General features: G+C 68.3%; 53 protein-coding genes (2 of these 53 running past the window's edge). 31 read left to right on the forward strand and 22 right to left on the reverse strand.

The window, feature by feature from the left end; all coding sequences use genetic code 11:
• Positions 1-2,743, reverse strand: the 5' portion of a protein-coding gene (locus tag ACZ3HV_RS11310) for a family 78 glycoside hydrolase catalytic domain (RefSeq protein ID WP_465683221.1). The gene continues 35 nt to the left of window position 1, outside the view; 2,743 of the gene's 2,778 nt are visible here — the first part of the coding sequence; the start codon lies at positions 2,741-2,743; its stop codon lies off the left edge, out of view.
• Between the two features lie 192 nt (positions 2,744-2,935).
• On the opposite strand from ACZ3HV_RS11310, the gene ACZ3HV_RS11315 reads away from it, so the two are divergent.
• On the forward strand, positions 2,936-3,886 hold the full coding sequence (locus tag ACZ3HV_RS11315) for a helix-turn-helix transcriptional regulator (protein WP_465683223.1): 951 nt from the start codon (positions 2,936-2,938) through the stop codon (positions 3,884-3,886).
• Here ACZ3HV_RS11315 and ACZ3HV_RS11320 read toward each other — a convergent pair.
• Positions 3,784-4,503, reverse strand: a complete 720-nt coding sequence (locus ACZ3HV_RS11320; protein ID WP_465683225.1) for a TetR/AcrR family transcriptional regulator — start codon at positions 4,501-4,503, stop codon at positions 3,784-3,786. The two genes, ACZ3HV_RS11315 and ACZ3HV_RS11320, sit on opposite strands and share 103 nt — an antisense overlap.
• Positions 4,504-4,585: 82 nt before the next feature.
• Here ACZ3HV_RS11320 and ACZ3HV_RS11325 point away from each other — a divergent pair, with 82 nt between their 5' ends.
• Positions 4,586-5,776, forward strand: coding sequence for an FAD-dependent monooxygenase (locus tag ACZ3HV_RS11325; RefSeq protein ID WP_465683227.1), 1,191 nt, complete (start codon positions 4,586-4,588; stop codon positions 5,774-5,776).
• Here the strand turns inward: ACZ3HV_RS11325 and ACZ3HV_RS11330 are convergent.
• Together ACZ3HV_RS11330 and ACZ3HV_RS11335 are read right to left on the reverse strand one after the other, a co-directional pair.
• A complete protein-coding gene (locus ACZ3HV_RS11330) occupies positions 5,744-6,202 on the reverse strand; it encodes a PGPGW domain-containing protein (RefSeq protein ID WP_465683229.1) in 459 nt (152 codons plus the stop codon). The genes ACZ3HV_RS11325 and ACZ3HV_RS11330 overlap by 33 nt on opposite strands.
• A 9-nt stretch (positions 6,203-6,211) precedes the next feature.
• Positions 6,212-8,335: a peptidoglycan DD-metalloendopeptidase family protein gene (locus ACZ3HV_RS11335; RefSeq protein WP_465683231.1), complete on the reverse strand. Its 2,124-nt coding sequence runs from the start codon at positions 8,333-8,335 to the stop codon at positions 6,212-6,214.
• Positions 8,336-8,569: 234 nt separating this feature from the next.
• On the opposite strand from ACZ3HV_RS11335, the gene lpdA reads away from it, so the two are divergent.
• From lpdA to ACZ3HV_RS11350, 3 genes are all read left to right on the forward strand, one after another.
• Complete coding sequence (lpdA, locus tag ACZ3HV_RS11340) at positions 8,570-9,967, forward strand: dihydrolipoyl dehydrogenase (RefSeq protein ID WP_465683233.1); 1,398 nt, start codon at positions 8,570-8,572, stop codon at positions 9,965-9,967.
• A 211-nt stretch (positions 9,968-10,178) separates the two neighbouring features.
• Positions 10,179-10,553 (forward strand): YciI family protein, encoded by a 375-nt coding sequence (locus ACZ3HV_RS11345; RefSeq protein WP_465683235.1) that lies wholly within the window; start codon positions 10,179-10,181, stop codon positions 10,551-10,553.
• Positions 10,554-10,743: 190 nt separating this feature from the next.
• Entirely contained in the window at positions 10,744-11,022 is a 279-nt protein-coding gene (locus tag ACZ3HV_RS11350) for a hypothetical protein (RefSeq protein ID WP_465683237.1), read from the forward strand.
• Here the strand turns inward: ACZ3HV_RS11350 and tsaA are convergent.
• The 3 genes from tsaA to ACZ3HV_RS11365 are packed head-to-tail and all read right to left on the reverse strand — an operon-like array spanning position 11,009 to position 13,683.
• Positions 11,009-11,419, reverse strand: a complete 411-nt coding sequence (gene tsaA, locus ACZ3HV_RS11355; protein ID WP_465683239.1) for a tRNA (N6-threonylcarbamoyladenosine(37)-N6)-methyltransferase TrmO — start codon at positions 11,417-11,419, stop codon at positions 11,009-11,011. The two genes, ACZ3HV_RS11350 and tsaA, sit on opposite strands and share 14 nt — an antisense overlap.
• Positions 11,416-12,174, reverse strand: a complete 759-nt coding sequence (locus ACZ3HV_RS11360) for a metallophosphoesterase (RefSeq protein ID WP_465683241.1) — start codon at positions 12,172-12,174, stop codon at positions 11,416-11,418. Before ACZ3HV_RS11360 ends, tsaA begins: the two co-directional genes overlap by 4 nt.
• A 9-nt stretch (positions 12,175-12,183) precedes the next feature.
• A complete protein-coding gene (locus tag ACZ3HV_RS11365; protein WP_465683243.1) occupies positions 12,184-13,683 on the reverse strand; it encodes a PstS family phosphate ABC transporter substrate-binding protein in 1,500 nt (499 codons plus the stop codon).
• 121 nt (positions 13,684-13,804) lie between these two features.
• Between ACZ3HV_RS11365 and ACZ3HV_RS11370 the strand changes: the two genes are divergently transcribed.
• Genes ACZ3HV_RS11370 through ACZ3HV_RS11385 form a run of 4 tightly spaced genes read left to right on the forward strand, consistent with a single transcriptional unit; the run spans position 13,805 to position 17,750 of the window.
• Entirely contained in the window at positions 13,805-15,163 is a 1,359-nt protein-coding gene (locus ACZ3HV_RS11370) for a dihydrolipoyl dehydrogenase family protein (protein WP_465683245.1), read from the forward strand.
• A gap of 45 nt (positions 15,164-15,208) precedes the next feature.
• Positions 15,209-16,228 (forward strand): energy-coupling factor ABC transporter permease, encoded by a 1,020-nt coding sequence (locus ACZ3HV_RS11375; RefSeq protein ID WP_465683247.1) that lies wholly within the window; start codon positions 15,209-15,211, stop codon positions 16,226-16,228.
• Positions 16,225-16,983: a cobalt ECF transporter T component CbiQ gene (gene cbiQ, locus ACZ3HV_RS11380; RefSeq protein ID WP_465683249.1), complete on the forward strand. Its 759-nt coding sequence runs from the start codon at positions 16,225-16,227 to the stop codon at positions 16,981-16,983. Before ACZ3HV_RS11375 ends, cbiQ begins: the two co-directional genes overlap by 4 nt.
• Positions 16,980-17,750: an energy-coupling factor ABC transporter ATP-binding protein gene (locus tag ACZ3HV_RS11385; protein ID WP_465683251.1), complete on the forward strand. Its 771-nt coding sequence runs from the start codon at positions 16,980-16,982 to the stop codon at positions 17,748-17,750. The genes cbiQ and ACZ3HV_RS11385 overlap by 4 nt, the downstream gene beginning before the upstream one ends.
• On the opposite strand, the gene ACZ3HV_RS11390 is transcribed toward ACZ3HV_RS11385, so the two are convergent.
• Positions 17,751-18,461: a GntR family transcriptional regulator gene (locus ACZ3HV_RS11390; protein ID WP_465683253.1), complete on the reverse strand. Its 711-nt coding sequence runs from the start codon at positions 18,459-18,461 to the stop codon at positions 17,751-17,753.
• Positions 18,462-18,576: 115 nt separating this feature from the next.
• On the opposite strand from ACZ3HV_RS11390, the gene ACZ3HV_RS11395 reads away from it, so the two are divergent.
• The 11 genes from ACZ3HV_RS11395 (at position 18,577) to ACZ3HV_RS11445 (ending at position 30,508) form a co-directional block, all read left to right on the forward strand.
• A complete protein-coding gene (locus ACZ3HV_RS11395; RefSeq protein ID WP_465683255.1) occupies positions 18,577-19,593 on the forward strand; it encodes an Ldh family oxidoreductase in 1,017 nt (338 codons plus the stop codon).
• A 35-nt stretch (positions 19,594-19,628) separates the two neighbouring features.
• Positions 19,629-20,858, forward strand: a complete 1,230-nt coding sequence (locus ACZ3HV_RS11400) for an iron-containing alcohol dehydrogenase (protein ID WP_465683257.1) — start codon at positions 19,629-19,631, stop codon at positions 20,856-20,858.
• Between the two features lie 34 nt (positions 20,859-20,892).
• On the forward strand, positions 20,893-22,320 hold the full coding sequence (locus tag ACZ3HV_RS11405; RefSeq protein WP_465683259.1) for an NAD-dependent succinate-semialdehyde dehydrogenase: 1,428 nt from the start codon (positions 20,893-20,895) through the stop codon (positions 22,318-22,320).
• A gap of 3 nt (positions 22,321-22,323) precedes the next feature.
• Positions 22,324-23,277, forward strand: a complete 954-nt coding sequence (locus tag ACZ3HV_RS11410) for a carbohydrate ABC transporter permease (protein WP_465683261.1) — start codon at positions 22,324-22,326, stop codon at positions 23,275-23,277.
• A complete protein-coding gene (locus ACZ3HV_RS11415; RefSeq protein WP_465683263.1) occupies positions 23,267-24,124 on the forward strand; it encodes a carbohydrate ABC transporter permease in 858 nt (285 codons plus the stop codon). The genes ACZ3HV_RS11410 and ACZ3HV_RS11415 overlap by 11 nt, the downstream gene beginning before the upstream one ends.
• Before the next feature lie 2 nt (positions 24,125-24,126).
• Positions 24,127-25,209, forward strand: a complete 1,083-nt coding sequence (locus tag ACZ3HV_RS11420) for a mandelate racemase/muconate lactonizing enzyme family protein (protein ID WP_465683265.1) — start codon at positions 24,127-24,129, stop codon at positions 25,207-25,209.
• Positions 25,210-25,233: 24 nt separating this feature from the next.
• Complete coding sequence (locus ACZ3HV_RS11425; protein ID WP_465683267.1) at positions 25,234-26,550, forward strand: ABC transporter substrate-binding protein; 1,317 nt, start codon at positions 25,234-25,236, stop codon at positions 26,548-26,550.
• A 1-nt stretch (position 26,551) separates the two neighbouring features.
• Entirely contained in the window at positions 26,552-27,598 is a 1,047-nt protein-coding gene (locus tag ACZ3HV_RS11430; RefSeq protein WP_465683269.1) for a mandelate racemase/muconate lactonizing enzyme family protein, read from the forward strand.
• A gap of 160 nt (positions 27,599-27,758) precedes the next feature.
• The gene (locus tag ACZ3HV_RS11435) at positions 27,759-28,547 is read left to right on the forward strand and encodes an SGNH/GDSL hydrolase family protein (protein WP_465683271.1); all 789 of its coding nucleotides are present in this window, start codon (positions 27,759-27,761) and stop codon (positions 28,545-28,547) included.
• 102 nt (positions 28,548-28,649) lie between these two features.
• Positions 28,650-29,660, forward strand: a complete 1,011-nt coding sequence (locus ACZ3HV_RS11440; protein WP_465683273.1) for a winged helix DNA-binding domain-containing protein — start codon at positions 28,650-28,652, stop codon at positions 29,658-29,660.
• Between the two features lie 32 nt (positions 29,661-29,692).
• On the forward strand, positions 29,693-30,508 hold the full coding sequence (locus tag ACZ3HV_RS11445) for an SRPBCC family protein (RefSeq protein WP_465683275.1): 816 nt from the start codon (positions 29,693-29,695) through the stop codon (positions 30,506-30,508).
• Here the strand turns inward: ACZ3HV_RS11445 and ACZ3HV_RS11450 are convergent.
• Positions 30,505-32,778, reverse strand: a complete 2,274-nt coding sequence (locus ACZ3HV_RS11450; protein ID WP_465683277.1) for an ATP-binding cassette domain-containing protein — start codon at positions 32,776-32,778, stop codon at positions 30,505-30,507. The two genes, ACZ3HV_RS11445 and ACZ3HV_RS11450, sit on opposite strands and share 4 nt — an antisense overlap.
• Positions 32,779-32,850: 72 nt before the next feature.
• The gene (locus ACZ3HV_RS11455; RefSeq protein WP_465683279.1) at positions 32,851-33,396 is read right to left on the reverse strand and encodes a MarR family winged helix-turn-helix transcriptional regulator; all 546 of its coding nucleotides are present in this window, start codon (positions 33,394-33,396) and stop codon (positions 32,851-32,853) included.
• Between the two features lie 65 nt (positions 33,397-33,461).
• Here ACZ3HV_RS11455 and ACZ3HV_RS11460 point away from each other — a divergent pair, with 65 nt between their 5' ends.
• The 3 genes from ACZ3HV_RS11460 (at position 33,462) to ACZ3HV_RS11470 (ending at position 35,853) form a co-directional block, all read left to right on the forward strand.
• Positions 33,462-34,163: an SDR family NAD(P)-dependent oxidoreductase gene (locus ACZ3HV_RS11460; RefSeq protein ID WP_465683861.1), complete on the forward strand. Its 702-nt coding sequence runs from the start codon at positions 33,462-33,464 to the stop codon at positions 34,161-34,163.
• Between the two features lie 37 nt (positions 34,164-34,200).
• A complete protein-coding gene (locus ACZ3HV_RS11465) occupies positions 34,201-35,250 on the forward strand; it encodes a LacI family DNA-binding transcriptional regulator (protein WP_465683281.1) in 1,050 nt (349 codons plus the stop codon).
• 285 nt (positions 35,251-35,535) lie between these two features.
• Positions 35,536-35,853, forward strand: coding sequence for a hypothetical protein (locus tag ACZ3HV_RS11470; RefSeq protein ID WP_360374883.1), 318 nt, complete (start codon positions 35,536-35,538; stop codon positions 35,851-35,853).
• Positions 35,854-35,947: 94 nt separating this feature from the next.
• Here ACZ3HV_RS11470 and ACZ3HV_RS11475 read toward each other — a convergent pair whose 3' ends face one another.
• From ACZ3HV_RS11475 to ACZ3HV_RS11510, 8 genes are all read right to left on the reverse strand, one after another.
• Positions 35,948-36,304 (reverse strand): YciI family protein, encoded by a 357-nt coding sequence (locus tag ACZ3HV_RS11475; RefSeq protein ID WP_360374881.1) that lies wholly within the window; start codon positions 36,302-36,304, stop codon positions 35,948-35,950.
• Between the two features lie 72 nt (positions 36,305-36,376).
• The gene (locus ACZ3HV_RS11480; protein WP_360374879.1) at positions 36,377-36,832 is read right to left on the reverse strand and encodes a carboxymuconolactone decarboxylase family protein; all 456 of its coding nucleotides are present in this window, start codon (positions 36,830-36,832) and stop codon (positions 36,377-36,379) included.
• A 32-nt stretch (positions 36,833-36,864) separates the two neighbouring features.
• On the reverse strand, positions 36,865-37,647 hold the full coding sequence (locus tag ACZ3HV_RS11485; RefSeq protein WP_465683284.1) for a sugar phosphate isomerase/epimerase family protein: 783 nt from the start codon (positions 37,645-37,647) through the stop codon (positions 36,865-36,867).
• Positions 37,648-38,472 carry a carbohydrate ABC transporter permease gene (locus ACZ3HV_RS11490; RefSeq protein WP_465683286.1) on the reverse strand — a complete coding sequence of 275 codons (825 nt, stop codon included), beginning with the start codon at positions 38,470-38,472 and terminating at the stop codon, positions 37,648-37,650.
• A complete protein-coding gene (locus tag ACZ3HV_RS11495; RefSeq protein WP_465683288.1) occupies positions 38,462-39,406 on the reverse strand; it encodes a carbohydrate ABC transporter permease in 945 nt (314 codons plus the stop codon). The genes ACZ3HV_RS11490 and ACZ3HV_RS11495 overlap by 11 nt, the downstream gene beginning before the upstream one ends.
• Positions 39,407-39,411: 5 nt before the next feature.
• Positions 39,412-40,722, reverse strand: a complete 1,311-nt coding sequence (locus tag ACZ3HV_RS11500; protein ID WP_465683290.1) for an ABC transporter substrate-binding protein — start codon at positions 40,720-40,722, stop codon at positions 39,412-39,414.
• Between the two features lie 8 nt (positions 40,723-40,730).
• A complete protein-coding gene (locus ACZ3HV_RS11505; protein ID WP_465683292.1) occupies positions 40,731-41,873 on the reverse strand; it encodes a mandelate racemase/muconate lactonizing enzyme family protein in 1,143 nt (380 codons plus the stop codon).
• Positions 41,874-41,886: 13 nt separating this feature from the next.
• Positions 41,887-42,912: a hydroxyacid dehydrogenase gene (locus ACZ3HV_RS11510; RefSeq protein WP_465683294.1), complete on the reverse strand. Its 1,026-nt coding sequence runs from the start codon at positions 42,910-42,912 to the stop codon at positions 41,887-41,889.
• A 95-nt stretch (positions 42,913-43,007) separates the two neighbouring features.
• Here ACZ3HV_RS11510 and ACZ3HV_RS11515 point away from each other — a divergent pair, with 95 nt between their 5' ends.
• The 3 genes from ACZ3HV_RS11515 to ACZ3HV_RS11525 all read left to right on the forward strand — a co-directional run bounded on the left by ACZ3HV_RS11515 (position 43,008) and on the right by ACZ3HV_RS11525 (position 45,846).
• A complete protein-coding gene (locus ACZ3HV_RS11515) occupies positions 43,008-43,898 on the forward strand; it encodes a LysR family transcriptional regulator (RefSeq protein ID WP_360374869.1) in 891 nt (296 codons plus the stop codon).
• A gap of 34 nt (positions 43,899-43,932) precedes the next feature.
• Positions 43,933-44,883: an SDR family NAD(P)-dependent oxidoreductase gene (locus ACZ3HV_RS11520; RefSeq protein WP_465683296.1), complete on the forward strand. Its 951-nt coding sequence runs from the start codon at positions 43,933-43,935 to the stop codon at positions 44,881-44,883.
• Positions 44,884-45,012: 129 nt separating this feature from the next.
• Positions 45,013-45,846, forward strand: a complete 834-nt coding sequence (locus tag ACZ3HV_RS11525; RefSeq protein WP_465683298.1) for a putative protein N(5)-glutamine methyltransferase — start codon at positions 45,013-45,015, stop codon at positions 45,844-45,846.
• Here the strand turns inward: ACZ3HV_RS11525 and ACZ3HV_RS11530 are convergent.
• Entirely contained in the window at positions 45,803-47,797 is a 1,995-nt protein-coding gene (locus ACZ3HV_RS11530; RefSeq protein ID WP_465683300.1) for a GTP-binding protein, read from the reverse strand. The two genes, ACZ3HV_RS11525 and ACZ3HV_RS11530, sit on opposite strands and share 44 nt — an antisense overlap.
• Positions 47,798-47,972: 175 nt before the next feature.
• On the opposite strand from ACZ3HV_RS11530, the gene ACZ3HV_RS11535 reads away from it, so the two are divergent.
• Positions 47,973-49,748, forward strand: a complete 1,776-nt coding sequence (locus tag ACZ3HV_RS11535) for an ABC transporter ATP-binding protein (RefSeq protein ID WP_465683301.1) — start codon at positions 47,973-47,975, stop codon at positions 49,746-49,748.
• Positions 49,745-51,517, forward strand: coding sequence for an ABC transporter ATP-binding protein (locus tag ACZ3HV_RS11540; protein ID WP_465683303.1), 1,773 nt, complete (start codon positions 49,745-49,747; stop codon positions 51,515-51,517). The genes ACZ3HV_RS11535 and ACZ3HV_RS11540 overlap by 4 nt, the downstream gene beginning before the upstream one ends.
• On the opposite strand, the gene pyrH is transcribed toward ACZ3HV_RS11540, so the two are convergent.
• Positions 51,510-52,217, reverse strand: a complete 708-nt coding sequence (gene pyrH / locus ACZ3HV_RS11545) for a UMP kinase (RefSeq protein ID WP_465683305.1) — start codon at positions 52,215-52,217, stop codon at positions 51,510-51,512. The genes ACZ3HV_RS11540 and pyrH overlap by 8 nt on opposite strands.
• Before the next feature lie 76 nt (positions 52,218-52,293).
• Here pyrH and ACZ3HV_RS11550 point away from each other — a divergent pair, with 76 nt between their 5' ends.
• The 3 genes from ACZ3HV_RS11550 to ACZ3HV_RS11560 all read left to right on the forward strand — a co-directional run bounded on the left by ACZ3HV_RS11550 (position 52,294) and on the right by ACZ3HV_RS11560 (position 54,987).
• Positions 52,294-53,169: a DinB family protein gene (locus ACZ3HV_RS11550; RefSeq protein ID WP_465683307.1), complete on the forward strand. Its 876-nt coding sequence runs from the start codon at positions 52,294-52,296 to the stop codon at positions 53,167-53,169.
• Positions 53,170-53,204: 35 nt separating this feature from the next.
• Positions 53,205-53,834, forward strand: coding sequence for a VOC family protein (locus ACZ3HV_RS11555; protein ID WP_465683309.1), 630 nt, complete (start codon positions 53,205-53,207; stop codon positions 53,832-53,834).
• A gap of 226 nt (positions 53,835-54,060) precedes the next feature.
• Positions 54,061-54,987, forward strand: a complete 927-nt coding sequence (locus ACZ3HV_RS11560) for a small ribosomal subunit Rsm22 family protein (protein ID WP_465683311.1) — start codon at positions 54,061-54,063, stop codon at positions 54,985-54,987.
• On the opposite strand, the gene ACZ3HV_RS11565 is transcribed toward ACZ3HV_RS11560, so the two are convergent.
• Together ACZ3HV_RS11565 and ACZ3HV_RS11570 are read right to left on the reverse strand one after the other, a co-directional pair.
• Entirely contained in the window at positions 54,984-55,745 is a 762-nt protein-coding gene (locus ACZ3HV_RS11565) for an SDR family NAD(P)-dependent oxidoreductase (protein WP_465683313.1), read from the reverse strand. The two genes, ACZ3HV_RS11560 and ACZ3HV_RS11565, sit on opposite strands and share 4 nt — an antisense overlap.
• A 106-nt stretch (positions 55,746-55,851) precedes the next feature.
• On the reverse strand, positions 55,852-56,183 hold the 3' end of the coding sequence (locus ACZ3HV_RS11570; RefSeq protein ID WP_465683315.1) for an AraC family transcriptional regulator. The gene runs 550 nt beyond the window's last position; the window shows 332 of its 882 coding nt (coding positions 551-882); the start codon falls outside the window, past its right edge; the stop codon is at positions 55,852-55,854.

Consider the following 56,183-nt stretch of genomic DNA (forward strand, 5'->3'; position numbering starts at 1 on the left):
GGGCTTGGGTTGCGGGGGAGAAGTCGCGCCGGCTGATCGCGTCGACCAGCTGGCCGGCCGGCAGGTCGAGGTAGCGCTCCAGCCGCGCGGCCAGCTCGGCGTCGTCGGTGACCACGTCGGCCTCGACAGCCGCGGCCACGAGGGCGTCCCAGCTGGACTCGTGGTCGATGAGCTGCCGGACGGTCGGTTCGGCGGCCAGTCCGGGCGTCTCGCCGGACGGGTCTGTCGCGGTCCATTCGTGCGTGCCGTGCCCGACCTCGACCGGCTCACTCTCACCCGGTACGGCGACCTTCGCCGTCGACCCGACCGGCACGGTCACGCTGAGCCGGATCTCGCCGTCGGACCGGGTCCACTCGACCGCGGCCTCGCCGTACGGCGTGACGTGCTTGGCGGACGCCTTCGTGAGGTGCGAGGTGAAGAGCGGGCGTACGTCGATCGTCCGGTAGCCGGGGTCGGCGGCAGCCAGCCCGGCCACGCGACGATGCAGCCAGTCGGCGACGGCACCGAGGGCGTAGTGGTTGAACGACGTCATCTGGCCGGGGTTGATGCTGCCGTCGGGCAGCATGCTGTCGAAGCGTTCCCAGATCGTCGTCGCGCCCATCGTCACTGCGTACAGCCAAGAGGGGCAGCCTGTCTGTAGCAGAAGGCGGTACGCGAGGTCAGGATGTCCGGAATCGGCCAGCGCGTCCGCGACCAGCGGCGTACCGACGAATCCGGTACTGATCCGGAAGCTCGCCGTCCGGACCAGATCGGCGAGGCGCTCTCCGGCCCGTTGGCGCTGGGTCTCGGTCGGCAACAGTGCCCACTGCAGCGCGAGGGCGTAGTTCGTCGCCGCGTCACTCAAAACCCGTCCGCCCTCGGTGGCGTACTCGCTGGCAAAGGCCTGCCGGACGCGCGCGGCCAGGTCGGCGTACTCACGGGCCAGGTCGGCGTCGCCGACGACCTCGGCGGCCTTGGAGACCACTTCGGCCGAGCGGGCCAGGTGCGCGGTCGCGAGCACGTCCGGGTCCGCCTTCGCGCGGAACGGGTTCTCCGGCGGCGCGGTGGGGTCGAGCCAGTCGCCGAACTGGAAACCGCCGGACCAGAGCAGGTCGCTGCCGGCCAGGTCGGCCATCTTGTCGACCCACGCGCGCATGCTCGGCAGCTGCCGGGCGAGCAGCCCGGCGTCGCCGGTGCGCTCGTAGATCACCCAGGGCACGATCGTTGCCGCGTCACCCCAAGCCGCGGTGGCGGGGGCCTTGTTCTTCAGGACATCCGGTACGACGTACGGCACCGAGCCGTCCTTCTGCTGCTCGGCGGCGAGGTCCGCGAGCCAGTTCGTGAGGAAGCCGGCAGAGTCGAACAGGAAGCTCGCTGTCGGGGAGAAGACCTGGATGTCGCCGGTCCAGCCGAGCCGCTCGTCACGCTGCGGGCAGTCGGTCGGTACGTCGAGGAAGTTGCCGCGCATACCCCAGACGACATTCTCGTGGAACCGGTTCAGCAGGTCGTGCGACGAGTCGAACCAGCCGGTTCGCGTCAGGTCGCTGCCGACCACGATCGCCTCGAGGTCTTCCGTGCGCAGCTCGCTGACGCCGGTGACCTCGGCGTACCGGAAGCCGTGAAAGGTGAGCGGCGAGTCGAGGGTGACCTCGTCGGAGCCGGCCAGGACGTAGGTGTCGGTGGCCTTGGCGGTCCGGAGCGGCCGAACCCCCAGCTCGCCGTTCTCGAGCACCTCCGCGTGCCGCAGGACGATCTGGTCGCCTTCGGCGCCACCACGGACGGTCAGCCGGACCCGGCCGACCAGGTTCTGGCCGAAGTCGACCAGGGTCTTGCCCGACGGCGACGTACTGATCTCGACCGCGGGCAGCACCTCGGTGATACGGACCGGCGGGCCGTCGGGTGCGACGAGCAGGCCGAGGTCGGCGTCGAGGACATCCACCGGCCCGGCTTCGCCCGGCGTACGGCGGAGGTCCGTGCTCTGGCCGTCGTACAGGTCGTCGGCCGTGATCGCGCTCTCGCGGGTGGTCCAGGTGCCGTCGCTGCCGATGGTGTGAAGCCGGCCGTCGGACGTCGTGACCTCGAGCTGGGCGAGGACTGCGAGGCGGGTTCCGTACACCTGGTCCTGGTCCTGGAAGCCGAGCCGCCCGCGATACCAGCCGTTGCCGAGGAGGAACTCCAGCTGGTTCGCGCCGTCCTTGACGAGGCTCGTCACGTCGTAGGTCTGGTAGCGGAGCCGGTACTGGTACGCCGTCCAGCCGGGCGCGAGCTCTTCGTCGCCGACCCGCTCGCCGTTGAGCTCGGGACGGTAGACGCCGTGCGCGGTCGCATAGAGGCGGGCCTTCACGATGCCGGCCGGCAGGTCGGCGACACCGGCGATCAGGGGAGCGGGAGAGCCGAGCGCGTTGTCGCGCGGGCTCACGAACTGCGCGCTCCAATCGGCTGGGTTGAGCAGACCGGCCTCGACGGTCGCGGGCTCACTCCACTCACTCCAGTCGTCGTTGCCGCGGACGCGCACCCGAACCTGCGCGGACTCGCGGGACTCAAGCGGATCGCCCGGCCAGGACACCAGGACCTGGTCGGGGGACTGGACGGTGTAGACCTGCGTCGTGCCCGTGCTGATCTCTACCTCGTACGCCGTCTGCGCGTAGCCGGCGTCCGCGGCCGGGACCTGCCAGGACAACCGTGGCGTCGCGGTGCCGATCCCCAGGACGGGGGCGGCCCGATGCTCGAAGCGGAGAGACGTGGGTGCGGCGAGGTTCGACATGTGACTCCTACCGACGAGTGAAACGATTCATTGGGTGCTCCGACGAAACATCTCGTGCTGTTGCGGATTGATGGCTGCGCCGTTCCAGGGACGTTTCGCCTGTTCCCCAACCCTGCGGCCGGTACTCGTCGAGGACTAGCCCGCAGTGCACTCGTGGTAGCACAAAATGCACCTTGGCCCGTATCGTGAGGCATGGCCGACGAGCCGGTGAGGACCCGCGGGACGGTGCTGCACTTCGTCGAAGGGACGCTGGTGCACGCCGGTCCGCACGTGCACGAGGACTCCCATCCACTGCACACCCACAGCTTCTTCGAGATCGCGCTGGTGACCGGCGGCGAAGGAGTGCACCACAGCCTGGCCGGCCGGCAGCGGCTCCAGGTCGGCGACGCGATCCTGCTGCGTCCGGGGGTCTGGCACGAGTACGAGGAATGCCGTTCGCTCGAGGTCTACAACTGCTGCTTCTCGGCCGATCTGGTCCGCCGCGAATTCGCCTGGGCGCGCGAGGATCCCTTGCTGGGTTACCTGCTGTGGACCGGACCTTTCTCGGCGCAGCGCCGGGGAATGCTGACCACCCATCTCGATCCTGCCGAGCTCAAGGAGGGCATCGGCCATCTCGAGGGATTGCGGCAGTTACGCAACGAGCCGGTGAGCCGGCATCGGGCCGAGGTGATCGGCTGGCTGTCGCTGTACCTGAGTTGTGTCGCGCGGACGGTGGCCGGACGCGACGACCGTAGTGAGCAGACGCATCCCGCCGTACTGGATGCGATGCGGATGATGGAAGCCGACCCGGCGCGGCAGTGGACGCTGACCGAGTTGGCGCACGCTCTGCACCTTGCGCCGGGGTACGTGGTGCGCCTGTTCAAGTCGGTGACCGGGATGCCGCCGATGGCCTACCTGTCGCGGCACCGGGTCGAACTCGCGGCCGATCGGCTGCTGCACACGGACCTGCCGATCAACCGGATCGGCGAGTCGGTCGGCTGGCCGGACCAGAACTATTTCGCCCGCCGCTTCAAGTCCCACTACGGGCTCAGCGCATCGGCCTATCGGCAACGTTTCAATTCGAAGAAGCTCAGTCCTTCCGTCGCGGTGATCAGCAACTCGAGACCGTCCAGGATGCGGTCGAGACCGAACTCGAGGCCCTGATTCTCGCTGCCGGCCGCGGTGCGCATGGCCGCGGTGAGGCTCGGGAAGCGATCACCCTCGGTGCTGAGGATCTCGGCCAGCGACTGGGTGATCTCCTCCTCGGTGAGGCCGACGCTGTGCCCGGGGAAGGTCGTGGACTGCTGGGCGATGTTCCGGACGTGGCTGGTGATGACGAGGATCGAGTCGAGTTGCTCGCCGCCGCGCAGGCCCGAGTCGACCAGGGCTGCGATGCCACGCTCCATCCAGGCCAGCTCGTTCGGCCCGAGCAGACGGCGCCCGATGGTCGACTGCAGGAGCCAGGGGTGGCGGGTGAAGCCCGCGTAGAGATCCATCGCCCACGTGTGCAGCGCCTCGCGCCACAGTAGCGCCGGGTGCTCCGGCGGCGGGCCCATCGCCAGGTCGCTCATCACCGCGATCAGCTCGGTCTTTCCCGGCACGTACCGGTAGAGCGCCATCTTGGTGACCGGCAGCTCGCCGGCGATCCGCTGCATGGAGACCGCGTCGAGCCCCTCCGCGTCGGCGATCCGGATCGCGGCCTCCGCGATCCCGGCCAGGGTGATCGCCGGTTTCGGGCCGCGGCTCGGCACCGGCTGGGTGCCCCAGAGCAGTTCGGTCATCGGCGTCCTTCCGCTTTCGCTTGAACTGTGTCTACCATACACATTACTGTGTCCAGCGGACACAATTACTCAGGAGGAAGCGATGAAGGTTCTGGTATCGGGTGCGAGTGTCGCGGGCCCGTCGGTGGCGCTCTGGCTGGGACGGGCCGGCCACGACGTGACCGTGGTCGAGATCGCGCCGGCGCTCCGGCAGGGTGGGTACGCCGTGGACTTCCGCGGCGAGGTGAACAAGGAGGTCCTGCGGAAGATGGGTGTGCTCGACGACCTACGGGCGCTCCAGACCGGGGGTACCGCGATGCGGTTCGTCGACGAGTCCGGACGGCGGTTGATGCGGTTGCCGATCGAGTTCGCGGGCGGCGAGCTCGAGGTGCTCCGGGCAGACCTGTCCCGGGTGCTGTACGAGCACAGTCGCGACACTGCGGCGTACCGGTTCGGCGACTCGATCGCGAGCCTGCGTGAGCATGCGGGCGGTGTGGACGTGCGGTTCGAGAGCGGCCTGGAGGAGACCTACGATCTGGTCATCGGCGCGGACGGGATGCACTCGGTGGTACGCCGGCTCGCCTGGCCGGCGGAGCGGGTGACCGAGCGTCATCTCGGGTACTACGTCGCCGGGTGGGAGGTCCCGAACACACTCGGCATCACCGGCGACTCGCTGAATTACAACGTGCCAGGGAAGCTGGCGAGTGTGGGAGAGGATCGGCGTGATCCGGCGCTGGCGCAGACCCTGTTCGTGTTCAAATCACCGCAACTGAGCTACAACCGGCGCGACCTGGACGAGCAGAAGGCCATCGTGCGCGAGCACTTCGCGGAGGTCGGCTGGCATGTCCCCACGTTGCTCGATGGGTTGCCGACGGCAACGGAGTTGTACTTCGACTCGATCAGCCGGGTGCACGTGGATCGCTGGTCGCAGGGCCGGCTGGTACTGCTCGGCGACGCTGGGTACGGCGCCACCTTCGGAGCACTCGGCACGGGGACGGCGGTGGTCGGGGCGTACGTCCTGGCGGGGGAGCTGGCGCGGGCGGGCAACGACCATCGAATCGCGTTCGAGCAGTACGAGGCACGCCTGCGCAAGGCGGTCTCGGCCACGCAGGACGGCAGCCGGGCCGGGCAGTTCCTCGCACCGTCCACGCGCTTCGGGATCACCGCGCGGAACCGGATGCTCGACACCCGGTTCTTCCTCAACCAGATGCTGAAGATGGCCCAGAAGATGAGCAACCTGATCGAGCTGCCCGACTACGACTCAGCCGAGCAGCGGGAGCTTGCGCAGGAATGACTCCCAGGGGTCCGGGAACCAGCCCGGCACCCCGAGGACGGCGAGGTAAAGCCAGATCGCGACGATCACACAGAGGAACAGTGCGACTGTGCCGAGTGCCTTCAACCAGGCGGGCTGTTTGCCGGTCCAGGCGGTGAGGGCCTTGACCCAGTCCTTCACTTTGTAGAGCAGGCGCTGGGCCCACTCGAACTCGCTGGACAGCACTGCGAGGCCCGCGATGAACAAGGGGATGCCACCCGGACCCGGCAGCCAGCCGGTCAACGGTGCGGCGATGATCAGCAGGCCACCGACCACCCCAACCCCGATCCGGTAGAACAGGAGCTTCTTCGGGTTCTCCCGGATCCGCCGCCGCCACTCCCACCGGTCGTCTTTCGCGTCCAGGGTGATGTTGTGATCAGTGCGGTCGGGAGTCTCTTGCTCGGCCACGAACCAAGCCTACGCGGTGGCAGGGTTGCCGAACTCCCAATGCCACGGTTCCTCGCGGTTGCCGCCCTGATCCGCCCACGCCGGATGGACCCAGCCGAAGGTGTCGGCGTGGGACTTCATCCACTGGTACTGCGCCGTGCCGTACTTGTCGATGCCACCGCACAAGTCGACCGCGACACCCCAGCCGTGGTTCGACGTCCCCGGAAGGGCGGCGAGGGACGGCTTGCGCGCGTACAGGTCGACCTGGGAGGAGTACGAGCGGTACGAGTCGGTGATGCAGAGCGTCCTGCCGAACTGGGCGCGGTAAGCGGTCGCCAGTCGCAGGTACGCCGCCGCGGCGTCGCACCGGAGCCGGTGGCCGGACCCGATCGCGCACAGCTTGCTCGCCGGGATCATGCCGTTGCTGTAACCGCCCCACCCGACACTCGCCGAGCCGGTGGCCAGGAACGGCATCGGGTTGACCGGGTCACCGCCGAGGTGCACCTCGAAGTGCAGGTGCGGTCCGGTCGAGTTGCCTTCGGTGCCGACGGCCCCGATCCGCTGGCCGGCGGTCACCTGCTGGCCGTCGGCGACGTCGATCCGGCTGAGATGTGCGTAGAGCGTCTCCAGGCCGTTGCCGTGGTCGATGCGGACCAGGTTCCCGGCCCAGGCCGGGTGCTCGACCCGGACGACACCCGAGGTCACCGCGCGGACCGACGTACCGACGGCGGCCGGGAAGTCCTGGCCGGTGTGGAAGCCCGTCGCCCACATCGATCCGGCCTGACCGAACGCCGTACCGATCTCGAAGGTCCCGTCGGCCAGCGGCCAGGTCCAGGCGCCGGAGCCGACGTTGACCGACGTTGCCGTGTTGCCGCAGCGGAACGCGACGGCGTCGGAGGTTGCGGTGGGGGCGACCTGCGGCTTGGCCGGTGCGCCGAGCGTCGGGCGCAGAGCGGCGTACAGGTTGTCCGGGACGGTGGTGACGACGACCGAGCCCTTCGCCTCGTCCGCGGCGATCATCTCGCCGTTGTCGAGGGCGACGCCGATGTGGACGAGTCCGAGCGATTTGCTGCCCATCACGAGCAGGTCGCCTGGCTGGATCTGGGTCGTCGGCACAGCCTGGTAGTCGGGGTAGACCTTGCCGACCAGGTTGGGGAGCGTCGTGTAGGGCTGCCACGCGACCCGCGCGGCACCGAGGCAGCCGTACTTGTCCGGGCCGGTCGCGGCCACGCCGTACGGCTTGCCGAGGAGGCTGAAGGCCTGGTTGACCGCGCGGATCGTCTCGGCGGACAGCACTCGGACGGTCCGGCCGCCGTCGACCACGCTCGCGACGCCGGCGACCGAGGCGCCGCGGCGAGTCAGCGGCTGCAGGCCGGCCGGAAGCTTGGCAGGGTTCTTCAGTACGGCGGCCGCCGGGGGTTTGACCTTCGCGGCCGCGAGCTCGGTCAGGTAGGTCTGCCAGCGGATGAGGGCCTGCTGGTTGCGGGCGAGCTGCAACTGCTTGGACAGCTCGGACGCGCCATCGAGGTCCGCGACCTGTCCTTCCATCGCGGCCGCGGCGAAGGCGGCCTTCTGCTGCACCTGCAGGCTGAGCTCCTTGGCCTTGCCCGCGGCCTCGTTCGCGGCCGCCCGCTTGCCTGCGGCGTCCGCGGTCAGCCGGTTGGACTCGGCTTCGGCCGCCATCGCGGTCCGGTACTGCGCGACCTGAGTGCTGCCGAGTTGGGTGATGGCGGTCTGCCGGTCGGCGATCTCCTGCAGGTTCTCCGCGATCGGTGCCAGCGACCACAGCATCGACTCCGTGCCGAGCACGGTCGGGATGCCCATTTGGTAGGCCTGTGCGGTCAGCAGTCCGAGGTGGCGACGCTCCGTGTCCGCCCTGCTCTTGGACACGGTCGCGCTGGCTTCCGCATTCTTCGCGGCGGCTTCGGCGGTCTGCGCGGCCTTGAGCGCGTTCGTGTAGGCGATGGTCGCCTTGGCGAAGTCGGCCTGGACGGCGGCGGCCTCGGCCTGGAGCTGCTCGAGTGAGCGGTTCACGTCCGTGACGGACGCGGGTGGGGGAGGTGTCGGGTCATCGGCGTACGCCGGCAGCGCTACCGCCGCCAGCAGTGTGCCGAGTGCCGCCAATCGCAGCCCCCGACGGCTCCCCAGCACCATCAGGCCCCCATTCGTCTCGCCTCACGCGCGCGGAGGGAGACGGCCCCCGCGCGTGCCCAGCGTAGGCGGCGAACGGTCCTGACGGAACCCGGGTGAACGGACTGTAACCGCACAGGGCGCGGAGCGGCCGTGAACACTGCCCGATCGGGACGTTCCAGTGACCCCGGTCACGCCTGCGGGCGAGCGTCGTACCAGTGGTCCGATCGGCTGGTGCGACCCACTAAAGTTCACACCATGGCCTCGCACTTTGACGTTGTTGTCCTCGGCGCGGGTCCGGGTGGGTACGTCGCGGCGATCCGCGCTGCCCAGCTCGGCCTCAAGACCGCCATCATCGAGAAGAAGTACTGGGGCGGTGTCTGCCTGAACGTAGGCTGTATCCCGTCCAAGGCGCTGCTGCGCAACGCCGAGCTGGCGCACATCTTCCGGGCGGAGGCGAAGACCTTCGGTATCAGCGGCGAGGTCAGCTTCGACTTCCCGACCGCGGTGCAGCGCAGCCGCAAGGTCGCGGACGGCCGGGTCAAGGGCGTCCACTTCCTGATGAAGAAGAACAACATCACCGAGTTCGACGGCTGGGGCTCGTTCACCGACGCCAACACACTCGATGTGACGCTGAACGACGGTTCCTCGGAGACCGTCACCTTCGGCAGCTGCATCCTCGCCACCGGCGCGACCACCAAGCTGCTGCCGGGCACGCAGCTGAGCGAGCGCGTGGTGACGTACGAGGAGCAGATCCTCACCGAGGAGCTGCCGGGCTCGATGGTGATCGCCGGCGCCGGTGCGATCGGTGTCGAGTTCGCCTACGTGCTGGCGAACTACGGCGTGAAGGTGACCATCGTCGAGTTCCTGGACCGGGTCGTCCCGCTCGAGGACCCGGAGGTGTCGAAGGAGCTGGCCCGGGCGTACAAGAAGCTCGGCATCGATCTGCTGACCTCGACCCGGGTCGACTCGATCGACGACTCCGGCTCGCAGGTCAAGGTGACGGTGACCGGCAAGGACGGCGTACAGCAGACGATCGAGGCCGACAAGGTGCTGCAGGCGATCGGCTTCCAGCCGCGCGTCGACGGCTACGGCCTGGACAAGATCGGCGTCGAGCTGACCGAGCGCGGCGCGATCGGCATCGACGGCTACTGCCGGACCAACGTGCCGAACATCTTCGCCATCGGTGACGTGACCGCGAAGCTGATGCTCGCGCACGCGGCCGAGGCGATGGGCGTGGTCGCGGCCGAGACGATCGCCGGGCACGAGACGATGGAGCTCGACTACGCGATGATCCCGCGGGCGACGTTCTGCCAGCCGCAGATCGCCAGCTTCGGGTACACCGAGGAGGAGGCCCGCAAGCTCGGCCACGACGTCAAGGTCGCCAAGTTCCCGTTCACCGCGAACGGCAAGGCGCACGGCCTCGGCGACCCGACCGGCTTCGTCAAGGTGATCAGCGACAGCAAGTACGGCGAACTGCTCGGCGCGCACCTGATCGGCCCCGAGGTCACCGAGCTCCTCCCCGAGCTCACCCTGGCCCAGAAGTGGGACCTCACCACCAAGGAACTGGCCCGCAACGTCCACGCCCACCCGACCCTGAGCGAGGCCCTCCAAGAGGCCTTCCACGGCCTCGAAGGCCACATGATCAACTTCTGATCAGGCGTATCCGGACCACGCTCGACGGTCCTCGGAACGGCGGCAGACGAGGGATCTCGCCACTCGGCGGTTCTCATCGTCTGCCGCCGTTTTCGGTGGCGGCGGAGATTCCGTGAGAATTTCTTCTGGCATAGCGTCGGATCCGGGACGAGTCGTTCGTAGAACAGGCGAGAGGCGGTCTGAGGGGCCGCCGGGACAAGGGAGTCATGGGATGCCGGAGTACTTGATCTCGTTCAATGACGGTGCGATGGACCACATCCCCGCCGAGGATTGGCCGGACGTGGGCAAGGCCTCGCACGAGGTGGTCGAGGAGGCCGTGAACGCCGGCGTGTGGGTGTACGGCGGCGGGCTCGAGAGGCAGCGGGCGAGTGTCGTAGCCACGGACGGGATGGTCACCGACGGGCCTTACCCGGAGACCAAGGAGGTCATCGGCGGGTTCTCGGTTGTCGACGTGGCCACACGGGAGGAGGCGCTGGCGTGGGCTGCCAAGATCGCCGCCGCTTGCCGCTGCGCGCAAGAGGTGCGGGAGCTCATGCCCGACCCCGAAACAGACGCGATGCTCCGCCGGGCCGACAGGCGCGGGTGACATCCCGACGTCGTCAGCTGTGGTGGGTGATGCCGGCCCCGGCCGCGACCCGAGATCCTGGACCTTTCCCACGGTGAGCCGCTGATCCTGGGACCCAGGTCCCTGTGATAGGGGACTTTCGGCCGGGGTGGTGGAGGGGTGTCGGCTGATGAACTTCAGTGGGCGGGATTTCCAACTGAGGGCGGGACGAATGACATCGTGCGACCAGTACGAGCCGGACAGCACCCACGAGCTGCACGCGGATGTGGAGACCTACCACCAGGGCGGCACGTGGTACACGCGGCGTTGTGACAGTACGGAGCCGTTCGCCTCCGGGGCGAGCCGGCTGCGGCTGATCGCGATCGGAGTCGAGGTCGCCCGATGGAACGGGCTGCGGCACCTGATCAGGGACGCCGACGGCACGATCGCGGAGGTCAACACCTACCTCACCGGCCCCTACCCGAGCCGGTCTCCGATCAGCGGTCGGTGACGTCCCCGAGCACAGGCTTGACGTCGACGATCGGGGTGTTGTCGAGAGCTTCGAGGTTGTTCACGAGCAGGCGCAGATCGTCGACGGCGAGCACGGTGACCCGGTGCAGGCCGAGCGGGTTGGGGCGGTCGGGGGATCGGGTGCTGAAGACGCCGGTCGGTGGCCGGGTGCGGTCGCCGCGCGGGTGCACCGTGAGGACGTCGCGATCGGCCCGATCGAACCAGCTGACCAGGATGATCTCGTCACCGGCCGCGAGGTCGGCGAGAGCGGCGCGGACAGACTCGTCGAAAACGACCCACGCGTCCGGGGCGCCTTCGTCGCCTTGCCGTGGCGCGTCGGCTCGGCTGGCCAACGGGGACTCGACCCGACCGAGGACCCGCAGGGCGAGATCGGTCATCGGACCGGGTAGCGGTAGACGGTTTGGAGGGGCTCGCCGGCTACGTGGACGTGGAGGGCGAAGCCGGGGTGGGCGGTGGGGTCGACCAGGGTGCCGGCCGCGGTGGCGGGCTCGAAGGGGAGCGGCACTGAGGACCGGATGCCAGGGGCGACGCGCAGCGGGATCCCCGCGAACGTCGCCGAGATGGCGTTGTGGACGTGACCGGCGAACAGCGCGGTCACCGGCTTGCCCTCGAGGACCGCCGCGAACGGCTCCCGGGTGCGGAGCATCCATTGATCCATCGTGGGGTGATGGAGGTTGAACGGCGGCTGGTGGAACGCGACGAACAGCGGTCCGTCGACGGGCTCCCGCAGTACGCCGTCCAGCCAGGCCAGCGACTCGTCAGGCAGCAGGCCGTGGTTCTCACCGGGAACGGTCGTGTCGAGCAGGACGAACCGTGCCTCGCCGACGTCCCGAACCTGGTGCACCGGATGGCCTTCGCCGGCCGCGTCGACGAATGACGCCAGCCCGGATCGCAGGGGGGCACTCACATCGTGGTTGCCGGGGAGCACGAGCACCGGCACGTCCAGCTTGAGCTCCGCCGCCAGTTCGGCGTACTCCTCTTCCAGCGCGTGATCGGCCAGGTCGCCGGTGACCAGTACGACGTCGACCGGACGCCGGAAGTCGCGGAGGTACGACGTGATCCGCCGGAGCCGGCCGCGCGCCTCCTCCGAGCCGTCGAGATGCGGGTCACTCAGGTGCGCGATGACGTACATGCGTGCACCTTAACCACAGAACCCGGTCGGGAGATCGCCACACGGGACCAAGCCGCTGCGCTCGAGCACCGGCCGGGCCGGCGACGACCGCAGGTAGTCCAGGAACGCCGCGGTCAGCGAGCCGGCCTCCGGCACCTGGTAGGTGTACGCGTGCTCGACTTCCCAGAACTTGTACGACCCCGACGCCACCTTCGACGGATCGGGTACGACGTTGTCGACCGTCGCGACCGCGATCTCCGGGAACTTGCGGGCACCACCGAGCTCGGCGTACCCGATCGCGCCGTCGATCTCGTTGACCCGGGTGAGCAACTCCTCCGTCGTACCGACCTCGCAGCGGTGGTACTTGGCGATCGCATCGTCGTCGCGCCGGCAGTCGTCGGAGGAGATCCCGAGCTCCTGATCACCGCCGAGCACCTTCTCCCGGAACACCCGCCGCGATCCCGAGTCCGGTCCGACCCGGCTCACCATCCGGATCGGCAGATCCCGGCCGCCGACTTGCTTCCAGTTGGTGATCTTCCCGCTGTAGATCTCGCGCAACTGCGTCGTACTCAGCGCCGTGACGTCGGCCGCCCGGTTCAGCACCACGGCGAACACGACGACCGCGACGGGTTCGCCGCGCAGGTTGGGTGCGTCCTCGGCCGGCCCGTCCGACATCGCGATGACCTTGTCCGCGGCCTTCGCGTCCATCTCGTTCAGGCTGCGAACCCCGCTGCGGCTGCCGTTCGCGGCGATGGTGATGTCGGCGTGCGTGCACTCGGCCGCGTACGCCGTCCGCAGCTCCCGCATGGTCGGCTCCACCGCCGTCGAGCCGATCACCCGCAGCTGACCTGACACGCAGTCGTCCGGCGGCTGAAAGACGTCGACCAGGAAGAACGCGACCAGCGCACCGACCAGCACGAGCGACAGCGCACCGAACATCAACGTACGCCGACCTGGGCCGCGCGGCCGCGGTTCGTGATAGACCCCGCCACCGGTCGACCCGCCGGCCAGATAGCCCGAGTGGCCGACGCCCTTGCCGGTCCCGGACAGCACGAGCAGGAACTTGAAGTGGTCGCCGCGGTTGATCGCGATCCGGGGCAGCACCAGCTTGCTGGTGTCGACGAAGTTGGCCGGGACCATCCGGCGCTGCAGCATCTCGCCGAGCGACTTCGGGTGCGCCTCGGTCACCTTCAGCCCGACGATCTTGCGGTCCGGGAAGGCGAACGACACCTTCTCGTGCATGTCGTGCGGGTCGATGTCCATCCCGCCGGCGTTGTCCAGCCGGAGCAGCACGATGCTCGGGTCCTCGACCACGGCACCCTGGTGCCGCACCTCGACGTCGACCATCCGCTGGGTCTTGTCCTGGCTCGGATACACCCCCATCTGGGCGTCCACCTGGACCCGGTAGACGAGCCGCTTGCGGCGCAGCACGTACCGGTCGAGCAGCCAGGCGACGGCCGTACCGATCAGGGCGACGGCGGCGATGACGGTTTCGAGATTGATGCTGCCGAAACCCGAGAAATCGAACAACTGCGATCCCCACTTCTCTGAGCCCCGACCGTAGCCCGGCGCGGTGAACGGACGCTTACCGCGCGATGACACGCAGGCTCAGCGCTTGGCCGGTCCCGGCCGGTCTGCGAGATTGGGCGGCATGGCTGACAACGTGGATGTGGTCGTGATCGGGGTGGGCGTCGGTGGCGAGGAGACGACCGGCCGGCTGGCGCAGGCGGGGCTGCGGGTGGTCGGTATCGAGTCCCGGCTGGTCGGCGGCGAATGTCCGTACTACGGGTGCATCCCGAGCAAGATGATGATCCGGGCCGGGAACCTGCTCGCCGAGACCCGTCGCGTCGACGGCATGGCCGGTACGGCGACGGTCGAACCGGACTGGGCTCCGGTGGCCAAGCGCATCCGCGAGGAGGCCACCGACACCTGGAACGACAAGGTTGCGGTCGACCGGCTGGTGAACAAGGGCGCCACGATCATCAAGGACCGCGCCACGATCACCGGGCCGTCCACGGTCCGGGCCGGCGACCGCGAGTACGAAGCATCACGCGGTCTGGTGATCGCGACCGGCACGATCCCGGCGATCCCGCCGATCGAGGGCCTCGCGGGTACGCCGTACTGGACGAACCGGGAGGCGATCGAGGCGGACACGCTGCCGGCGTCGCTCGTGGTCCTCGGCGGCGGGGCGATCGGGATGGAACTGGCCCAGGTGTTCGCCCGGTTCGGGACGCGGGTGACCGTGGTCGAGGGCGCGGCCGAGGTGTTGTCGATGGAGGAGCCGGAGTCCGGCGTACTGGCCCGTGAGGCGCTGGAGCGCGACGGCGTCACCTTCTTCACCGGGGCACGGGCCCAGCGGGTCGGGTACTCCGGTGCCACGTTCACGGTCACGCTCGCCGACGGATCCTCGGTCAGCGGCGAAAAGTTGCTGGTGGCAACGGGACGCCGGATCGCGACCGACGAGCTCGGCCTCGACAAGCTCGGGCTCGACCCGAAGGCCCGCCGGATCGAGGTGGACGAGCACGTCCGGGCGGGGGACAAGGTGTGGGCGATCGGCGACGTCACCGGCGTCGGGGTGTTCACCCACAACGCGATGTACCAGGCCGACATCGCGGTCCGCGACATCCTCCAGGAGCCGGACGCGCCGACCGCCAGCTATCACGCCATGCCGCGGGTCACCTTCACCGATCCAGAGATCGGCGCGGTCGGGATGACCGAGAAGCAGGCCCGGGAGGCGGGGCTGGACGTCCGCACCGCCTTGACCCAGATCCCGGCCTCGACCCGCGGCTGGATCCACAAGGCCGGCAACGAGGGCTTCATCAAGCTGATCGCCGACAACGAGCGCGGCATCCTGGTCGGCGCGACCAGCGCCGGCCCGACCGGTGGCGAGGTGCTCAGCTCGCTGTCGGTCGCGGTGCACGCGCGGGTTCCTGTGCACTCTCTGCAACAGATGATCTACGCCTACCCGACGTTCCACCGGGCGATCGGGGCCGCCGTGCACGAGTTATGAGATCGCTTGTTGCGAATGGGTCGCAACTAGATCAAGAATGAGGCCGTGCATGTTCCTGATGGCTTCTTCGATGCGCCGACGTCCGTCGCCACCGGCCTGATCGCGGCCGGTGCAGTCGGGTTCAGCCTGCAGCGGGCGAACCGGGAGATCCGCGAGACCGGTCCGGCGCTGGCCGGGCTGACCGCGGCCTTCGTGTTCGCGGTGCAGATGGTGAACTTCCCGGTCGGCGCGGGGACCAGCGGGCACCTGCTCGGTGGTGCGCTGGCGGCCGCGCTGGTCGGCCCGTGGACCGCCGTGCTCGTGATGTCGACGGTGCTCCTGGTCCAGGGGCTGCTGTTCGCGGACGGCGGGCTGACCGCGCTCGGTACGAACATCACTTTGATGGGCCTGATCACGGTGCTCGTCGGGTACTTCCTGACCCGCGCGGTGCTGCGGGTGCTGCCCCGGCGGGTGGGCAGCGTCGTACCGGCGGCGACCGTCGGCGCGCTCGTGTCGGTGCCGATCGCCGCGCTGGCGTTCACCGGGCTGTACGCGATCGGCGGCGCCGTCGACATCCCGCTGGGCAAGCTCGCGACCGCAATGGTCGGCTGGCACATCCTGGTCGGGATCGGTGAGGCCGTCATCACCGCTGCCGTGCTGAGCGCGGTCGTGGCCACCCGGCCCGACCTCGTGTACGCCGCCCGGCACCTGCAGCAGGATCTGATCCTCGTCGATGCCGACGGCAACACCTCCACGGTTTCGCCGGACAAGCCGATCGCGGCCAAGCCCGCCGGGCGCTCAGTCGGCGTCGGCGTCGCGGTCACCCTCGTGGTGGCCGGCGGGGTGAGCCTGTTCGCGAGCGCGCATCCGGACGGTCTGGAGTTCGTTGGCGCCAAGCTCGGCTTCGAGAGCGCCGCGAAGAGCTCGGCAGTCGCGAGCAGTCCGCTCGCCGACTACGGCGTGAGCGGAATCGGCAATTCACAGGTGTCCGGTGCGCTGGCCGGAATCATCGGCGTACTGGTCACGATCGTCGTCGGCCTGGCGATCGCCAAGCTGGCCTCCCTCCGCACCAACAAAGCATCGTGAGTGGTGACGGTCTCCTCGTAGCGGCGGACAGCCGGGTCCACCGGGTCCCGGCGCAGGTCAAGCTCGTTGCCCTGTTCGTCTTCGTGCTCGCCGTCGTGTCCACGCCGGCGCCCGCCTTCTGGGCCTTCGGCCTGTACGCCGTGATGCTCGTGGCGGCCGTGGTCGTCGCCCAGGTGCCCGCGCTTGTGGTGTCCCGGCGGCTCGCTGTGGAGACGCCGTTCATCGTGTTCGCGTTGCTGCTGCCGTTCGTCGCCACCGGGCCGACCGTGACAGTGCTCGGCGTGGAGTTGTCGCAGTCCGGCGTACTCGGTGCGTGGAACGTGCTGGCCAAGGGCACGCTCGGGGTCGTCGCGGCGATCCTGCTGTCGGCGACCACCGCGCCGCGTGACCTGCTCGCCGGCCTGGAGCGGCTGCGGCTTCCGGCCACGCTCGTGGCGATCCTGTCGTTCATGGTCCGGTACCTGAGTGTGGTGTCGGACGACCTGCACCGGATGCGGATCGCGCGGGAGTCGCGTGGGTACGCCGGTGGGCGGGCCGGTCATCTGAAGGCGGTCGCCGGGGGAGTGGGGGCACTGTTCGTGCGCAGCTTCGAGCGGGGTGAACGGGTGCACCTGGCGATGCGGTCGCGCGGATACAGCGGCCGGATGCCGCTGTTGAGCGTCGCGGGTGCATCGCGTGCGCAATGGCTGCAGGGCATGACGATCTCCCTGGCAGCCGTGCTGATCGCAGTCGCGGCTAGGGTGGTCGCCTTGTGAGCGGTCCTGCGATTCATGTCGAGCGACTGGTGTTCGCGTATCCCGATGGGCGGCAGGCGCTGTTCGGGGTCGACTTCACCGTTCAGCGGGGTGAGCGGGTCGCGTTGCTCGGGCCGAACGGCGCCGGTAAGACCACGCTCGTCCTGCACTTGAACGGGATCCTCGGCTCGGTGGCCGGCGGCACCGGGAGCGGGCGGATCGAGATCGGCGGGACAGGGTTGCACCGCGAGCATCTGGCCGTCGTACGGCGGAAGGTCGGGCTGGTGTTCCAGGACCCGGACGACCAGCTCTTCATGCCGACGGTCCGCGACGACGTGGCCTTCGGACCGGCGAACCTCGGCCTGCGTGGGTCCGAGCTCGACGATCGCGTGCAGGAGGCGCTCGTACAGGTCCGGATGCAGGACCACGCGGACCTGGCGCCGCATCACCTGTCGTTCGGTCAGCGCCGGCGCGTGGCGGTCGCGACCGTACTCGCGATGCGGCCGGAGGTGCTCGTCCTCGATGAGCCATCGAGCAACCTGGACCCGGCGGCCCGGCGGGAGCTCGCGGACATCTTGTCCGGGCTGGACGTGACGTTGCTGATGATCACGCACGACCTGCCGTACGCGCTGCAGCTGTGCGAGCGCAGCCTCCTGATGGACGGCGGCCGGATCGTCGCCGACGGTAAGACCCGCGACCTCCTCGGCGACGCCGACCTGATGTCCGCGCACCGCCTCGAGCTCCCCTACGGCTTCAACCCCCTCTCCGTCCCCGGCCCCGAACGCTGATCACGGGCTGGTGATGATCTCCTCGGCCGGGACCGGCTGAGGAGCGGTCTCGAACGCCGACCGCAAGCGGCTGCGGGAGGCGGTGAGGTGGGCGTGCATGGCGCGGTCCGCGGCTTCGGTGTCGCGTTGGCGGATCGCGGTGACGATCAGGTCGTGCTCCTCGAGCGCCTCCTCGGTCACCCGGGAGTCGCGGAGTAGCCGGAACAGCTGCAGATGGCAGTGCAGCTTGGCGAAGATCTCGCCGAAGTAGCTGTTCCCGGTCGCGGCGATGATGGCCTGGTGGAACTCGGCGTCCTTGCGGGCGAAGGCGCCGTACGACATCGTGCCGGCCTGGTAGCGGGCCTGTAGATCGGCGGCGATGCCGGCGATCTGCTCGACCTCGACCCGCTGGTGCCGGCCGGCCGCCAGACCCGAGCAGTACGGCTCGATCAGGAACCGTGCCTCGAAGAGATCCTCGAACCGCTCCGGGGTCAGCTTCGGGCTGGCGGAATATCCGATCAGATGTGTTTTGGTGACCAGGTCCTCGGCCTCGAGCCGGTTCAGCGACTCCCGGACCGGCGTCTGGGAGACCCCGAGCCGGCGGCTGAGCTCGTCGACCCGGATCCGCTCACCGGGCTGAATCGTGCCGTCCAGGAGGAATGCCTGCAGTTGCTCGTAGACGACGTCACTCATCCGGGTGCGTCCGGGACGCTCGGTACCGCGTTGGCTCATGGGGTGTCCATCCGATCGGCAGAATCTGTGAATTCGTATACACAGACCATTGCAAATCCTATCTGATCTGATCTAGCCTCCAAAAACCTGCAAGGTCAACCCCGGGATGGCCGCGATGCGCACAGACCTCGCCACAGCACAGTCCCTGGCCGAACAACTCCTGGTCTCCGCGGGAGTGCCGGCCTCCGCCGCTACTCAGCAAGCCGAGCTGCTCCTCGTCGCCGAGGCGAAGAGAGTGCCCTCGCACGGCCTGCTCCGGCTGCCGAGGCTGCTCCGCCGACTGAGGAACGGGACGGCGAGCCCGACGAACACGGGCAAGCACGAGTGGCTCAGCCCGTGCTACCTGTCCGTCGACGGCGAGCAGGGCCTGGGTCCGGTGGTCGCGCACCGCGCCTTGGCGGCCGTCGTTCCGGCGGCCGAGCGTCATGGCGTCGCGGTCTGCTCGATCACGAACAACAACCACCTCGGCATGCTCGGCTTCTACGCCGGCCGGATCGCCGAGCGCGGCCTGGTCTGCCTGGGTATGACGACCAGCGAGGCGTTGGTTCACCCGTGGGGTGGCACCGAGGCCATGCTGGGGACGAACCCGCTCGCCCTCGGCGTCCCCGCGCAGCCGCATCCGCTGGTGCTGGACATGGCGACGTCGCAGATCTCGATGGGCAAGGTCCACGACCACGCGCTCCGCGGCGTACCGCTCGAGCCAGGCTGGGCGCTGGATGCCGCCGGTCACCCGACGGTGGACCCGGTGGCGGCCAAGTCCGGCTCGATCGCACCGTTCGGGGGACCGAAGGGCTACGGGCTCGGGCTCGGGCTGGGCGCGATGGTCACCTTCCTCACCGGCGCCGCGTACGGCACGGCCGTCGGCGGAACGTTGGACGACACCCGCCCGAGCAACAAGGGCGACCTGTTCATTCTGATGAGCGGCGGCGGCCACTCCGCCTCCGAGTACCTCGACCAGGTACGCCATAGCCGGCCCGCCGACCCGGGCACGCCGGTGGCGGTTCCTGGTGACGGCGCCCGAGCCCGCTACCAGGAGTCGGTTGCTGAAGGCATCGACATCGCCGACGACCTGTGGCGCGAGCTGACCGCACTGACCGAGGCGGCACACCCCGAAGCAGTTCTGGCCGACTGATCCCCGCCCCACGACCGGACAAGGACCCTGCCACGATGACGATCACCCCTGCCTCCTTCGGCGTCCAGCGAGCCCCCCGCACTGTGATCTTCGGCGCCGGCCAGCGCACGTTGCTCGGCCAGTACGCCGCGGAGTACGGGCGCAAGGGGCTCGTCTGCACGGATCAACGGCTGGCGGCCTCGGCCGAGTTCGACGAACTACTCAGCGATCTGAAGGATCACGGCCTCGAGGTGACCGTCTGGTCCGAGACCGAGGCCGAGTTGCCCGCCGCGGGGATCGAGGCCTGCTACGCCGCGACCAGGGACGAAGGCATCGAGTTGGTCGTCGGCATCGGCGGCGGCAGTTGCCTGGACATGAGCAAGGCGATCGCCCTCCTGCTGACACACGGCGGCCCGCTCGACCAGTACTACGGGGAGAACGCCGTACCCGGACCGGTGATGCCGATCATCGCCGTGCCCACGACCGGCGGAACCGGCTCAGAGGTCACACCGGTCTGCGTCCTCAGCGACAGCCACCGCGAACTCAAGACCGGGATCTCGTCCGCGCACCTGATCCCGATGGTCGCGATCTGCGATCCCGAACTGACCTACACCTGCCCACCCGGCCTGACCGCGAGCGCCGGCGCGGACGCGGTCTCGCACCTCGTAGAGTCGTTCACCGCGATCCAGCGGCCGGCGTCCGCGCCGGGCGAGAACCGCGTCTTCGTCGGCAAGAACGTGATCAGCGATTCCTATGCCCGCTGGGGTCTCGCCCTACTCGCCGAGGCACTGCCGGCCGCCTTCGAGAACCCGGGCGACGCACAAGCGCGAGCGGACGTGATGCTGGCGGCGAACGCCGGCGGGTACGCACTCGGTGTCGCCGGAACCGCGGCCGCGCACGCGCTCCAGTACCCGCTCGGCGCCCTGACCCACACTGCTCACGGTCTCGGCGTCGGCGTACTCCTCCCGTACGTGATGCGTTACAACGCTCCCGCCCGGGTCGCGGAGTTCGCCGAGATCGCGACCATCTTCGGCGTACCGGCGTCCGGTGGTCCCGAGGACCGGGCCGTGGCCGGCATCGAGGCGGTCGAAGGCCTGCTCGACCGGATCGGGATCCCGCCGACGCTGAAGGAGCTCGGCCTCACCGAAGACCAACTCTCGTACGTCGCGTCGATGGGCCTGAAGTCGGCCCGGCTCGTCGACAACAACCCCCGTCCGCTCGACGTCGAGGCGCTGACCGAGATCACTCGGGCCGCGTACGCCGGCGATCGCAGCAACCCGTTCTGACCCGGACTCTCACCGGGCGTTTGGAGCACAGCAGATGATCTCTCCGCACGATCTGTTCATCGATGGTCAGTGGCGGCCCGCCAGTGACGGTCAGCGGTTCGCCGTTCATGATCCGGCCGACGGGTCCGAGCTGGCCAGGTTCGCGGCGGCCACCGAGGCCGATTGCCTGGCGGCCGTGGACGCCGCGGCGGACGCGCTGGCCGGCTGGGCGGCGACCCCGCCGCGGCAGCGCTCGGAGCTCCTTCGGGCCTGCTTCGACGTCCTGACCGCCGAGCGCGAGCAGTTCGCCGCCATCATCGTGGCCGAGAACGGCAAGGCCTGGGCCGACGCGGTCGGTGAGGCCACCTACGCGGCCGAGTTCTTCCGCTGGTTCGCTGAGGAGGCGGTCCGGATCGGCGGTGACTTCCGGCTCTCCCCGTCGGGCGACAAGACAATCGTGGTCCGGCGCGATCCGATCGGGGTGTCGGTACTGATCACGCCGTGGAACTTCCCCGCGGCGATGGCGACCCGCAAGATCGCCCCGGCGCTGGCGGCCGGGTGTTCGGTGGTGCTGAAGCCGGCCAGCCAGACTCCGCTCACGGCCGCGTACGTCGTCGACGTACTTCGCCGGGTCGGTGTGCCGGCGGGTGTCGTGAACCTGGTGACGCCGGTGCCCGCTGGTCCGGCGGTGAGCGCGATGCTGCACCATCCCGCCGTACGCAAGCTGTCCTTCACCGGCTCGACCGAGGTCGGCCGGGTGCTGCTGCGGGAGGCCGCCGACCAGGTGGTCAGCTCGTCGATGGAGCTCGGCGGCAACGCGCCGTTCGTCGTCCTGCCCGGTGCCGACCTGGATGCGGCGATCGAGGGCGCGATGGTCGCGAAGATGCGCAACGGCGGATCGGCCTGTACGGCGGCCAACCGGTTCTACGTGCACGACTCGCTGGTCGAGGAGTTCACCACCCGGATCACCGTGGCGATGAAGGAGCTCGCGATGGGCCCGGGCGCCGACCGGTCGAACGACCTCGGTGCCCTGGTGTCACCCGAGGAACGTGACAAGGTCGCCCGGCTGGTCGAGCAGGCTGTCGCGGACGGCGCCGAGCTGACCCTGGGTGGCGAGTCCTCCGAGGTCGGCGCGTTCTACCCGCCGACGGTGCTCACCGGCGTACGGCACGGCAGCGAGATCAACCAGATCGAGATCTTCGGCCCGGTCATCGCGATCGTGTCCTTCAGCGACGTCGACGAGGCGATCGCGATGGCGAACGACACCATCTACGGCCTGATCGCCTACGTGTACGGCGATCCCGCGCAGGCCCTCGCGGTCGCGCAGAAGATCGACGCCGGCATGGTCGCGGTCAACCGCGGCGTGCTGAGCGATCCCGCGGCACCGTTCGGCGGGACGAAACAGTCCGGGCTGGGCCGCGAAGGCAGCTCCGAAGGCATCCTCGAATTCCTCGAGGAGAAGTACATCGGGATCGAGGTGTGACCGATGGTCAACGCAGTCCTTCCTTCCGTCAAACCGCCCGACGTCGAGGGCGGACCACCGGCCCGGAAAAGGGTCAAGGTCAAACCGAAGCGGCAGAATCTGGCCGGCTGGCTGTTCGTCGGACCGGTCATCTTCGGGGTGCTGTTCTTCCAGCTCCTGCCGGTCGCGGCCTCTCTGGTGGTGTCGCTGACCAACTGGTCCGGGCTGAACGCGCCGAAGTTCCTCGGCCTGGAGAACTACAAGGAGCTGTTCACCGCCGACGACACGTTCTGGCCGTCACTGAAGAACACGGTGATCTTCACGCTGGTCGTCGTCGTACTGACCATCTTCATCGGGCTCGGTCTCGCCGTCCTGTGTAACCAGAAGATCAAGGGCATCGGCATCTTCCGGACGCTGTACTACTCGCCCGCGGTCACCAACGTTGTCGCGATCGGCTTCGTCTGGTTCTGGCTGTACAACCCGGACAACGGCCTGTTCAACTCCACCTTGAAGACGATCGGCATCGACGGGCCGGCCTGGCTGTCCGACACCAAGACCGCGCTGATCGCGGTGATCATCGTCGCGCTCTGGCAGGGCGTCGGCTACCCGATGGTGATCCTGCTGGCCGGGTTGCAGAGCATCGACCAGTCGCTGATCGAAGCGGCGACCGTGGACGGAGCGTCGGCCTGGCGGCGGTTCTGGTCGGTGGTGTTCCCGTTGCTGACGCCGAGCCTGTTCTTCCTCACCATCACGCAGTTCATCACCTCGTTCCAGGTGTTCGGGATCATCTACGTGATGACGTCCGGCGGGCCGAACAACGCCACCTCGGTGTTCATCTTCCAGATCTACGAGGCGGCCTTCGGGCACGGCCGGCTGGGGTACGCGTCCGCGATGGGCTGGGTGCTGTTCGTCATCGTCGGTGTCGTCACCGCGATCCAGTGGAAGATGGAGAAACGGTGGGTGCACTATGACAACTGAGGCTCTCCGGATCCCGGTGAACCGGCCACCCAGGCACATCCCGCGCCGCGCCGTGCTGATCGTCGTACTGCTGTTCTTCGCCGTGGTGTTCGCGATGCCGCTGCTCTGGATGATCAGCGCATCGCTCAAGCCGGAGAACGAAGTACTGCAGTCGCCGCCGACGTTCGTCCCTTCCACCTTCCAGTGGGCCAACTACTCCCAGGCCGCCGGCGGGCTGCTGCCGTTCTTCCTGAACAGCTGCAAGCTGGCCGCGCTGAACGTCGGTTTCCTGCTGCTGTTCGCGTCGCTGGCCGGCTACGGCTTCGCCCGGCTGAACTTCGCCTTCAAGAACCTGGCCTTCGCGCTGTTGTTGTCGACGGCAATGATCCCGGGCATCGTCTACCTGGTCCCGCAGTACATGCTGTTCCGCGAGATGGGCTGGATCGACACCCACTACCCGCTCTGGATCCCGAACGTCCTGACGCCGGTGTTCGGCACGTTCCTGCTCCGGCAGGCGTTCCGCGGCGTCCCGATGGAGCTCGAGGAGGCGGCCAAGCTCGACGGCGCGTCCACCTTCGGCACCTTCTGGCGGATCATGCTGCCGCAGGTGAAACCGGCCCTGGCCGCGGTCGGCGCGCTGACCTTCATGGGCTCGTGGAACGACCTGTTCGGGCCGCTGATCTTCCTCAACTCGACGCGGTTGCAGACGATGCCGATCGCGCTCGCGCTCTTCAAGGGCGAGTACTTCACCCAGACCAACCTGATGATGGCCGCCGCGACGCTGACGATCCTGCCGCCGCTGCTGCTGTTCCTGATCGCCCAGAAGTACTTCGTCCAAGGCATCACGATGTCCGGCCTGAAAGGTTAGCCATGCGGATCACCCGGATCGAATCGATCATCCTGCTCGACAAGCTCCACATCGTGAAAGTCCACACCGACGAAGGTTTGGTCGGCGTCGGCGAGGTCAGTCCGATGAACGCCCACGTCTCCCACAGCGTCATCGAGCAGGCGCTGGCGCCACTGCTCGTCGGCGAGGAGGCGACCGACATCGAGCGGTTGTGGCGCCGGCTGTACACGAAGCCGTACAAGCTCGGACCCGGGGGCGCCCAGCTGAACGCCATCGCCGGGATCGACATCGCACTGTGGGACCTGCTCGGCAAGGCCGCCGGGCTGCCCACCTACAAGCTGCTCGGCGGCAAGTACCGCCCGAGCGCGAAGGTCTACGCCAGCTCGATGGCCCGCGGAATGACCCCGCAGCAGGAGGCCGAGCGCGCGCAGTCCTTCCAGGAGAAAGGCTTCCACGGCTACAAGATCCACTCGTCGACGCCGTGGATGCACGACGACGGCTTCGACCAGACCATCGCCACCGTGACCGCGGTCCGCGAACTCGTCGGGGACGACTTCCCGATCCTGGTCGACGTCAACAACGCGTACTACGAACACACGGCGATCAAGCTGGCTCACGCGCTCGAGGACCTCGGCGTGTGGCACTTCGAGGAACCGCTCGCCGCCCACGACTACACGGCGTACGGGCGGCTCGCCGACGCGGTCGACATCCCGATCGCGGCGGGGGAGCAGGAGTACACCACCTGGCAGTTCCGCGACCTGATCCTGACCGGGCGGGTCGACATCCTGCAGCCCGACGTCATCAAGTGCGGCGGCATCACCGAGTTCAAGAAGATCGCCGTCCTCGCGGACACCTTCACCAAGCCGATCACCGTGCACAACACCCAGCAGACGATCGGTACGTCGGCGCACGCCCACCTCTGGGTCAGTACGCCGTCCTGCGTCTACCCGCAGGAGTACAACATCGAGCACAACCCGATCCTCGACGACGTGCCGATCTGGCAGAACCCGCTCGTCCCGGTCAACGGCGAGATCACGCCGTGGGAGCTGCCCGGGCTGGGCATCGAGCTCGACGACGACGCGGTCGCCAAGCTGCGCACCAACTGATCCCCTGACAGAACAGGAACGACCATGACCGCATCACAGATTTCCCGCAGATCGGTACTCAGAGGCCTGGGCCTGGCCACCGGAGCCATCGCGGTCGGCGCACCGCTGTCGGCCTGCGGCGGCAACAGCAGCGGGGGAGGCGGCGGTGGCAACGCCTCCTTCCTGACCTGGGACACCAACAGCGGTACGCCGCTCTACACCGTCGCGGAGAATTGGGCCAAGAGCGCCGGCAAGACACTCGACATCCAGTCGGTGCCGGGCGACGACTACGACACCAAGCTGCGCACCGTGCTGTCGTCGGGTGCCGCCCCGACGGCGATCAGGATCAACGACGACTACGTCAAGGGGTACTACGCGGAGGGCTCGCTGCTCGACCTGCGTCCGTACCTGGAGAAGGACGGGATCAAGGCCGAGGACTACTTCCCGGTCGCCTTCAACTTCCCGAAGCAGGAGGACGGCGCGCACGCGGCCTGGCCGATCATGACCAACCCGGGTGTCATCTACTGCAACACCGACGCGTTCGCCGAGGCCGGCGTCGAACTGCCGCCGAAGGACTGGGCCAAGAGTGGCTGGACGTGGGACGACTTCCTCGACGCGGCCAAGAAGCTGACCAAGCCGAACGGCGAGCGCTGGGGAGCACTGGTGTTCCCCGACACCTCGCTCGAGACCGTCTTCCCGGTCAGCAACGGCGGCGACGGCATCTACTCCAAGGACGCTACCCGCTTCACGCTCGCCGAGCCGCAGGGCGCCGAGGCGGTCCAGTGGGTCGCCGACCTCGCCCTGGTCCACAAGGTCCACCCGGACTTCGCAACCGTCACGGCCGGCCGCCAGACCCCGAACTGGGCGCTGGCTCAGCTCGGGACCGGCAAGGTCGCGATGCTGCTCTCGCTGACCAGCGGCATCCCGTACCTGCGCAGCAACGCGAAGGTGAAGTGGGACATCTTCCCGACGCCGATGAAGGCCCGCCGTACCACGGTGAACACGATGACCGTCCTGGCGATCCCGAAGCAGTCGAAGGACCCCGACGCTGCCTGGGACTTCCTCAAGTACTGCGCCGGAGGCGACGCGGCGAAGCTGCTCGCGCAGTCCCGCGGCTTCATGCCGGTCGCCAAGAGCTCGTCGTCGCTGTTCGTGCCCGACGACAAGGGCCCGGCCAACCTCGCGCTCGTCACCGAGGCGCTTGACAACGCGGTGAACGAGAACTTCAGCCGCTACATCGAGCGGGCCCGGACCATCTACCGCCCGGTCCTCGACGACGTCTGGAGCGGCAAGCAGACCGCGGAAGCGGCTCTGGGCAGCGTCAAGCAAAAGGTCGAAGACGTCCTCGCGGGCAAGGGGTGACATGAAGATCAAGGAGATCAGCGTCGAGATCGTGTCGGAGCCGAAGGCTCACGCGGTCCGGGACGCGATCCAGTTGCTCGATCGCAACGGGCAGACCCGGGTGCGGATCGACACCGACGAGGGCGTGAGCGGCGTCAGTACGACGTACTTCGGCCGGGTGGCGAGCTCGCCGGCGGTGCTCGCCAAGATCATCACCGAGCAAATGGCGCCCGCGATCGTCGGCGAGGACCCGACGATCATTCGCGGGATCCGGCAGAAACTGCAGACGCTGACCGACTACCAGGGCACGGCCGGGCTGTCGTCGTACGGCATCTCGGCGATCGATCTGGCGTTGTGGGACCTGCTCGGCAAGTCGCTGGACGTGCCGGTGTGGAAGCTGCTCGGAGCGCAGCGCACCGCGATTCCGACGTACGCGATGGTGGGTTGGCTCGAGCTGGACGTCACGGGCCTGGAGACCGTGGCGGCCAAGGCGATGGAGCAGGGTTTCCGCGGTGTGAAGATGAAAGTCGGGGGCGGACCGCTCACCGAGGACGTCCGCCGGATCAAGGCGGTACGCGCGGTGATCGGCCCGGACGCACCGCTGATGGTCGACGCCAACCAGGCCTTCGGGTACTCCGAGGCCCTGCGACGGGGACGCGTGTACGAAGAGCTCGACTGCCGATGGTTCGAGGAACCGCTGCCGGCGGCCGACACCGATGGCCACGTCCGGCTGGCGGAGAAGCTGGACATCCCGATCGCCACCGGTGAGAACCGGTACGGACAGGCTGCCTTCCGCGACCTGATCGCTCGCGGCGGGGTAGGCGTCGTACAGCCGGATCTCAGGCGGGCCGGTGGGCTGACCGACTGCTTGGAGATCGGACTGATGGCTGCCGGGTTCGGCGTTCCGTACGCCTCGCACGGCGGTGGAGCACACATCCACGTGCTCGCCGCGCTGCCGAACACCATCTATGTGGAGAGCGGATTGCTGCCCGCGGACGGACGGGTCCAGCTGACCGACGGCTGCTACCCGCTGCCACCCGGCCCGGGCCTGTCGTCCTGGAACGACTAGCAGTTCAGAAACGCGGAAAACCGGAATCGGCAACTGGCGGTGAATTTCTTACCAGACCCTTGTGTGTTACTGGCGAGTCAGCGATGGTGACTTTGAGTGCCTCTGTCGACACCCCTCGCACCCGCGCTGCGCTGTCATGCACAGAAAGGCTGGTCCGCCCATGAAGTCCATCGCCAGTTTGCTCTCCGCCGCGGCCCTCGGCGCCGCGATGCTGCTCAACCCCGGCGTCGCCCACGCGGCGACGAACTACGTCGCCCTCGGTGACTCGTACGCCTCGGGCGTCGGCACCCGGACCTACATCTCCAGCAGTGGTTCCTGCCAGCGCTCGACGAAGGCCTACGCCTACATCGACGCGGCCCGGATCGGCGCCAGCCTCACGTTCGTGGCCTGCTCCGGAGCCCGCGTCGCCGATGTCACCGCCAACCAGCTCCCATCGGTGACCAGCGCGACGAACATCGTCTCGGTACAGGTCGGTGGCAACGATGCCGGGTTCTCCTCCGTGATCACCGAGTGCGCGAAGCCGTCCTGGCTCAGCAACTGCACCGGTGCGGTCGCCAATGCCCAGTCGATCATCAACAACACACTGCCCGGCCGGCTGAACGCTCTGTACTCCTCGATCAGGGGCCGGGCCGCGTCCGCCCGGGTCGTGGTGGTCGGGTACCCGCGGCTGTTCAACGGCACCGACTGCAACGCCGGCACGTTCTTCAGCCCGGACGAGATGACCCGGCTGAACGCCACCGCCGACCTGCTGAACTCGAAGCTCGCCGCATCGGCGAGCGCGGCCGGGTTCAGCTGGGTCAATCCGACGTCGCTCTTCATCGGCCACTCCGTCTGCGGTAGCCCGGAGTGGATCAACGGCCTGTCGAACCCGGTCAGCGAGTCCTACCACCCCAACGTCACCGGCCAGGCCAACTACGCCAACCTGGTCCAGCCCGCCCTCGGCGGATAGCTGCCCGCAGACCGCCCCGGCCGCTCGGCCGGGGCGGTTTCGTGTTTTCGAGGTGCGCACCAGGCTGGTTCGTGGTGTCATGCTGGGGTGGCGCGGAGGTCTGTGGACTGGTTGCTGGCAGCCCGGATGCAGGCCAACTGCCTCGCGCGTCCGGTGAACGAGGCCGGCCCCGGAGGGGTGGCCGACGTCGTACGCCGGACGGGGGGACTGCAGGCTCAGACCTGGCGCGGCGCCACCCATGCCGTACGGGCGCGCTCCACCGCGACCACCTCCGCCGACGTCACCCACGCCCAGGAGATCGACCGGTCGGTCATCCGGGGCTGGTTCATGCGCGGCACACTGCAACTCGTCACGGTCGAGGACGCCGGCCCACTGCTCGGCCTGCTCGGCCCGAAGTTGATCAAGGACACCGAACGCCGGTACGGCGAACTCGGTCTGACCGAGGCGATCCGGGCGGAGGCTGCCGACCACCTCGAGGCGTATCTGGTCAGCCATGGACCGTCCACCCGCGCCGAAATAGCCGACGTACTGGTGCGTCGCGGACTGATCGTCGAGCCCAAAGGACAGGCGGTCTACGCCCTCATCCGGCACACCGGGCTGCTGGGCCGACTGTGTTACGGGCCGGGGACTGACACCTGGGTCGCCGTGAGCGAGTGGCTGGGAAAGCCGCTCGTGCAGGAGGGCGACGTCGACGCGTTGGCCCGGCGCTATCTCACTGCGTATGGCCCGGCGACAGCGCAGGACTTCGCGACCTGGTCGGGCCTGGCGGTGCCGATCGCACGCCGCGGCCTGAAGGCGGCGGCAACGAAGTCTTTCGAGGTTGATGGCGCTGAGTTCGTCGCCACCGAGGACCTGCCGGGGTGCCGGGACGTGCGGGTGGTGGGGGAGTTCGACGCCTACCTGCTCGGCTACCGGGATCGGCGGTGGGCGCTGGCGGCGGAGTTCCAGCAGCACGTCTATCCCGGTGGCGGCATGCTCCGTCCGGCCGTGCTGCAAGGCGGCCGGGTGATCGGCTCCTGGAAGCACGCCGACCACTCGTACGAGCTGTTCGACTCCAGCGCACGGACGGACCTCAGCGAGGAGCTCGCGGACCTGGTCCGGTTCGGCGGTTGATCGTATATGCCTGGTCGGGTATATATGGAGTCATGACCGAGACCTTGAGCACCGAGAACGGGCGGACCGTGCTGCGGATGCGGCGGGAGCTGCGGCATCCGGTGGCGAAGGTCTGGCGGGCGATCACCGAGCCGGGACAACTGGCCGGGTGGTTCCCGGCCGCGGTCGAGTTCGACCTGCGGCTGGACGGGCCGGTGAGGTTCACCTTCGAGAACGACCCGGAGGCGCCCGTCGACCTCGAGACCAGTGGCGTGATCCGCGCGTACGAACCACCGAAGCTCCTCGAGTACACCTGGGGTGAGGAGGTCCTGCGCTGGGAGCTGGTCCCGTCCTCCGACGGCTGCACGCTGCACCTCACCGCGACGTACGACGATCGCCCGGGGTCCGCGAGCTTCTCCGGCGGCTGGACGCTGTGCTTCGACGCGCTCGTACGGGTTCTCGGCGACTCGGTGCCCGAAAGGGATTACGCCGTACTGCATGAGCACTTCGTGAAGGTGTACGGGCTGGACGAAGGCGTGGTGACCGACGACGGCGGCGTACGGTTCGAGCGGCAGCTGGTGAAGCCGAAGGAGGCCGTCTGGGAGTTGCTCACCGGCGCGGAGACGACTGCCGCCGGGAGCCCGCCGCCGGCCGGGTTCGTTGCGAAGGGCATCGACCCGGGGCCCGTGACCGAGGTTGTTGCGGCCGAGCGGCTCAGCTACCCATGGTCGCAGGGTGAAGTGACCTGGTCGCTGCGCGACGGCAACGGCGGAGCCCGCCTGGTGCTCACCCAGACCGGCCCCGCCGCGGACTACCTCAGCACCTGGCACGACCTGATCGAGACCCTGGCCGCCGAGTTGGTGCGCTAGGCAACGGCCTGCGGAGCGCCGACGTACGAGCGCAAGTGTTCGGCCGTGATCGTCGGGCTGCTCTCGACCAGATCGGCCGGCGTGCCGGTGAAGACGACCCGTCCGCCGTCGTGACCGGCGCCCGGGCCGATGTCGATCAGCCAGTCGGCATGGGCCATCACGGCCTGGTGGTGCTCGATGACGATCACCGTGTTGCCGTGGTCGACCAGTGTGTCGAGCATGCCGAGCAGTTGGTCGACGTCGGCCAGGTGCAGGCCGGTGGTGGGCTCGTCGAGGATGTAGATCGACCCGGTCTTACCCATGTTGATCGCCAGCTTGAGGCGCTGCCGTTCACCGCCGGACAGTGTGGTCAGTGGCTGGCCGAGGCCGATATAGCCAAGCCCGACCGTCGACAGCCGATCCAGGATCGCCCGTGCCGGGCCTTTGGTGAAGAACTCCCGCGCCTCCGTCACGGTCATCCGCAGCACCTCGCTGATGTTCTTCCCACGTAGCCGGTAGGCGAGAACCTCGGCGGCGAACCGGGCGCCGTTGCACTCCTCGCAGGTCGAGGCGACCTCGGCCATCATCGCCAGATCCGTGTAGACCAGACCGATGCCCTTGCAGGTCGGGCAGGCGCCGACCGAGTTCGCACTGAACAGACCCGGCTTCACGTGGTTCGCCTTGGCGAACTCGGACCGGATCGGATCGAGCAGCCCGGTGTAGGTCGCCGGGTTGCTGCGCTTGGACCCGCGGATCGGTTCCTGCCCCGCGATGATCACCCCGTCCCGGCCGGCCAGCGAGCCGTGGATCAGTGAGCTCTTCCCGGATCCGGCGACTCCGGTGACCACCGTGAGTACGCCGAGCGGGACGTCGACGCTGACGTTCCGCAGGTTGTGCAGGGTCGCGTTCTCGATGGTGAGCTTCCCGGTCGGACGGCGTACGTCGTCGCGCAGGCTGACCCGGTGATCCAGGTACCGGCCGGTCAGCGTGCCGGACTTGGTCAGGCCCTCGAGATCACCGGCATAGCAGAGTCGTCCGCCGGCCAGACCGGCTCCCGGGCCGAGGTCGACGACGTGATCGGCGATCCGGATCGTCTCCGGCTTGTGCTCGACGACCAGGACGGTGTTGCCCTTGTCCCGCAGTTGCAGCAGCAGGTCGTTCATCTGCTGGATGTCGTGCGGGTGCAGACCGACCGTCGGCTCGTCGAAGACGTACGTGACGTCGCTCAGGCTGGACCCGAGATGACGCACCAGCTTGACCCGCTGCGCCTCGCCGCCGGACAGCGTCGACGACTCGCGATTCAGGCTGAGGTACCCGAGGCCGATGGTGACGAAGGAGTCCAGCGCCTGCCGGAGTCCCTCGAGCATCGGGCCGACGCCCGGATGTTTGATCCCGGCAACGAACTCGGCGAGGTCGCTGATCTGCATCGCCGAGCACTCGCCGATGGTGCGCCCGTCCACGATGGTCGTCCGCGCCGCCTCGTTCAGGCGTTCGCCGTGACAGGCCGGGCAGGTCGTCTGGCGGATCGCGCGCTCCGCGAACGCGCGGGCGTGGCTCTGCATCGACTGTGGATCCTTGCCGAGGTACTGCCGCTTGATCTTGCTGATCAGTCCCTCGAAGGTCAGGTTGCTCTTGCCGACCTTGATCTTGGTCGGCTCCTGGTGGAGGAACTGCCGCCAGGCTTCGGCCGGGTAGTCCTTCAGCGGCAGATCCGGATCGAACAGGCCGGAACTCGCCATCAGCTGCCAGTGCCAGCTGTCGATCGCGTACCCGGGCGCCTTGATCGCACCCTGGTTGAGGCTCTTGTCCCGGTCGACCAGCTCGTCGAGGTCGAACTCGGTGGTGCGCCCGAGTCCCTCGCACTCCGGGCACATGCCCTCGGCCCGGTTGAAGCTGAACACGGACGGCGGTCCGACGTACGGCGTACCCGCGCGGCTGAACACGACCCGCAGCATGGTGTGCGCATCGGTCGCGGTGCCGACCGTGGACCGGGCGTTCGCGCCGATCCGCTCCTGGTCGACGATGATGGCGGCGGACAGGTTCTGCAGTGAGTCCACATCCGGCCGGCCGAGGCTCGGCATGAAGTTCTGGACGAATGCGGTGTAGGTCTCGTTGATCAGCCGCTGCGACTCCGCGGCGATCGTGTCGAAGACGAGGGAGGACTTGCCGGAACCGGAGACCCCGGTGAAGACGGTGAGCCGGCGTTTCGGGATGTCGAGGGAGACGCCGCTCAGGTTGTTCTCGCGGGCGCCTCGGACCTGGATGGAATCGTGACTGTCGGCAACAGGCATCCTTCAATTGTGACATTGAAGCAGTCGTGGGAACTTTGCTTCGCATCCCAGGCTTGACGGCGCCGGAAAAGCTTATACGCCCGACGAAGGTTTCCGGGCCTCCTTCGCGACCTCGTCGAGGAGTTCCTGCAGTTGCGCCGCGAGCTGCGTGCGGCCGGTGGGGGACAGCGAGGCCACCAGTTCGGACTCGCGCGTCAGCACCTGGTCGACGGTTCGCTCGATCAGGTCGTGGCCGGCCGCGGTGAGGGTCACCACCACGGCGCGGGTCCCGTCGCCGGCCGTCCGCCGAGTGACCAGGCCGGACTCTTCGGCCCGGGCGACCCGCTGTGAGATGGCGCCGGCGGTGACGAGAGTACGGCGGCTCAGCTCGCGCGTACTCACCTCGTACGGCGCTCCGGCCCGGCGCAACACGCTGAGCAGATCCAGCGTGGCCGGGTCCACGCCGAGGTCGGCGAGGAGCCGCCGCCGGTCGTCGGCGAACAGTTTCGCCAGCCGCCACAGGGGAGTGACGATCTCGATCGAGTCGGTCGGCGTACCAGGTCGTTCGCGTTGCCAGGCGCGGGCGATCTCCGCGGCGGGATACGGGCTCGGGCCGTCGAGGGGATAGGTGTCCGTCACAGCCACCATGCTACGTTTAGACCTAAACATTTAGACCTAAACGTGAGGATCTGATCGTGACGCGGATGATCGTGGTGACCGGGGGAGCGACCGGAATCGGGCGGGCGACCGCCGAGCGGTTCCGCGCGGACGGCGACGAGGTGGTGATCACCGGCCGCCGGGAGGACGTGCTGCTGAAGACCGCGGCCGACCTCGGAGCCAGGGGAGTGGTGTGCGACGCGACCGACCCGACGCAGCTCGAGCGACTGCTCGACGTACTGCCGGAGCAGGTCGATGTCCTGGTCAACAACGCCGGTGGCAACACCGACTTCGGGCGGCCGGAGGGTGGCCTGGAGCAACTGAAGGCGAACTGGCTGGCCAACCTGGAAGCCAACCTGCTCAGCGCTGTCCTCACCACGACCGCTTTGGCGCCGCGACTCACCACCGCGGTCGTGCACCTGGGCTCGATCGCGGGCGCCCGCGGCCCAGGATCGTACGGCGCTTCCAAGGCCGCGCTTGCCCTGTGGAACCAGGACGTTGCGGCCGATCTCGGACCGCGCGGGATCACCTCGAACGTCGTTGCCCCGGGCTTCACCGCGGACACCGAGTTCTTCCAGGGCCGGCTCACCGCGGCCCGGCGCGAGACGTTGCTCGCGGCAACGATGACCAAGCGCGAGGGGCAGGTGCAGGACATCGCCGCAACCATCCACTTCCTCGCATCCCCGGCCGCCCGGCACCTCACCGGCCAGGTCCTGCAGGTGAACGGTGGCGCGCTCACGACGCGGTGAATCCATGACAACGTCGGCAGGTGTGACAATGGGCGACATGCGTGCCACCGTCAAAGACGTCGCCAAGCTGGCCGGGGTGTCCCCGAAGACGGTGTCCAACGTGATCAACGGCGTCGTGTTCGTCCGCCCGGAGACGCGGGCACGGGTCGAGAGTGCGCTGGCCGAGCTCGACTACGTGCCGAACATGAGTGCTCGCGGCCTGCGCAACGGCCGGACCGGCATGATCGCGCTCGCGCTGCCCGACCTGCTCCGGCCGTACTCCGCGGAGATCGTCCACCTGGTCGTCGAGCTCGCCCACGAGCGCGGCTGGGGCGTGCAGATCGAGCAGACCGCGGCCGAGCCGAAGCGTGAGTTCGAGCTGTTGTCCAAGGCCCGCGCGTACCTGGTCGACGGCCTGATCCTGAACCCGGTGAACCTCGACGACAGCGCGGTCATGTCGGCCGGACCGCTGCCACCGCTCGTCCTGATCGGGGACGTCGACCAGGACCTGGTCAGTCAGGTCGCGATCGACAACGTCGCAGCCGCCCGCGACATGACCAAGTACCTGCTGTCGAAGGGCTGCCGCCGGATCGCGGCCGTCGGTATGCCGGAGGTCCCGCGCGGCTCGAGTGGCGCCGGCGTCCTGGCCGGCTCGGCCGAAGGCCCCGGTACGGCGGCCTCCCGGTTGCGGGCCGCTGGTTACCGCCAGGCCCTCGAAGACGCCGGCGTACCCATCGATCCCGCGCTCGAGATCGGGCTGGACCGGTGGCGGCCCGAGGGTGCTGCAACGGTGGTGGGGAAGTGGCTGGCCGAGCACGAGTTGCCGGATGCGTTCTTCTGCTTCACCGACACGGTCGCCTCGGGCGCGTTGTCGGCGCTGTGGAGCGCGGGGGTCGACGTACCGCGACAGACCCTGGTGGCCGGGTTCGACAACATCCTCGAGAGTCAGTTCATGATCCCGCCGCTGACGACCGTCGACTTCGACCGGCGGGCCTTCGTGGCGGCGGCGCTCGATCTGCTCGGTGAGCGGATGGCGGACAAGACCGCGGCACCCCGCCGGGTGATGATCCCGCACCGGATCATCGAGCGCACCAGTACCGCACGGTAACGGCGACGTTTCCAAGAACACGACCGGCAGCGGGGATCATCAAGGGAATTGCTACCACTGGCTTCGGTGGTCAGTAGGTCGGCATGGACGGTGGTTCCGGTACGCGGGATTCCGGTCACGATCCCTTGAATATGCCGTCACTCTCAGCAAGGGTTGGCTGATCACTTCCGCGTCGTTTCCGGGTGCGGGAAGGACGGGGAGGTGTGCGGTCGTCGTGTCGTACTGGCGTCCGCATCTACCGTCACTCGGGGGTAGTACCGATGAGAAGGGGGAAGTGTGTCAGCGATGACAAGGCTTGCCGAGCAGTGCCGTGATGTGAGGAGTCACGGCAACGCGGGACTCGGACGAGCCGCGATCCAACCGGCGGTGTGTACCGGCATCCACGAGGTGAGCTCGTCGATCCAGTCGGTCCGGCCGCGACGCGTGGCGGTGCTCAGACTGAGCAACGGAATGACCACCACGCTGCGACTCGGCGACGGTGCCCAGGCGCCGGAACGCGGTGCCACCGTGTTCGTCCGGGGTGGCCGGGGCATGGGTGATCAACCCGCCTCAGGTGGGGTCATCCTCGCGTCGAGCAGCCCCGACGGCACACGCACGGGCTGAGTCAGTGACTCGCCGGTCTCAGGTCCCAACGCCGAGCTGAGGCCGGCAAGTCCCTGGAGCAGCGCAGATCTGCCGACGCACCCGGCAGTGAGTCTCAGGAGTCCTCCGGCATCGGATCTGTGAAGGAACGGATCTCGATGGGCGAGAACCGCGCCTCCGGCAACCTGGCGGCGATCTCGGTCGCCCGTTCCAGGCTGCAGTCGACCAGGTAGTAGCCGGCCAGGACTTCCTTGGCTTCCGTGAACGGCCCATCGGTCACGGCCGGAATGCCATCATTGACCCGGACCACCCGTGCGTCCCTGGTCGTCAGTCCGAGGCCGTCGACGTACTCACCGTTCGCCTTCAGCTCTTCGGAGAGCTTGCGGTGCTGGTCGAGCACCTGGTCGATGCCCTCCTCGTGCAGGGCGTCCCACGTCTGCGTGTTCCCGTAGATCAGCAGCATGTATTTCATCGCGTGCCTCCATTCACCCGGGGACGTCGGAGCGCCGGGTGCCTTCTCGACACCCGGCGCCCAGAGTAGCCATTACCAGGTGGCACCAGCAGGTTCGCGAACCGTCGTGTTGATCCGGTTGAACATGTTGGTGAGCGCGATCATCAAAACGATCGCGGACAGCTCCTTCTCGTCGAAGTGGTCGGCGGCCGCGTTCCAGATCTCGTCCGTGACCGCGTTCGGCCGGTCCGCCAGCCGAGTCGCCGCCTCGGTCATCTCCAGCGCCGCCCGCTCGGCGTCGGTGAACAGATCCGAGTCACGCCAGGCCGCCACCTGGTGCAGCCGTTCGTCGGTCTCACCGTTCTTCAGCGCCGACTTGATCCCGCCGAACACGCAGGGGGAGCAGCCGTTGATCTGGCTCGCCCGCAGGTGCACGAGCTCGAGCGTCGTACCGGACGCGCCCGACTGCCCGATGGCCTTGTAGATGTTCTGGATGCCCTTGGTGGCGTCCGGCAGGATCATGGCGGGGTTGGTCATCCGTGCGTTCATGGGAGGTTCTCCATCGCGTGAGTGTGTTGAATTCACTCCCTTGACGGATGCTGTGCCGCGGATGTGACAGCGGTGTGCAAATCTCTCGAGAGCCGCTGTTCGACCGGTACGGCGGGATCGGAGTACTGACCCGTCAGACAGATCGGGCCGGCGTACTTCACCTTCTGCAGCGCGGCGAAGACCGCGGACCAGTCGGACAGTCCGTCGTCGGCCTGCACGAAGTACGGCTTCCAGACACTGTCGGTCCGGATGTACTGCACGTTCTTCAGGTTGACGATGCCGAGGCGATCCGCACCGAGCTCGAGGGTCACCGCGGGATGGTCGCCGGCGAGCGCGTCGTGTGCGGCGTCCCAGACCAGCTTGAACCGGTCAGGCAGTCCGTCCAGCAGTTGCAGTACGCCGAGCGTCGACGAAACGAATCGCCCGTGATGCGGCTGGACACCGACCTGGACGTCGTACCGCTCGGTGAGTGCGATCGCTTCCTCGAGCATCGCCCGGTTGCGTCGGGCCGAGGCGGTGTACCCGTCCGGCCCGAGCTCGGCCATGATCCGGATCATCGGTACGCCGGCCTCCGCGCAGGCGGCGAACACGCGCTCGGACAGGTCACTGGCGACGCTGATCGGTTCGATGCCCTCGGCCCGTAACTGCGCGGTGAACTTCGGCAGCTCGGCCTCGGCCGACGCCGGCGTCACGTAGGCCGCATCGCGAACCGGGATCTCGGCGCCACCGAACCCGATGCCGGCCACCAGCCGGCCGAGCTCGTCCCCGGGCAGCGCCAGCCACGGCTTGGTGAAAACGGACCACAAATAGGACATTCAACGGCCTCCCAGCCCACTCAGGGTGATACCTCGGACGAACCAGCGTTGGGTCAGGAAGAACAGGATGATCAGGGGGATGGTGGTGACACTCGCGGCCATCAGCAGCAGGTTCCACTGGGTGCCGTTGGTGTCCTGGAACACCTGCAGCCCGACGGACGCGGTCCGGGTGGCGTCGCTGTTGGAGATGATCAGCGGCCAGAGCAGGTTGTTCCACTGACCGATGAACTTGAACACCGCCAGCGTCGCGATGGCCGGGATCGCGAGCGGCACGATCACCCGGACGAACGCCTGCCACCGGTTCGCGCCGTCCAGCCGGGCGGCCTCCTCATAGTCGCGTGGGATGCCGAGGAAGAACTGCCGGAGCAGGAAGACGCCCAGTGCCGTGAAGGCGTGCGGCAGGATCATCCCGGGCCAGGTGTCGATGCCGTGCAGCTTCGCGACCAGGACGAACTGCGGGATCAGCGTGACCTGCGACGGGATCATCAACGTGGCCAGGTAGATCCCGAACAGCCAGCTCCGGCCGGGGAAGTGCAGCCGGGCGAACGCGTACGCCGCCAGCGCGGCCGTCACGGTCTCGAGCAGAGTGGTGCCGGCCGCGAAGTACACGGTGTTGAGCAGGTACTTGCCCAGCGGCACCAGGTCGAAGGCGCGGGTCAGGTTCTCCGGGTGCCAACTGCTAGGCCAGAACGACGGCTTGGCCGCCATGGACTCGGCGTCGGACTGGAACGCGACCAGCACCATCATCACGACCGGGATCAGTGTGAACCCGGTGACCAGGAAGCAAGCGAAGACAATGAGCTTGCGGCGGATGTCAGTTGTCATAGTGCACCAACTTGCGCTGGAAGAAGAACTGCCCGGCGGTGATCATCACGATGAAGGCGAACAACACGAGCGACTGCGCGGCGGCGTACCCCTGGTCGTAGTTCTCGAAGCCGGTCCGGTAGATGTACATGACCAGCGTCGTGGTGCGCGTGCCTGGTCCGCCGTTCGTCATGATCAGGGCCTGGTCGAACACCTGGAACGAGCCGATGACCGACGTCACGATCACGAAGAACAGCGCCGGCGACAACATCGGCAGAGTGACGTTGCGGAAGCTCTGCCAGCTGGACGTTCCGTCGACGCGGGCAGCCTCGTAGAGCTGTTGCGGGATCGCCTGCAGTCCGGCGAGGAACACGACCATGCCGAAGCCGAAGCTCTTCCACACGCTCATCAGGATCAGCGCCGGCATCGCCCAGTTGTCCGAGATCAGCCAAGCAGGCCCGCTGATGCCGAACCATCCGAGCACGGCGTTCACCAGGCCGTCGTGCGGGATGTAGAGCCAGATCCAGACGAAGGCGACCGCCACCGTGATCGTTGCGTACGGCAACAGCAGGAGGGAGCGGAAGACAGCGACCCGGCGCAGCCCCTGGTTCAGCAGCAGCGCCAGCGCGAGACTCACCGCGATCGTCAGCGGCACACTCACGAACGTGAAGTACGCCGTGTTGCCGAGCGCGGACCAGAACGTCGGATCAGGACCGAGGCGGGCGAAGTTGTGCAGTCCGGCCCAGCGCGGAGAACTGAACAGATTCCAGTCCAGCAGCGAGATGACGCCGGCGGCGACGACCGGACCGGCGGTGAAGATCAGGAACCCGATCAGGCTGGGCAGGAGGAACAGCCAGGCGGTCAGCGTCTCGCGGCTGCGCCAGCGTGGGGTCGGCTTCGAAGTGGTCGGTGGCGGTACGGCGGTGGTTCGTGCTGGTGCGGTGTCGACAGCCATCCTGGTCACCCCTTCCTGGCGGCGGCTTGGCGGATGTTGTCCTGGTGCTGCCTCATCAGAACGTCGAGGCGCGGAGTCAGCCCGGTGATCGCGTCCGGAACCGACACCTGACCCAGGAACGTGCGGGGGAGGTCCTGGCCGAGCAACTGCTTGACCTGGTTCCAGTTCGTGGTGACGTCGAAGGCGTGCCCGCCGGCGAGTTTGCCGGCCAGGATCTGCTGGACGATGCCGAGGTTGTCCGGCGGCGGCTGGAACGCACTGCCCGCGCTCAGCCGGGCCGGGTTGTTGCGGCCGGCCTTCGCGTAGATGTCGAGCGCTCCGGTGCTGGTCAGAGTCTTGATCAGCTTCCACGCGAGGTCGAGCTCGGCGCCGTCGCGTACCCCCGATGGAATGGAGAAGCTGGATCCGGACACCCGCGGGGTGCTGCCGACCGCGCCGGCCGGGAACGGGATGACGTCCCAGTCGAACTTGGCCTTGCGCACGTTGACCACCTGCCACGGCCCGTTCTGCATGAAGGCGACGTTGCCCTCCATGAAGTTCGACAGTGAGCTCTCGGTGACCAGGTTCTTGATCGGTGGGGTGACCTTGTCCTTGACGAACAGGTCGATGACGAACTGCAGTGCCTCCATCGCCTCCGGATCACCCAGCGTGCTCCGGGTCGCGGCGTCGTTCATCACGTTGCCGCCCGCGCAGTAGATCCACGACACCAGGTCGTCGATCGCGGGCGCACAGGTGAAGCCGTACTGCTGCCCGGGTTCGGTGAGCTGGAGCGCCAGCTCCCGGAACGTTGCCCACGGCATCGGTACGGTCGGGGACGGCAGCTCGATGCCTTGCTTCTGCAGCAAGCTCTTGTTGTAGTACATGACCGTCGGTGCGACGTCGAACCCGATCGCGTAGGTCTTGTTGTTGAAACTCGAGATCCGGCGGCTCGGCTGGTAGAAGTCGTCGAGGTGGAAGTCCGGATCGGCCGCGATCAGGTCGTCGAGCGGCCGGTGTGCGCCGCGGGCGGCGTACGTCGGGATCAGGGTGCCGTTGATCGCGGTCACGAGGCTCGCCGTGCCGCTGACCAGTTGCAGGTCGAGCTTGGTCGGGTAGCCGTTCGACGGGGTCAGCGTCGGGACGGACTTCACCTTGAGCTGTTGCTCGACGTACTTGCTGAAGTCTTCCCAGACCTTCTTCTCCGCGGCACTGCTCGACCACATCGACCAGGTGGCCGCACCGGCCGGTGGCCCGGACGAGCAGCCGGCTGCCGCGAGGCCGAGCCCGGCCAGGCCGGTCAGCTCGAGAAACCCGCGGCGGGACAGCTTCGTTCCCATGTTTCTCCTCACCGATAGAGCAGGTCGATCGACTCGGCGCGGATTCGCTCCTCGTCGACCTGAACGCCCAGTCCAGGGGCGGTGGGGACCGTTGCGACGGCCTTGGTGATGTTCAGCCCCTCGACGTACAGATCGGACAGCAGCTCCGGCCCGTTGAGCTCGGCAGGCAAGGCGAGCTCGAGCTGACTGAACACATGCAGTGCGGCGGCGAAGGCGATTCCGCAGTCGGTCAGACCGCTGGCGAGGATCTCCACCCCGCCGGCGAGCGCGGTCTGGGCGGTCTTGAGCGCGTTGCGCAGGCCGCCGGACTTGCAGACCTTGACCACGACCAGGTCGGCCGCGTTCAGCCGGATCGCGCGGGCCACATCTTGAGCGGAGAAGCTGCCCTCGTCGATCGCGATCGGCACGTCGATCAGGTCGCGCAGCCGTTGCATCGCGAGCGTGTCGGTGCTCGGTACGGGCTGCTCGACGCAGTGGATCGTGCGGATTCCCGCCGTACGGTCGAGGAGTTGCTTGAGCGCACTCGGCCGGTAGGACTGGTTCGCGTCGAGCCAGAGCGGCTTGCCGCCGGCCACCTCGGCCACGGTCCGGATCGCCGCGGCATCCGCATCGAGGTCGCCACCGATCTTGACCTTGTACGCCGAATAGTCCGACGACTGGAGTGCGTGTTCGCGGACCGTGTCCTGGTCGCCGACTCCGATCGCCGAGCACAACGGGATCTCGTCGTACACCTTGCCGCCGAGCAGAGCGTGCACCGGCACACCGGCGAGCTTGCCGGCCGCATCGTGCATGGCGACGTCGACGGCGGCGCGGGCGAACGGGAACCCGTTCGACACCGCGGGGCTGAGTCGCTTGGCGGCGCGCTGGTGGAACAGCTCGACGTCGAACGGCGTGAGCTCGAGCAGGATCGGCGCGAGGTGCCTGCGAATGACGACGGCCATCGTCTCGGCCGTCTCGTAGCTCCAGCTGGGGAGCGCTCGCTGCTCGCCCCACCCGACGATGCCGTCCTCGGTCGTCAGCTTGACGAACACCACCGCGGCGGCCTGGTCCGGCGCGTCGTCGGGCGCGCCGACCGCGCCGCTGCCGATGACGAAGCGTCGGGCGAACGGGACCGCGACCGGGAAGACTTCGACCTGAGTGATCCGGGACATGATCGTCGTCCTCTCAGGCCGCGATCGACCAGAAGGCCGGATCGACGAAGCTCGGTCCCCGGGTGCCGTCCTCGAGCCACTTGAGCGCGTCGGCCAGCACGTACCCGGCGAGCGCGAGGTGGCCCTCTTCGGTGTCACCGGCGACGTGCGGGCTGAGCAGCAGGTTCGAGGCTTGGAGGAGGGTCGCGTCGAAGGACGGCGGCTCGGGGTCGTAGACGTCGAGCGCGGCGTAAAGGCGGCCGTCGAGCACGTGGTCGAGGAGTGCCTGCTGGTCGACCGCGGGACCGCGGGACGAGTTGACGACGACCGCTCCGTCGGGGACTCGCTCGATCAGCTCGCGGGTGATCATGCCCTTGGTCTCCGGCACGTTCGGGACGTGGATCGTCAGGAAGGCGCTCTCTACCGTTTCTCGCAAGTCAGCGGTGCGGACACCGAGCTGGTCGGCCCGCTCGGCGGTCAGGTACGGGTCGTAGACGACGACGTCGCAGGCGAAGGGCTTGAGCAGCGTGATCAGAGCGCGTGCGGTGCTGCTGGCGCCGACAATGCCGACCTTGGCGCCGGCCAGCTCGTGACCGCGGTACTCGGTCTGCTTCCAGCCGCCTTCGCGGATCGCGTGATCGAAGCGGGGGAGCCGGCGGGCCAAGGTGAGCATCGCGGCCAGGCAGTACTCACCGACGGACCAGGCGATCCGCGGGCCGGCGGAGAAGACCTCGACACCCTGGTCGAGGATGACCGGATCGATCAGGTTCTTGACCGTGCCGGCGGCGTGCGCGATCACCTTGGGGCCGTTGCCGTCGGCCCACAGTTCCTTGCCGAGGTGCGGCGTACCCCAGCTGGTCAGGAGTACGTCGGCGCCGGCGACCAGCTCGGGCACGGCGGCCGGGTCCAGCGCCGGCGGCTTGCCGGGCGCGGCCGGACCGGCGGCGTGGGCGGACTCGGCCCAGACGACCTCGAACCGCTCCTCGAGCAGCCGCCGCGTAGGTCCGTCGATCACGTCGGCCGCGCGTTCGGGGGTCATCAGAGCTGCAAGTTTCGGCACCGTGGAGGCTCCTTCGGTAGGCGGTGCCTCGACGGTAGGCGCTTTCCGTTATGCAGGTCCAAACCCTATTTCGCATGAACCGATACCGTGCCGGTATGGACTTGTCGCTGCAGCAACTCCGGGGATTCGTCGCCGTCGCCGAGGAGCTCCACTACGGCCGCGCTGCTCAGCGGCTGAATCTGACCCAGCCGCCGTTGACCCGGCAGATCCAGGGCCTCGAGCGCTCTCTGGGCGTCCGCCTGTTCGACCGGACCGGTCGCGGAGTGCGGTTGACCGCGGCCGGGGACGTCTTCCTCGAACATGCCCGCCGCGTGCTCGCGCTGCTCGAGGTCGCACCCGAGGCGACCCGGCGGGCCGCCGACGGACAGACCGGGACCCTGCGGATCGCGTTCACCGCCATCGGGGCGTACGCCGTTCTCGCGGACTTCCTCACCATGGTCGGGAAGCGGACGCCGGCGGTGACTTCAGAGCTCACCGAGTTGGTGAGCCCCGCGCAGTTCGAGGCACTGGCGAACCTGGAGATCGACATCGGCCTCGTCCGGCCGCCGATCCCGGACCAGTTCGAGTCCGTCCTGGTCCACTCCGAGGATCTGGTGCTCGCCGTACCCGCTGACCACGCCCTGGCGACCGGCGATGCCCCGGTGACGCTCGCCGACGCCACCGAGGACTACATCGGCTACAGCCCCGAGGGTTCGCAGTACCTGCACGACATCTGCGCCGCGATGATCGGGATGGATCGGTACGCCGTCAGCCAGCTCGCCTCGCAGGTGCCGACGATGCTGGCGCTCGTCCGGGCCGGTCTGGGATGCGCGCTGATCCCGCGGTCGATCATGGCGATGGGGGTCGAGGGTGTCCGCTATCGCGAGCTCGATGCGGCCGACGCGCACTCGGTCACCTTGCACGCGTGCTGGAGCCCGGACAGTCCGAACCCGGCTCTGCAGCGGCTGGCCGAGTCGCTGCGTGAGAACCCGCACCTCGACGCTTGACCTAGAGTGAGCTCCAACTCGTAGAGTCCGAGGCATGACTGCACAGCACAAGATCGGTTCGGGGTTCGGGCACGACAGCACCGCGGACGACGTCCTCGCCGGAATCGACCTGACCGGCAAGCTGGCGGTCGTCACCGGTGGGTACTCCGGTCTCGGCCTCGCGACGACCCGTGCGCTGACCAAGGCCGGTGCGCACGTCGTCGTACCGGCGCGGCGACCGGATGCCGCGCGGGAAGCACTGGCCGGGGTCGCGGATGTCGAGGTCGACGAGCTGGATCTCGGGGACCTCGAGAGTGTGCGGGCCTTCGCGGACCGATTCCTGGCATCCGGGCGACCGATCGATATCCAGATCGACAACGCGGCGATCATGGCCGCTCCGGAGACGCGGGTCGGGCCGGGCTGGGAGGCGCAGTTCGCGACCAACCACCTCGGGCACTTCGCGCTGGTGAACCGGCTTTGGCCGGCGATCGCGGCGGACGGTGGCGGCCGGGTCGTGTCGGTGTCGTCGACCGGGCACCGGCGCTCGGACATCCGGTGGGACGACCTGGAGTTCCGGCAGGGCTACGAGAAGTGGCAGGCGTACGGGCAGGCGAAGACGGCCAACGTGCTGTTCGCGGTGCAGCTCGATGTCCTGGGCAAGGACTCTGGCGTGCGCGCGTTCGCGTTGCACCCGGGCGGAATCCTCACGCCGTTGCAGCGGCACCTGCCGAAGGAGGAGATGGTCGCTTTCGGCTGGATCGACGAGGACGGCAACCCGCTGAACCCGGGCTTCAAGTCCCCGGAGCAGGGCGCCGCGACCCAGGTGTGGGCAGCGACCTCGCCGCAGCTCGACGGCCTCGGTGGGGTGTTCTGCGAGGACTGCGAGATCGCCGAGGTGTCCACCGACGACACCCCGGGCGTCCGGCCGTACGCGATCGACCCGGTATCGGCGGCTCGGCTGTGGACGATCTCCGCGGAGCTCACCGGGGTGAACGCTTTCGGGTAAGGTGGGCGACACCAGGAACGACGACTGAGGAGGTGGGACCGATCACCAGGACGGCAGGTTGGTTGCTCCCGCCTCGAGTGGTTGGCATCGCACGCTGACCGCGGGAGCCTCGTCAGTTGAAGGGGTTCTGTGTCTGTATCTTCTGTTCCTTCTGTTGAGCTCAGCCAGGTCATCGACCGGCTGCGTGCGTCCGGTTGCGTCTTCGCCGAGGACGAGGCCGCGTTGATCGTGGAGACTGCGCGGGATGCGCCCGAGGTGGCCGCCATGGTCGACCAACGGGTCGCCGGGTTGCCGCTCGAACACGTCCTCGGCTGGGCGTCCTTCCGCGGGCTGCGGATCGCGGTCGATCCCGGGGTGTTCATTCCTCGGCGCCGGACCGAGTTCCTCGTCGCCGAGGCGTTGCGGGTGACCGCACCGGGCGCCGTCGTACTCGACCTGGGGTGTGGGTCGGGTGCCTTGGGTGCGGCGATCGCGGCCGAGCGACAGGTGTCGTTGTACGCCGCCGATATCGAGCTGGCCGCGGTTCGGTGTGCTCGGCGGAACCTGGTCCCGTGGCGGGGCGCTGTGTATCAAGGGGATCTCTTCTCCGCGCTGCCGGAGCCGCTGCGCGGGCGGATCGACGTATTGCTGGCGAATGTGCCCTACGTGCCGACCAACGAGATCCGATTGCTGCCGCCGGAGGCCAGGCTGTACGAGCCGCACGTCACGCTGGACGGCGGCCCGGACGGCCTGGCGACCTTGCGACGGGTGGCGGCCGAGGCGCCGGAGTGGCTCGCTTCCGGTGGGCATGTGTTCGTCGAGATGAGCGAGCATCAGGCCCCGCTGGCCGCCGCCGTGCTGGCGGAGCAGGGCCTGACTGCTCGGGTCACCGCTGATGACGAGCTCGGCGCGACTGTTGTCCATGGCATCGAACATGGCATCACACCCGGCGCTGGACGTGCAGGAGATACTCGCGCCGGTTGAGCGGGTCGTGGTCGGTCCGCGGACGGTCCGGGATCGGTCCGGTGACGGGCTGGTAGCGCTCGAACGCCGACTCCAGCACGCCTTCGCCGCGGGTCAGGGCGGGCAGCAGTTGCTCGAGCTCGTACACGGCGGCCGCGGGGATTTCTCCTTCCAGGGTTGAGGTTTCCGCGGCCGGCGCCGGTACCTGCGGGATCGCGCGGAGCCAGGCGAGAGCCGCGAGTACGGCGCGGGTCGTGTCGGTCGGGATCTCCAGCTGGAAGCGATGCATCGGCTCGTGCACCGTCGTACCCGCTTGGTGGAGAGCTGTCATCACGATCAGCGGCGTGAGGTTGCGGAAGTCGCCGGCCGTGCTCGACATGCTCTTGTCGAAGACGGCGTGGGCGTGACTCTGCCGCGCGGAGTAGCCGGAGTGCGTCATCACGACCCGCGCGTCCGGGATCTGCCAGCCGTGGATGCCTTGGCCGAGGGTCTCGCGGACGGTTTCCTCGACGGCCTTGATGAACGCGTACGGCATCGAGCCGAGCTCGACCTCGAGTTCGAAGGTGACGCCGGCGTTGACCGGCGCGGGCTCGACCCGGAGGCCAACGGTGGCGAGGAACGGGTTCGCGTCCCTCTTGTTGAACTCGACCGCCGCACCGGCGCCGTTCAGCCGCTCGATGCAGATCGTGGTCGTCTCACGGAAGCCGACGCCGATCCCGTATTCGGTCTCCAGAGTCGTCTGGATGACCTCCTTCTGCACCTCGCCGTACAGGGAGACCGAGATCTCCTGGCGCAGGTCGTCCTGGCGCAGGTTGATCAGCGGGTCCTGCTCGGCGAGCTGGGTCAGCGCGACCCGCAGGTTCCCCTTGTCCCGGGCCCGCTGCGGGAAGACCACGGTCTCCAACGTCGGTGGGGCGAAGATCCCCGGCTTTCCGGAAACTTCTGGTCGCCCAGTGGCAGTGATGTTCCGGAGATCGCTCAGTCGGTCGCCGATCTGGACGTCGGACAGGCCCCAGACCTGGGCGATCTGCCCGGCGTTGACCTCGGCGGCCGGGGTCGCGCCACCGTGGCCGAAGACGCGCAGCGCAGTCACCTTCGCCTCGGCGCCGGCCCCGAACCCCAGTCGCTCACGGACTCGCGCCGTACCCGAGAACATCCGGACATACGCGATCTTCTCGCCGGCCGGGCCGCGCTCGACCTTGAAGACCGATCCGTCCACCGGCTCCTCGTTGGTGCCGGCGCGGGGGAGCAGGGCGCGGATGCCTTCGGTGAGTGCGTCCGTGCCGGCGCCGGTGATCGCGGAGCCGAAGTACACGGGGTGCACGAGCGCCTGCTTCGTCTGGCGCGCCAGCGCTCGCTTCAGGGCGTGGTGGGAGAGTTGCTCGCCCTCCACGAACTTCCGGAGGAGGTCGTCGTCACGTTCGGCGAGTACTTCGAGCAGCGCGCCGTACGACTCCGTGAACGTGGCGCCGGGGGTGCCGAGGCGGGTTGCCTCGCCCATCGGGACGATGGACGGGGTCAGCTTGTCCGCGATCGACTTGAGTACGGCGTCGTACTGCGCGCCGGCCCGGTCGAGCTTGTTGACGAAGATCAGGGTCGGGATCTTCAGGCGCTGGAGGGTCCGCATCAGGACCCGGGTCTGCGCCTGCACACCCTCGACGGCCGAGATGACCAGCACCGCGCCGTCGAGCACGCTGAGCGCCCGCTCCACCTCGGCGATGAAGTCCGGGTGGCCGGGGGTGTCGATCAGGTTGACCGTGACCGGGTCGGCCTCGCCGATCGCGAACGACACGACCGCCGACTTGATGGTGATCCCGCGCTGGCGTTCCAGCGCGAGTGAATCGGTCTGGGTGCTGCCGTCGTCGACGCTCCCGACCTCGTCGATGACCCCGGCCGCGTAGAGCAGCCGTTCGGTCAGACTCGTCTTACCGGCGTCGACATGCGCCAGGATCCCAAGGTTCAGTACTTTCACGCAGCTTCATGTCCCTTGAACAGGTGTCAATTCCTTCCGCGACAGACATGAAGCGAGGTCGCATGACAGAACTCCTTGACTAGACACCTGCGGGTACGCCACCGAGTACACCAGCCCCCACCCCAACCAGCAAAACCTTTTAGCACCGCCCTACATCCACCCCTAGGCTGCCGCCATGCCAACCTCCGCCTCTGGCCGGCTCGTCCTCGTCGCCCGAGTCGCGTGGCTCGCCTGTAAGGGGTGGAGTGTTGCGGCGGTTGTTGTGGTGGTGGGGGAGGCTGCGGTTGCTACTGGGGTGATGGTGGCGATTGGGCGGTTTACCGGGGCGTTGTCTGCGGGGGAGCGGGTCTGGTTGTGGCTTGGGGTTACGGGCGGGCTGTTGGTGGGCGGGCCGTTGCTGGCGGTGCTGCGTGGGTGGATCAGCGCGAAGACGACGGCTGCGACGGCGGCGTACGTGCTGGATCTGGTGGCGGAGACGAGTCTTGAGCCGCGGGGGATCGAACTGCTCGACTCGCCCGGGTTCTCGGGGCGGCTGCAGGCGGTGGTGGCGGCGACTCGGGACTGGACGTTTCTGTTCGGGCTCAACAACATCTGGGCTGTTCTCGCGCAGCGACTCGGTGGGGTCGGGGCATTCGTCGTACTGCTGACCTGGCGGTGGTGGGCTCCGTTCGTCGTGGCCGGGTCGTTCGTCCTGATGTCGTGGACGTTCGCGCGGTGGGTGAACTCGGCGTTCGATCGAGTTCTCGAGGTGTCGGCCGGTGGCCGGCGGCAGGCGACGTACCTGCGGAGTCTGCTGACCAAGCCGGCGGCGGCCAAGGAGGTTCGGCTCTTCGGGCTGGCGGACTGGTTGCTCGATCGCTACAAGTCCACCTGGCTCACGACGATGGCTGAGCTGTGGCCGCTGCGGAAGCGTGGGCTGCGTCCGGCGTACCTCGCCTGTCTCGTGACCGCCGTGGTGATCGGCGGCGTGCTGTATGTCTTGACCTCGGACGTCGTCGCGGGAACCGTCGGTGTCGAGTTCGCCGTGACCCTGATCCAAGCGGTGCTCGCGGTCCAGGCCTTCGGGATCCTGGGTGATACCCAGCGAGCAGTGGGCCAGTACGCCGCCACCGTCCGCGGACTGTCGATGCTCCGAGCCGAGGTCGGCCTGCCGGCACTCACCCCAACCGCCACCATGCGTACGCCGGCAACCGTCCCGCACGGACCGGCGTCGGTCGAGCTCAACAACGTCACCTTCACGTACCCGACCCGCGACCGTCCGACTCTGACCGGCCTGAGCCTGACGGTCCCCGCCGGTCAGTCGCTCGCGATCGTCGGGGTCAACGGTGCCGGCAAGTCGACGCTGATCAAGCTGCTCTGCGGCCTCTACCAGCCGGACAGCGGGACTGTCCGCATCGGCGGTGCGGACTCCGCCGACGAGATCCGGTCCCGCGTCGCCGCCATCTTCCAGGACTTCGTGCGTTACCCGCTCCCGCTGCGCGACAACGTCCGGATGGGGGCCAATGGCAATGATCAGCCTCTGCTGGACGAAGCCCTCGGCAAGGCGGCCGGCGCCGGTCTGCTCCGCCGCCTCGAAGACGGGTGGGACACGGTTCTGTCGTCCGGGTACGCCGGTGGCACCGATCTGTCCGGTGGACAGTGGCAACGGGTCGCGCTGGCTCGCGCCATGGCCGCAGTCGGTGGCGGCGCCGGCGTACTGATCCTGGACGAGCCCACGGCAGCGCTCGACGTACGGACCGAGGCCGCGCTGTTCGACCGCTTCCTGGAGATGACCCGTGGCGTGACCACCGTTCTCGTCACCCATCGGCTGTCGAGTGTGCGGCACGTCGACCGGATCGTCGTCCTCGATCCGGTGCGTGGCATCGTCGAGGACGGCAGTTACGACGCGCTGATGGCAGCGGACGGCACCTTCGCCCGACTCTTTCGGCTTCAGGGGAGCCGGTTCTCATGACCCGCGGCCTGTGGATGGTGCTGAGTGCCTCGTTCCGGGAGAGCCCTCGGCTGGCCTTGAGCTGCCTGGCCGAGACCGTCGGGCGATTGCTGACGGCCGCGATCCCGCTGTTCCTCGGCCTGTTCGCCGCGGGTGCGATCGCGGCGGACCGCCGTCAGATGGTGCTCGCGCTGCTGGCCCTCGTCGCCGCGACCGGCGTTCAGAACCTGCTGCAGCTCATCGGCACGAATGCGCGGATCGCCCTCATGGAGCGGGTCGGCTTCAGCTTCGACGTCCAGGTCGCGGAGCTGGTCGCGAAGGCTCCGACGCTCGAGCATCTCGAAACACCGGACTACCTCGACCGGACCCAGTTGCTGCGCGATGCCGAAGGCGTCCTCGGTGGCGCGTTCAACAGGTTGCTGAACATCGTGAACCACTTCGCCTACGCCGCAGGGGTTCTGATCGTCGCCGCGTCCGCGGACTGGCGGCTGCTCCTCCTGGTCGTCGTCGGCCTTCCCCGGCTGCTGGCCACCCGATGGACGAACCGGTGGGGCCACGCGGCCGAGAAACAGAGCGCCGAGCCCGGAAGACTCGGCAAACACCTGGTCGACCTGGTCACTTCACCGGCCGGAGCAGCCGAGGCACGCGTCTTCGGCCTTCAGCCGGAGCTACGGAGGCGCATTCGGGCCAGCGTGCTCGCCTGGCAAGCTCCGGTCGTCACGACCGCCCGCAAGCAGGGCCTCCTCTCCGCCGCGCTCTCCACAATCTTCTTCGGCGCGGCCATCGGCGTACTCGCATGGATGACGTACGACGCCCTGCACGGCAGGACGCCCGTATCGGCGTTGGTGGTCGCGGTCGCGGCGGTCAGCGGACTCGAGAGCGTCAGCACCATCGTCACGAACGCGGTCCTGGACACCACGAGGCTGCTGCGCAACGTGTCACGGTTCGTCTGGCTCCAGGACTACACGCGACAGACGACCGGCGACGGTACGGCGCTCGCCCCCGAGCGGCTGAGCGCCGGGATCACCCTGGAGCGCGTCCGCTATCGCTACTCCGGTGCGGAGGCAGACGCGATCGCCGACGTGGATCTTCACCTGCCGGCCGGCTCGGTCGTCGCGTTGGTCGGCGAGAACGGGACCGGGAAGTCGACGCTGGTGAAGCTCCTGACCGGGATGTACCAGCCGACCAGCGGTCGGGTCCTCGTCGACGGTGCGGACCTGGCTGCGATGGAACCAGTGGCATGGCGGTCCCGGTTGTCCGGAGCGTTCCAGGACTTCGCGGACTTCGAGCTGGTGGTCAGAGAGGCGGTCGGTCTCGGCGACCTGCAGGCACTGGACGACGAGGCAAGGATCCGGCAGGCCGTGGGCGCCGGATCCGCCGACGAGGTGCTGTCCGCGTTGCCGTCGGGCCTGGCGACCCAACTCGGGACGACGTGGGACGACGGTGTGGAACTGTCCGGCGGGCAGCGGCAGCGGCTCGCGATCGCGCGCGGAATGATGCGGCGACACCCACTGATACTGGTGCTCGACGAGCCGACGTCGGCCCTCGACGCGACCGCGGAACACGAGCTCTTCGAGCGGTACGCCGACGCCGCCCGGGAGGCCCGGTCCGTCGGTGCGGTGACGATCCTGGTAACCCACCGGTTCTCGACCGTCAGCGTCGCCGATCTGATCGTGGTGATGGATCAAGGCCGGGTCACCGAGGTCGGAACTCACACGGAGTTGCTGGCGGCCGACGGGCAGTACGCGGAGCTCTTCGAGCTGCAGGCGCGGGCCTACCGGCTCAGTTGATCAGAGTGCCGATAGGTGTGCCCGCGGTGATGGCTGCGGCGGTGGAGGGGCCGTCGATGTCGAAGACGTGCAGGGGGAGGTGGTGGTCGCGGGCGAGGATGAAGGCGGACTGGTCCATCACGCCGAGGCCGCGGTCGATGACCTCCTGGTAGGTGAGGTGGTCGAAGCGGCGGGCGCCGGGGTGCTTGTTCGGGTCGGCGTCGTACACGCCGTCGGTGCCGTTCTTGGCGACCAGGAGGGCGTCGGCGCCGAGCTCGACGGCGCGCTGGACGGCCGGGTAGTCGGTCGTGGTGAACGGCTGCCCGTTGCCGCAGGCAAGAAGGACGATCGAGCCCTTCTCCAGGTGCCGGAGGGCCCGGAGCCGGATGTACGGCTCGGCCAGGTTGTTGATCGGGATCGCCGTCATCAGATGGACCTCGGCCTCGCCGAGCGCCGTGAGCCGGCCGCGGAGCAGGACGGCGTTGATCACGGTGCCGAGCATGCCGATGTTGTCGGCCTCGACCCGGTCGATGCCCCACTCGTCGGACCGGTTGCCGCGGAAGACGTTGCCGCCGCCGACGATGACCGCGACCTGGACACCGGTGGCGTGCAGTGCGATCACCTCGTTCGCGAGGTGGGTGAGCCGGTCGCTGTCGAAGCCGAACTCGCTCGGACCGGCGATTGCCTGTCCGGACAGCTTGAGGACGAGCCTGCGGTACATGCCGCTCCGTTCGATCAATGGCGGTGATCTGTTCTCGCCATTCTCACCCGGCAGGAGTCCGTGCGACGCTGGCCGGGTGACCGAGTTCAAGCAGCAGAATCTGGCCGGCTCGCGGTTCGAGGAGCTCTCGCTGAAGGAAGCGGCGTTCCACCAGGTCGATCTCGGCGGCGCGCGGTTCGACGACGTGAACCTCGGCGGAGTGGAGATCAGGAACGTCAACCTCAAGGGCGCGCACCTCGACGACGTGAACCTGAGCGGCCTGCGGATCGAGAACGCCAATCTGACCGGCGCCACGATCCGCGGTGCGGCCGTGGTCGACGTGTCGATCGATGGTGAGATCCGCAATCTGCGGGTCTGGGGCGTGGACGTGGTGCCGCTGATCGACGCCGAGTTGAACCGCCGGTACCCGGACCGCGTGAAGATGAGCCCGACCGACGCCGCCGGCTACCGCGAGGCGTTGGACATCCTCGAGCGGCTCTGGACCGAGACGGTCGACCGGGCCCGGACGCTGCCGCGGGAGTTGTTGTACGAGCGGGTGGACGGCGAGTGGTCGTTCATCGAGACGCAGCGGCATCTCGTCTTCGCGACAGACGCATGGGTACGGCGTGCCGTCCTCGGCGACCCGGCTCCGTGGGACCCGCTGGATCTGCCGCACGACGAGATGCACGACGTCCCGTCCGTTCCGCGTGATCGCGACGTACGGCCGTCTCTCGACGAGGTCCTCGCGCTGCGCGCCGACCGGATGGCGACCGTCCGTGCGGTCTTCGACGAGCTCACCGACGAGCGGCTGACGCAGCTGACCGAGCCGGTGCTGGAGCCCGGGTATCCGGCGTCGAAGAGCTATCTCGTGGCTGAGTGTCTCGGCTGCATTCTGAGCGAGGAGTGGGAGCACCGGATGTACGCCGAGCGGGATCTCGCCGTACTGCGGGAAACTGTCGGTGGGCCGTCCTAGCCTCTTCTGCATCGCGATTCTTTGGAGGTTGGGCCATGGACATGTTGAGCGGCAAGGAGATCCAGGACGCCGGTCTGGATGACTGGCGCAGGCTCGCGCAGGGACTTCACGCGTCGTTCCTGGTCGAGTCGTTCGCGGACGCGCTCACGTTTGCGAGTTCCGTCGGCGAGGTCTGCGCGGCGGCCGGGCAGGACCCGGACGTCCGGCTGACCGGGACGTTCGTGGACGTGAAGATCGGTGTAAACGTGACGCAACTCGATGTGGACCTCGCGCGGCAGGTCAGTGGGATCGCTCGGTCGCTCGGCCTGAAGCCCGACCCGGCTGCCGTGGCTCAGCTGGAGCTCGCCCTGGACACCGCCGACCGGGAGGCGATCGGTCCGTTCTGGGCCGCCGTACTCACCGGCGGCACGCACAAGGGCAACGACGTCGTCGGTCCGGCCGACCGCATCGCCAACCTCTGGTTCCAGGGCACGGAGCCGCACGAGACGCCGCGCCAACGCTTCCACGTCGATCTCTGGCTTCCACCCGAGGTGGTTCCGGCCCGGATCGAGGCTGCTTTGGCGGCCGGCGGGACGGTGGCGTACGACGACGAGGCGCCTGCGTTCACCGTCTTGGCCGATCCTCAGGGCAACAAGGTGTGCCTGTGCACCTCTCTGAGTCGCTGAAAATCAGGCGCGGACCGGGGGTGCGGTTGGCTAGAGTCGTGATCGTCTTGATCCGAGGAGGTGCGTGATGGCTTGCATGGTTATCCGGTTCCGCGCCAATCCCTCCTCGGCTGCTGCTTCCTGACAGCTCTCCCGGACCGGTTGGTGCGTCGCGGCGTCAGGCCGCGGGTCTCGTGCGCCTAGGCGTACTCCGTGCCGACCGAACCGGAGATTCTTCATGTCCCCCGTGGACACACAACTTCATGCTGCCCTCTTACGAGCCCTGGACGGTGTCCAGTACGACGTACTGCGCCGCCGGGTCACCGCTATGTCCGACCGCTATCGGTCCGAACTGATCGACGACGGCACCCCCGGGATGCGCGACGACCTGGACTGCCTCGCGTACGCCGTCGTACGGATGCCGGCCACCTTCCGGGCGACCCACTCGGCGCTCGTCGCGGCGGCCCGGCACGTCCACACCAGCTTCACCACTCACCTCGACCTCGGCGGCGGCACCGGAGCCGCGGCGTGGGCGGCGGCCGCGGTCTGGCCGGCCATCGCCACCGAGATCGTCGAACGCGAGCCGGGCGCCATCCGGCTCGGTCAGCAGCTTGCCGATGGCAACCAAACCTGGACTGTCGCCGACCTCCGCCAGTGGGGTCCACAACGCCAGGTCGACCTGATCACCATCTCCTACGTGCTCAACGAGCTCTCCGACGCCGCCCGCCGCGAGCTCGTCGACACCGCGGCACGAGCAGCCGGCACGGTCGTGATCGTCGAGCCCGGTACGCCGCGCGGGCATCGCCGTACGCTCGAAGTTCGCGATCAGCTCATCGAGCACGGGCTGACGATCGCGGCGCCCTGCCCACACCAGTTCGGGTGTCCGGCCGACTGGTGTCATTTCGCCGTACGGCTGCCGCGGACCGAACTGCACCGGGTGCTGAAGGACGGGACGCGGAACTTCGAGGACGAGAAGTTCACCTACCTCGTCGCGACCCGCGCTCCGGCCGAACCCGCGTCGGCCCGGGTGATCAGCAGGCCCGTTCGTCCCAAGGGGCAGGTGATTCTCGATCTCTGCACCACCGCCGGCTCACGTGAACAGACGGTGGTGCCGAGGTCGTCCAAGGACTACCGCACGGCCCGCGCCGCAGGGTGGGGTGACGCCTGGGGCTAGAGGTCGTAGCCTCCGGAGGCTTCCAGCGTCTGGGCCGTGATCCAGGCGCCTTCGGGGGAGAGCAGGAAGGTGATCACCTTGCCGAGGTCGTCCGGTTCGCCGATGCGACCGAGGGCGGTGCGCTCGGCGATCGGCGGGATCAGTTCGGGATAGCGGGCGAACGCGTCGTCGCCGAGGCGGGTCCGGGTCACGCCAGGAGCGACGGCGTTGACCCGGATTCCGCGGGAACTGAGCTCCTTCGCGAGGTAGCGGGTGAGCACCACCTGGGCGCCCTTCATGCTCGCGTACACCGAGTACCCCGGCTCCGGCCGGGTCGTGGGCAGCGCCGAGGTACTGCTGGTGTAGACGATCGACCCGCCGTCCGCGATCAGCGGAAGCAGAGTCTGGGTGAGGAAGTACGGACCCTTGAGGTGGATGCGCAGCATCTGGTCGAACAAGTCGTCGGTGGTGTCCTCGAACATCACCGGCTGCTGCCCGACGCCGGCGTTGTTGACGAGGAAGTCGAACGACGTCCGACCCCACTGTTGCAGCACCTCGGCGACTGCGGTCTTGAAGTCACCGAACGATTCCGCGCGACCGACATCCAGCGGCAGGGCGACCGCCGTACCGCCGTCCTTCTCGATCCGGGCGGCCGTCTCCAGGCCGCCGTCGCGGTTGCCGTGGTAGGTCAGGATCACCCCGATACCGCGCTTCGCGATCTCGAAGGCCGCGCTCTGCCCGATGCCGGAACTCCCGCCGGTGATCACAGCTATTTGCATGATCGTGTCATTCTCCTACGCCGTGTTGAACAGGTACGCGTCCAGTACACGCGTAGTACAGTGGAGTCGATAGATCATTGCTCGCCAGCGCTTGCACGATCCTGCTCTATGGCAGCGCTGCTTCCTCACGGAGCCGGCCGGCGTCACGGCTGGGCGGCGTACCGAACTCGCGCCGGTACTCGCGGCTGAACTGCGACGGACTGTCGTACCCCACGGCGTACCCGGCGCTCGTCACGTCCTCGCCCAGGCCGAGCAGCCGCAACCGGGCTTCCTGCAGCCGGATCTTCTTCTGGAACTGGATCGGGGTCATCGCGGTCACCGTGCGGAAGTGGCGATGGAAGGCCGACGTACTCATCCTTGCCATCGTCGCCAGGTCCTCGACCCGGAACGGTTCGGTGTAGTGATCGCGGATCCAGCGGATCACCCGGGCGACGTGCG

It is taken from the genome of Kribbella sp. NPDC020701, assembly GCF_055562215.1.

Coding starts and splice junctions, on each gene's coding strand:
- ACZ3HV_RS11555 (WP_465683309.1), top strand. CDS start 53,205: ATGGACATGTTGAGCGGCAAGGAGATCCAGGACGCCGGTCTGGATGAC.
- ACZ3HV_RS11400 (WP_465683257.1), top strand. CDS start 19,629: ATGACGATCACCCCTGCCTCCTTCGGCGTCCAGCGAGCCCCCCGCACT.
- ACZ3HV_RS11485 (WP_465683284.1), bottom strand. CDS start 37,647: ATGTCCTATTTGTGGTCCGTTTTCACCAAGCCGTGGCTGGCGCTGCCC.
- ACZ3HV_RS11430 (WP_465683269.1), top strand. CDS start 26,552: ATGAAGATCAAGGAGATCAGCGTCGAGATCGTGTCGGAGCCGAAGGCT.
- ACZ3HV_RS11345 (WP_465683235.1), top strand. CDS start 10,179: ATGCCGGAGTACTTGATCTCGTTCAATGACGGTGCGATGGACCACATC.
- ACZ3HV_RS11370 (WP_465683245.1), top strand. CDS start 13,805: ATGGCTGACAACGTGGATGTGGTCGTGATCGGGGTGGGCGTCGGTGGC.
- ACZ3HV_RS11325 (WP_465683227.1), top strand. CDS start 4,586: ATGAAGGTTCTGGTATCGGGTGCGAGTGTCGCGGGCCCGTCGGTGGCG.
- ACZ3HV_RS11490 (WP_465683286.1), bottom strand. CDS start 38,472: ATGACAACTGACATCCGCCGCAAGCTCATTGTCTTCGCTTGCTTCCTG.
- ACZ3HV_RS11470 (WP_360374883.1), top strand. CDS start 35,536: ATGACAAGGCTTGCCGAGCAGTGCCGTGATGTGAGGAGTCACGGCAAC.
- ACZ3HV_RS11415 (WP_465683263.1), top strand. CDS start 23,267: ATGACAACTGAGGCTCTCCGGATCCCGGTGAACCGGCCACCCAGGCAC.
- ACZ3HV_RS11535 (WP_465683301.1), top strand. CDS start 47,973: ATGCCAACCTCCGCCTCTGGCCGGCTCGTCCTCGTCGCCCGAGTCGCG.
- tsaA (WP_465683239.1), bottom strand. CDS start 11,419: ATGACCGATCTCGCCCTGCGGGTCCTCGGTCGGGTCGAGTCCCCGTTG.
- ACZ3HV_RS11515 (WP_360374869.1), top strand. CDS start 43,008: ATGGACTTGTCGCTGCAGCAACTCCGGGGATTCGTCGCCGTCGCCGAG.
- ACZ3HV_RS11350 (WP_465683237.1), top strand. CDS start 10,744: ATGACATCGTGCGACCAGTACGAGCCGGACAGCACCCACGAGCTGCAC.
- ACZ3HV_RS11500 (WP_465683290.1), bottom strand. CDS start 40,722: ATGGGAACGAAGCTGTCCCGCCGCGGGTTTCTCGAGCTGACCGGCCTG.
- ACZ3HV_RS11475 (WP_360374881.1), bottom strand. CDS start 36,304: ATGAAATACATGCTGCTGATCTACGGGAACACGCAGACGTGGGACGCC.
- pyrH (WP_465683305.1), bottom strand. CDS start 52,217: ATGTACCGCAGGCTCGTCCTCAAGCTGTCCGGACAGGCAATCGCCGGT.
- ACZ3HV_RS11520 (WP_465683296.1), top strand. CDS start 43,933: ATGACTGCACAGCACAAGATCGGTTCGGGGTTCGGGCACGACAGCACC.
- ACZ3HV_RS11435 (WP_465683271.1), top strand. CDS start 27,759: ATGAAGTCCATCGCCAGTTTGCTCTCCGCCGCGGCCCTCGGCGCCGCG.
- ACZ3HV_RS11425 (WP_465683267.1), top strand. CDS start 25,234: ATGACCGCATCACAGATTTCCCGCAGATCGGTACTCAGAGGCCTGGGC.
- ACZ3HV_RS11465 (WP_465683281.1), top strand. CDS start 34,201: ATGCGTGCCACCGTCAAAGACGTCGCCAAGCTGGCCGGGGTGTCCCCG.
- ACZ3HV_RS11460 (WP_465683861.1), top strand. CDS start 33,462: ATGATCGTGGTGACCGGGGGAGCGACCGGAATCGGGCGGGCGACCGCC.
- ACZ3HV_RS11420 (WP_465683265.1), top strand. CDS start 24,127: ATGCGGATCACCCGGATCGAATCGATCATCCTGCTCGACAAGCTCCAC.
- ACZ3HV_RS11320 (WP_465683225.1), bottom strand. CDS start 4,503: ATGACCGAACTGCTCTGGGGCACCCAGCCGGTGCCGAGCCGCGGCCCG.
- ACZ3HV_RS11480 (WP_360374879.1), bottom strand. CDS start 36,832: ATGAACGCACGGATGACCAACCCCGCCATGATCCTGCCGGACGCCACC.
- ACZ3HV_RS11395 (WP_465683255.1), top strand. CDS start 18,577: ATGCGCACAGACCTCGCCACAGCACAGTCCCTGGCCGAACAACTCCTG.
- ACZ3HV_RS11505 (WP_465683292.1), bottom strand. CDS start 41,873: ATGTCCCGGATCACTCAGGTCGAAGTCTTCCCGGTCGCGGTCCCGTTC.
- ACZ3HV_RS11565 (WP_465683313.1), bottom strand. CDS start 55,745: ATGCAAATAGCTGTGATCACCGGCGGGAGTTCCGGCATCGGGCAGAGC.
- ACZ3HV_RS11410 (WP_465683261.1), top strand. CDS start 22,324: ATGGTCAACGCAGTCCTTCCTTCCGTCAAACCGCCCGACGTCGAGGGC.
- ACZ3HV_RS11390 (WP_465683253.1), bottom strand. CDS start 18,461: ATGAGCCAACGCGGTACCGAGCGTCCCGGACGCACCCGGATGAGTGAC.
- lpdA (WP_465683233.1), top strand. CDS start 8,570: ATGGCCTCGCACTTTGACGTTGTTGTCCTCGGCGCGGGTCCGGGTGGG.
- ACZ3HV_RS11495 (WP_465683288.1), bottom strand. CDS start 39,406: ATGGCTGTCGACACCGCACCAGCACGAACCACCGCCGTACCGCCACCG.
- ACZ3HV_RS11315 (WP_465683223.1), top strand. CDS start 2,936: ATGGCCGACGAGCCGGTGAGGACCCGCGGGACGGTGCTGCACTTCGTC.
- ACZ3HV_RS11445 (WP_465683275.1), top strand. CDS start 29,693: ATGACCGAGACCTTGAGCACCGAGAACGGGCGGACCGTGCTGCGGATG.
- ACZ3HV_RS11450 (WP_465683277.1), bottom strand. CDS start 32,778: ATGCCTGTTGCCGACAGTCACGATTCCATCCAGGTCCGAGGCGCCCGC.
- ACZ3HV_RS11360 (WP_465683241.1), bottom strand. CDS start 12,174: ATGTACGTCATCGCGCACCTGAGTGACCCGCATCTCGACGGCTCGGAG.
- ACZ3HV_RS11405 (WP_465683259.1), top strand. CDS start 20,893: ATGATCTCTCCGCACGATCTGTTCATCGATGGTCAGTGGCGGCCCGCC.
- ACZ3HV_RS11540 (WP_465683303.1), top strand. CDS start 49,745: ATGACCCGCGGCCTGTGGATGGTGCTGAGTGCCTCGTTCCGGGAGAGC.
- ACZ3HV_RS11335 (WP_465683231.1), bottom strand. CDS start 8,335: ATGGTGCTGGGGAGCCGTCGGGGGCTGCGATTGGCGGCACTCGGCACA.